Source organism: Streptomyces sp. NPDC048442 (assembly GCF_040651475.1).
Classification (GTDB): domain Bacteria; phylum Actinomycetota; class Actinomycetes; order Streptomycetales; family Streptomycetaceae; genus Streptomyces.
Map to the genome: position 1 here is coordinate 57,672 of NZ_JBEZKB010000015.1, position 56,113 is coordinate 113,784.

General features: G+C 70.8%; 50 protein-coding genes and 2 pseudogenes (1 of these 52 running past the window's edge). 25 read left to right on the forward strand and 27 right to left on the reverse strand.

The genetic code is table 11. The features are described from left to right. Window positions 1-95 precede the first annotated feature (95 nt). A complete protein-coding gene (locus tag AB0D18_RS22500; protein ID WP_362421242.1) occupies window positions 96-1,508 on the reverse strand; it encodes a cation:dicarboxylase symporter family transporter in 1,413 nt (470 codons plus the stop codon). A gap of 274 nt (window positions 1,509-1,782) precedes the next feature. Between AB0D18_RS22500 and AB0D18_RS22505 the strand changes: the two genes are divergently transcribed. Further along, the gene (locus AB0D18_RS22505) at window positions 1,783-2,406 is read left to right on the forward strand and encodes a helix-turn-helix transcriptional regulator (protein WP_362421618.1); all 624 of its coding nucleotides are present in this window, start codon (window positions 1,783-1,785) and stop codon (window positions 2,404-2,406) included. Window positions 2,407-2,458: 52 nt separating this feature from the next. Here AB0D18_RS22505 and AB0D18_RS22510 read toward each other — a convergent pair whose 3' ends face one another. Together AB0D18_RS22510 and AB0D18_RS22515 are read right to left on the reverse strand one after the other, a co-directional pair. Further along, window positions 2,459-3,484 (reverse strand): ricin-type beta-trefoil lectin domain protein, encoded by a 1,026-nt coding sequence (locus AB0D18_RS22510; RefSeq protein WP_362421245.1) that lies wholly within the window; start codon window positions 3,482-3,484, stop codon window positions 2,459-2,461. 264 nt (window positions 3,485-3,748) lie between these two features. Next, entirely contained in the window at window positions 3,749-4,774 is a 1,026-nt protein-coding gene (locus AB0D18_RS22515; protein WP_362421248.1) for an ATP-dependent 6-phosphofructokinase, read from the reverse strand. A 260-nt stretch (window positions 4,775-5,034) separates the two neighbouring features. Between AB0D18_RS22515 and pta the strand changes: the two genes are divergently transcribed. From pta to pyk, 3 genes are all read left to right on the forward strand, one after another. After that, window positions 5,035-7,113, forward strand: a complete 2,079-nt coding sequence (gene pta / locus AB0D18_RS22520) for a phosphate acetyltransferase (protein ID WP_362421251.1) — start codon at window positions 5,035-5,037, stop codon at window positions 7,111-7,113. Between the two features lie 61 nt (window positions 7,114-7,174). Beyond that, the gene (locus AB0D18_RS22525) at window positions 7,175-8,443 is read left to right on the forward strand and encodes an acetate kinase (protein ID WP_362421253.1); all 1,269 of its coding nucleotides are present in this window, start codon (window positions 7,175-7,177) and stop codon (window positions 8,441-8,443) included. Window positions 8,444-8,527: 84 nt separating this feature from the next. Continuing rightward, window positions 8,528-9,961 carry a pyruvate kinase gene (gene pyk, locus AB0D18_RS22530; RefSeq protein WP_362421256.1) on the forward strand — a complete coding sequence of 478 codons (1,434 nt, stop codon included), beginning with the start codon at window positions 8,528-8,530 and terminating at the stop codon, window positions 9,959-9,961. Window positions 9,962-10,077: 116 nt separating this feature from the next. Here pyk and AB0D18_RS22535 read toward each other — a convergent pair whose 3' ends face one another. The 5 genes from AB0D18_RS22535 to AB0D18_RS22555 all read right to left on the reverse strand — a co-directional run bounded on the left by AB0D18_RS22535 (window position 10,078) and on the right by AB0D18_RS22555 (window position 15,434). Continuing rightward, complete coding sequence (locus tag AB0D18_RS22535; protein WP_362421259.1) at window positions 10,078-10,563, reverse strand: hypothetical protein; 486 nt, start codon at window positions 10,561-10,563, stop codon at window positions 10,078-10,080. Between the two features lie 181 nt (window positions 10,564-10,744). After that, entirely contained in the window at window positions 10,745-12,319 is a 1,575-nt protein-coding gene (locus AB0D18_RS22540) for a hypothetical protein (protein ID WP_362421260.1), read from the reverse strand. An 87-nt stretch (window positions 12,320-12,406) separates the two neighbouring features. After that, complete coding sequence (locus AB0D18_RS22545; protein ID WP_362421263.1) at window positions 12,407-12,982, reverse strand: DUF6114 domain-containing protein; 576 nt, start codon at window positions 12,980-12,982, stop codon at window positions 12,407-12,409. 143 nt (window positions 12,983-13,125) lie between these two features. Then, window positions 13,126-13,758, reverse strand: coding sequence for a DUF6230 family protein (locus AB0D18_RS22550; RefSeq protein ID WP_362421265.1), 633 nt, complete (start codon window positions 13,756-13,758; stop codon window positions 13,126-13,128). 704 nt (window positions 13,759-14,462) lie between these two features. After that, window positions 14,463-15,434, reverse strand: coding sequence for a tetratricopeptide repeat protein (locus tag AB0D18_RS22555; protein ID WP_362421267.1), 972 nt, complete (start codon window positions 15,432-15,434; stop codon window positions 14,463-14,465). Window positions 15,435-15,731: 297 nt separating this feature from the next. Between AB0D18_RS22555 and AB0D18_RS22560 the strand changes: the two genes are divergently transcribed. Continuing rightward, window positions 15,732-16,382, forward strand: coding sequence for a TetR/AcrR family transcriptional regulator (locus tag AB0D18_RS22560; RefSeq protein ID WP_362421270.1), 651 nt, complete (start codon window positions 15,732-15,734; stop codon window positions 16,380-16,382). 13 nt (window positions 16,383-16,395) lie between these two features. Here the strand turns inward: AB0D18_RS22560 and AB0D18_RS22565 are convergent, their stop codons facing one another. After that, window positions 16,396-17,394 (reverse strand): GDP-mannose 4,6-dehydratase, encoded by a 999-nt coding sequence (locus AB0D18_RS22565; RefSeq protein ID WP_362421272.1) that lies wholly within the window; start codon window positions 17,392-17,394, stop codon window positions 16,396-16,398. After that, entirely contained in the window at window positions 17,391-18,542 is a 1,152-nt protein-coding gene (locus tag AB0D18_RS22570) for a UDP-N-acetylglucosamine--N-acetylmuramyl-(pentapeptide) pyrophosphoryl-undecaprenol N-acetylglucosamine transferase (RefSeq protein WP_362421274.1), read from the reverse strand. Before AB0D18_RS22570 ends, AB0D18_RS22565 begins: the two co-directional genes overlap by 4 nt. 63 nt (window positions 18,543-18,605) lie before the next feature. Here AB0D18_RS22570 and AB0D18_RS22575 point away from each other — a divergent pair, with 63 nt between their 5' ends. From AB0D18_RS22575 to AB0D18_RS22590, 4 genes are all read left to right on the forward strand, one after another. Further along, complete coding sequence (locus tag AB0D18_RS22575; protein ID WP_362421276.1) at window positions 18,606-19,325, forward strand: response regulator transcription factor; 720 nt, start codon at window positions 18,606-18,608, stop codon at window positions 19,323-19,325. Next, on the forward strand, window positions 19,322-20,734 hold the full coding sequence (locus AB0D18_RS22580) for a HAMP domain-containing sensor histidine kinase (RefSeq protein WP_362421279.1): 1,413 nt from the start codon (window positions 19,322-19,324) through the stop codon (window positions 20,732-20,734). The genes AB0D18_RS22575 and AB0D18_RS22580 overlap by 4 nt, the downstream gene beginning before the upstream one ends. Before the next feature lie 247 nt (window positions 20,735-20,981). Continuing rightward, the gene (locus AB0D18_RS22585) at window positions 20,982-21,923 is read left to right on the forward strand and encodes an aldo/keto reductase (protein WP_362421282.1); all 942 of its coding nucleotides are present in this window, start codon (window positions 20,982-20,984) and stop codon (window positions 21,921-21,923) included. A gap of 93 nt (window positions 21,924-22,016) precedes the next feature. Beyond that, window positions 22,017-22,859, forward strand: coding sequence for an alpha/beta hydrolase (locus tag AB0D18_RS22590; RefSeq protein ID WP_362421284.1), 843 nt, complete (start codon window positions 22,017-22,019; stop codon window positions 22,857-22,859). 7 nt (window positions 22,860-22,866) lie between these two features. Here AB0D18_RS22590 and AB0D18_RS22595 read toward each other — a convergent pair whose 3' ends face one another. Then, entirely contained in the window at window positions 22,867-23,499 is a 633-nt protein-coding gene (locus AB0D18_RS22595) for a helix-turn-helix domain-containing protein (protein ID WP_362421287.1), read from the reverse strand. 38 nt (window positions 23,500-23,537) lie between these two features. On the opposite strand from AB0D18_RS22595, the gene AB0D18_RS22600 reads away from it, so the two are divergent. Beyond that, a complete protein-coding gene (locus AB0D18_RS22600) occupies window positions 23,538-23,996 on the forward strand; it encodes a hypothetical protein (protein ID WP_362421290.1) in 459 nt (152 codons plus the stop codon). Continuing rightward, on the forward strand, window positions 23,993-24,487 hold the full coding sequence (locus AB0D18_RS22605) for a DUF1772 domain-containing protein (protein WP_362421293.1): 495 nt from the start codon (window positions 23,993-23,995) through the stop codon (window positions 24,485-24,487). The genes AB0D18_RS22600 and AB0D18_RS22605 overlap by 4 nt, the downstream gene beginning before the upstream one ends. 40 nt (window positions 24,488-24,527) lie before the next feature. Here the strand turns inward: AB0D18_RS22605 and AB0D18_RS22610 are convergent, their stop codons facing one another. The 4 genes from AB0D18_RS22610 to AB0D18_RS22625 all read right to left on the reverse strand — a co-directional run bounded on the left by AB0D18_RS22610 (window position 24,528) and on the right by AB0D18_RS22625 (window position 27,835). Then, complete coding sequence (locus AB0D18_RS22610) at window positions 24,528-25,016, reverse strand: MarR family transcriptional regulator (RefSeq protein WP_362421296.1); 489 nt, start codon at window positions 25,014-25,016, stop codon at window positions 24,528-24,530. Window positions 25,017-25,080: 64 nt separating this feature from the next. Further along, the gene (locus tag AB0D18_RS22615; RefSeq protein WP_362421299.1) at window positions 25,081-26,793 is read right to left on the reverse strand and encodes a methylmalonyl-CoA mutase family protein; all 1,713 of its coding nucleotides are present in this window, start codon (window positions 26,791-26,793) and stop codon (window positions 25,081-25,083) included. Window positions 26,794-26,893: 100 nt separating this feature from the next. Continuing rightward, window positions 26,894-27,226, reverse strand: coding sequence for a DUF3817 domain-containing protein (locus AB0D18_RS22620; RefSeq protein ID WP_362421302.1), 333 nt, complete (start codon window positions 27,224-27,226; stop codon window positions 26,894-26,896). A 99-nt stretch (window positions 27,227-27,325) separates the two neighbouring features. Beyond that, window positions 27,326-27,835, reverse strand: a complete 510-nt coding sequence (locus AB0D18_RS22625) for a MarR family transcriptional regulator (protein ID WP_362421305.1) — start codon at window positions 27,833-27,835, stop codon at window positions 27,326-27,328. Between the two features lie 149 nt (window positions 27,836-27,984). On the opposite strand from AB0D18_RS22625, the pseudogene AB0D18_RS22630 reads away from it, so the two are divergent. Further along, window positions 27,985-28,324: pseudogene (locus tag AB0D18_RS22630) on the forward strand (transcriptional regulator); the annotation flags it as partial. 122 nt (window positions 28,325-28,446) lie between these two features. Continuing rightward, complete coding sequence (locus AB0D18_RS22635; RefSeq protein WP_362421308.1) at window positions 28,447-29,487, forward strand: glycoside hydrolase family 6 protein; 1,041 nt, start codon at window positions 28,447-28,449, stop codon at window positions 29,485-29,487. A gap of 81 nt (window positions 29,488-29,568) precedes the next feature. Here AB0D18_RS22635 and AB0D18_RS22640 read toward each other — a convergent pair whose 3' ends face one another. The 7 genes from AB0D18_RS22640 to AB0D18_RS22670 form a co-directional block, all read right to left on the reverse strand. After that, window positions 29,569-31,854: a galactose oxidase-like domain-containing protein gene (locus AB0D18_RS22640; protein WP_362421311.1), complete on the reverse strand. Its 2,286-nt coding sequence runs from the start codon at window positions 31,852-31,854 to the stop codon at window positions 29,569-29,571. A gap of 1 nt (window position 31,855) precedes the next feature. Further along, window positions 31,856-33,688, reverse strand: coding sequence for a cellulose synthase catalytic subunit (locus tag AB0D18_RS22645; protein ID WP_362421314.1), 1,833 nt, complete (start codon window positions 33,686-33,688; stop codon window positions 31,856-31,858). Window positions 33,689-33,909: 221 nt separating this feature from the next. Further along, the gene (locus tag AB0D18_RS22650; protein ID WP_362421317.1) at window positions 33,910-34,566 is read right to left on the reverse strand and encodes a TetR/AcrR family transcriptional regulator; all 657 of its coding nucleotides are present in this window, start codon (window positions 34,564-34,566) and stop codon (window positions 33,910-33,912) included. After that, a complete protein-coding gene (locus AB0D18_RS22655) occupies window positions 34,563-35,222 on the reverse strand; it encodes a DUF4166 domain-containing protein (protein ID WP_362421621.1) in 660 nt (219 codons plus the stop codon). Before AB0D18_RS22655 ends, AB0D18_RS22650 begins: the two co-directional genes overlap by 4 nt. A gap of 80 nt (window positions 35,223-35,302) precedes the next feature. Then, on the reverse strand, window positions 35,303-36,049 hold the full coding sequence (locus tag AB0D18_RS22660) for a hypothetical protein (RefSeq protein WP_362421320.1): 747 nt from the start codon (window positions 36,047-36,049) through the stop codon (window positions 35,303-35,305). 163 nt (window positions 36,050-36,212) lie between these two features. Further along, window positions 36,213-36,506, reverse strand: coding sequence for an MTH1187 family thiamine-binding protein (locus tag AB0D18_RS22665; protein ID WP_362421323.1), 294 nt, complete (start codon window positions 36,504-36,506; stop codon window positions 36,213-36,215). Then, complete coding sequence (locus AB0D18_RS22670; RefSeq protein ID WP_362421326.1) at window positions 36,503-36,844, reverse strand: DUF3817 domain-containing protein; 342 nt, start codon at window positions 36,842-36,844, stop codon at window positions 36,503-36,505. Before AB0D18_RS22670 ends, AB0D18_RS22665 begins: the two co-directional genes overlap by 4 nt. Before the next feature lie 232 nt (window positions 36,845-37,076). Here AB0D18_RS22670 and AB0D18_RS22675 point away from each other — a divergent pair, with 232 nt between their 5' ends. From AB0D18_RS22675 to AB0D18_RS22690, 4 genes are all read left to right on the forward strand, one after another. Further along, window positions 37,077-37,715, forward strand: coding sequence for an AIM24 family protein (locus AB0D18_RS22675; RefSeq protein WP_362421329.1), 639 nt, complete (start codon window positions 37,077-37,079; stop codon window positions 37,713-37,715). Next, a complete protein-coding gene (locus AB0D18_RS22680; protein WP_362421331.1) occupies window positions 37,715-38,365 on the forward strand; it encodes an AIM24 family protein in 651 nt (216 codons plus the stop codon). The genes AB0D18_RS22675 and AB0D18_RS22680 overlap by 1 nt, the downstream gene beginning before the upstream one ends. After that, window positions 38,362-39,159 (forward strand): AIM24 family protein, encoded by a 798-nt coding sequence (locus AB0D18_RS22685; protein WP_362421334.1) that lies wholly within the window; start codon window positions 38,362-38,364, stop codon window positions 39,157-39,159. Before AB0D18_RS22680 ends, AB0D18_RS22685 begins: the two co-directional genes overlap by 4 nt. Before the next feature lie 153 nt (window positions 39,160-39,312). Beyond that, entirely contained in the window at window positions 39,313-39,807 is a 495-nt protein-coding gene (locus AB0D18_RS22690) for a MarR family transcriptional regulator (RefSeq protein WP_362421624.1), read from the forward strand. 55 nt (window positions 39,808-39,862) lie between these two features. On the opposite strand, the gene AB0D18_RS22695 is transcribed toward AB0D18_RS22690, so the two are convergent. Together AB0D18_RS22695 and AB0D18_RS22700 are read right to left on the reverse strand one after the other, a co-directional pair. Then, window positions 39,863-41,341 carry a HAMP domain-containing sensor histidine kinase gene (locus AB0D18_RS22695; RefSeq protein ID WP_362421337.1) on the reverse strand — a complete coding sequence of 493 codons (1,479 nt, stop codon included), beginning with the start codon at window positions 41,339-41,341 and terminating at the stop codon, window positions 39,863-39,865. Continuing rightward, entirely contained in the window at window positions 41,341-42,003 is a 663-nt protein-coding gene (locus tag AB0D18_RS22700) for a response regulator transcription factor (RefSeq protein WP_362421340.1), read from the reverse strand. Before AB0D18_RS22700 ends, AB0D18_RS22695 begins: the two co-directional genes overlap by 1 nt. 124 nt (window positions 42,004-42,127) lie before the next feature. Between AB0D18_RS22700 and AB0D18_RS22705 the strand changes: the two are divergent. Next, a pseudogene (locus AB0D18_RS22705) lies at window positions 42,128-42,619 on the forward strand (PepSY domain-containing protein); the annotation flags it as partial. 29 nt (window positions 42,620-42,648) lie between these two features. Here the strand turns inward: AB0D18_RS22705 and AB0D18_RS22710 are convergent. The 3 genes from AB0D18_RS22710 to AB0D18_RS22720 all read right to left on the reverse strand — a co-directional run bounded on the left by AB0D18_RS22710 (window position 42,649) and on the right by AB0D18_RS22720 (window position 46,666). Then, on the reverse strand, window positions 42,649-43,992 hold the full coding sequence (locus AB0D18_RS22710) for an MFS transporter (RefSeq protein ID WP_362421343.1): 1,344 nt from the start codon (window positions 43,990-43,992) through the stop codon (window positions 42,649-42,651). A 457-nt stretch (window positions 43,993-44,449) separates the two neighbouring features. After that, complete coding sequence (gene meaB, locus AB0D18_RS22715) at window positions 44,450-45,406, reverse strand: methylmalonyl Co-A mutase-associated GTPase MeaB (RefSeq protein ID WP_362421345.1); 957 nt, start codon at window positions 45,404-45,406, stop codon at window positions 44,450-44,452. Window positions 45,407-45,460: 54 nt separating this feature from the next. After that, window positions 45,461-46,666, reverse strand: a complete 1,206-nt coding sequence (locus tag AB0D18_RS22720; protein ID WP_362421348.1) for an acetyl-CoA C-acetyltransferase — start codon at window positions 46,664-46,666, stop codon at window positions 45,461-45,463. A 138-nt stretch (window positions 46,667-46,804) separates the two neighbouring features. Here AB0D18_RS22720 and mce point away from each other — a divergent pair, with 138 nt between their 5' ends. From mce to AB0D18_RS22755, 7 genes are all read left to right on the forward strand, one after another. Next, window positions 46,805-47,257 (forward strand): methylmalonyl-CoA epimerase, encoded by a 453-nt coding sequence (gene mce, locus AB0D18_RS22725; RefSeq protein WP_362421351.1) that lies wholly within the window; start codon window positions 46,805-46,807, stop codon window positions 47,255-47,257. Window positions 47,258-47,527: 270 nt separating this feature from the next. Next, window positions 47,528-51,634, forward strand: coding sequence for a polarized growth protein Scy (gene scy / locus AB0D18_RS22730; RefSeq protein WP_362421354.1), 4,107 nt, complete (start codon window positions 47,528-47,530; stop codon window positions 51,632-51,634). Between the two features lie 250 nt (window positions 51,635-51,884). Further along, window positions 51,885-52,826, forward strand: a complete 942-nt coding sequence (locus AB0D18_RS22735) for a cellulose-binding protein (protein ID WP_189826712.1) — start codon at window positions 51,885-51,887, stop codon at window positions 52,824-52,826. 112 nt (window positions 52,827-52,938) lie between these two features. Then, entirely contained in the window at window positions 52,939-53,865 is a 927-nt protein-coding gene (locus AB0D18_RS22740; protein WP_362421357.1) for an ATP-binding cassette domain-containing protein, read from the forward strand. Between the two features lies 1 nt (window position 53,866). Continuing rightward, entirely contained in the window at window positions 53,867-54,637 is a 771-nt protein-coding gene (locus AB0D18_RS22745) for an ABC transporter permease (protein ID WP_362421360.1), read from the forward strand. A gap of 181 nt (window positions 54,638-54,818) precedes the next feature. Continuing rightward, on the forward strand, window positions 54,819-56,093 hold the full coding sequence (locus tag AB0D18_RS22750) for an ATP-binding cassette domain-containing protein (RefSeq protein WP_362421363.1): 1,275 nt from the start codon (window positions 54,819-54,821) through the stop codon (window positions 56,091-56,093). After that, on the forward strand, window positions 56,090-56,113 hold the beginning of the coding sequence (locus tag AB0D18_RS22755; protein WP_362421366.1) for an ABC transporter permease subunit. 819 nt of this gene lie beyond the right edge of the window; the window shows 24 of its 843 coding nt (coding positions 1-24); it begins with the start codon at window positions 56,090-56,092; its stop codon lies beyond the right edge, outside the window. Before AB0D18_RS22750 ends, AB0D18_RS22755 begins: the two co-directional genes overlap by 4 nt.

Consider the following 56,113-nt stretch of genomic DNA (forward strand, 5'->3'; position numbering starts at 1 on the left):
CTGAAGGTGCGCAGCCAGGCTGAGGTGCGTCCTCAAACGCCGGACCAGGCTGAAGTGGCCCGACCAGGCTGAAGGTGCCCGCCCCCCGTGACCCCCTACCGCGCCTCCACCGGCTTCGCATCCCCCACTTCCCGCCCCTGCTCCGGCACGGAGCCATGTGCCTCGTCCCCCTCCTCCAGCATCCGTTCGTCGAACGGCAGCTTTCCTGAGAGCACCAGTTCCACCCGTTCCTTGTCGATCTCCTTTGTCCACGTTCCGACCAGCACCGTCGCCACCGCGTTCCCCGCGAAGTTCGTCAGGGCGCGTGCCTCGCTCATGAAGCGGTCGATTCCGACGATCAGGCCGACTCCGTCGACCAGTTCCGGGCGGTGGGACTGGAGGCCGCCCGCCAGGGTGGCGAGGCCCGCGCCGGTGACTCCTGCCGCGCCCTTCGACGCGATGATCATGAAGCCGAGGAGGGCGATCTGTTCGCCGATGTTCAGCGGGTCGCCCATGGCGTTCGCGATGAAGAGCGAGGCCATCGTCAGGTAGATCGCCGTGCCGTCCAGGTTGAAGGAGTAGCCGGTCGGGACCGTGATGCCGACGACCGGCTTGCTGACGCCCAGGTGCTCCATCTTCGCGATCAGCCTCGGCAGCGCCGTCTCCGACGAAGAGGACGAGACGATCAGAAGGAACTCCCGCGCCAGGTACTTCAGCAGCTTGAAGAGGTTCACTCCGGCGACCAGCCTGAGGATCGTCCCGAGGACCACGACGACGAAGAGCGCACAGGTGATGTAGAAGGCGACCATGATGATCCCGAGCGCCTTGAGCGCGTCGATGCCCGTCGCCCCGACCACGGCGGAGATCGCGCCGAACGCGCCCACCGGCGCCGCCCACATCACCATCGCCAGAATGCGGAACACCAGCCGCTGGATGTGTCCGATGCCCCGCAGCACCGGCTCCCCGGCCCGGCCCAGCGCCTGGAGCGCGAAGCCCACCAGCAGTGCCACGAAGAGGGTCTGGAGCACCGATCCCTCGGTGAACGCCGAGACGAGGGTCTTGGGGATGATGCCCAGCAGGAAGTCGCCCAGGCCCTCGCTCGCACCCGCCGCCTGCTTGGCGCCCGCGTCTTTGTGCGCGTTCAGGTCGAGGTCGGTGCCCGGGTGGATCAGGTTGCCGACCAGCAGTCCGATGCCGAGTGCCACCGTCGACATCACCATGAAGTAGCCGAGCGCGAGCCCGCCCACCGCACCGACCTTGGCGGCCTTGCGGACCGAGCCGATGCCCAGCACGATCGTGCAGAAGATGATCGGCGAGATCAGCATCTTGATCAGGTTGACGAAGCCGTCACCGATCGGCTTCAGCTCCTTGCCCACGTCCGGCCAGATCAGCCCGACGGTGATGCCGAGGACGACGGCGACGACGACGGCCGGATAGAGGTAGTGGGTCCGGTCCCGCCTCCTCGGCGCCGGCGCGGGCGCCGAGCTTGGGTCCGCGCCTGCTGCCGCTTCCGATCCCGTTCCGGCCACTGGAAGCCCTCCTCGTTCTCACCGATAAGCCCACGTCGGGGTGGGTCCCGGCGACTATGCACCACCCCGCGCGGCAAAACACCCTTCCGGTCGTAGAGTTCACAGATTCCGGCGTCGACACCCCTGGACCTTCCTACGAGCTGTGATCTGGGCGGAACGCACCGTAGCCATCGCGCCCGTTGCGTCCTACCGTGTGCCCGTGCACCTCACCCCGCCGTCCGGCACCCCGCCCTTCGACGCCCCCGCTGCCCGTCGGCTGCGCGAGGCGCTCGGAATGGACCCCGGTCATGTCGCGTACGGGCTGCGTGCACAGTACGGACTGGAGGCAGGCCCGGAGCTGGTGGTCGCCTGGGAACGCGGCATCCGCACCCCCACCGCCCACGAGGTGACCGCACTGGCCGGTGTGCTCTGGTGCGCTCCCGCCGAACTCCTGCACGCCGCCCGCACCTTGCGCGAGCACCGGACGGCGCGCGGGTTCAGCGCCGCCGACCTGGCCCGGCGGGTCGGGCTCGGCCTCGACGCGTACGTACGGATGGAGGAGACGGGCCGGTGGCGCGGCACCGAGCGGCAGACCGCCGCGCTCGCCACCGAACTCGGCCTGTCCCCCGCCCAGTTCATCACCGCGGCCGGCCGTGACGAGGACCTGGCCGAGCTGCTGCGGAGCGCGGTGACGACCCGCTGGCAGGCGTACGTACGACCGCTCGTCAAGCTGCTCCCGCTGCCGCGTGCCGCACTGGAGGACGTACTCCTGCGGCTGCACGCCGACTACCAGTCGCGGATGGTGGCGACGCTGGGATGGGGCGGCGGCGTCGGGAACGCGGGCGACGGGGCTGCGGGGCGGGAGTTCCTGGAGGGGATCCTGGGGCATTTCTGGGAGCGGATCGAGGGCATCCGGTAGATCCGACAGCGGCGTCACCTTCATTCCGCTTCATTCCGCTTCGACGCGGGGGTCAGGTTCCCCACGCGTCGAAGCGGAACAGTTGGCCCGCCGCGTCGTCCTCGCACGGCCGCTGCTCCAGCGCGGTCCACTCGGCGCGCGAGGCGCCCGGCACCGTGAGGCACATCCGGGTGTGCTGCGGGCGGATCCGGTAGCCCTTGACCGGACTGCCGACCGGCTCGAACCGGAACGTCTCCGCCGCCGGGTTGCGGTTCTCGCACTCGGCGTCCTCCACCCAGACGCCCTTCTCCCGCTTCCCCCAGTGCACGCCCATGCAGCCCTCCTTGAACTCGGGATGGTACGAGGCGATCCGCCAGTCCTCCTCACCCATCCTGACCAGCGAGTACTGGGGTATGAGTCCCTCGCAGGGCGCTTGGTGGACCTTGCCGGTCCCGGTGCCGTCGCGCTCCCCGAGGCAGAGCCCGGAGTGCACCGCGCGCAGCGTCCGCTCTCCGGTGCCGGGCGCGGTGACCGCCCCGAGCGGCCGGACTTCCGGGACTGCGTCGCGGATCACCCAGGCCGCCGTCGCCGCGGCCAGCGTCAGGGCCAGGGCGGCCGCCAGGACCTTGGTCCGGGAGATCCGCCGCGGACTCGCGGCTTCCAGCCCGCCGGCAGGGTCCGTTCCGCCCGGCGAGGACGGGACTTCGGCCGCTGGCGCGAGGCCGGATTCCGGTTCTGATTCCGGTTCCGCTTCCGATTCCGCTTCTGATTCCGCTGTCGCGACGGCCGCCGGTTCCGCCACCCGTTCCGCCGCCACCCGCTCGCCGCGTACCGCGAGTTCCTTCCGTACCGCCAGCCACTCCCCCACCGCCGCAGGGCCGCACCCGCACGCCCGCGCGTAGGCCGCCACCAGTTCCTCGCGCGGCACCGTCGTGCGCGCCAGCATGTTCGCGACCGTGCTGCGCGGCAGGACGTCGCCGATCGCGTCGGCGCGGGCGGTGAGTTCGCGGTACGTGAGGCCCGACCACTCCTTGAGGGTGTGCAGTCCCTCGACGAACTCGGCGGCCGTGCGGGCCCCGCGCGGATCGGGTTCCGGCATCGGACAAGCCTCCTGTCACCCGACCCGACCTGCGTCCGGCGGGCAGCGGAAAGGGAGTTGGGACATGTCCCGGACAGGCTGAAGCCTTGTTGATCCGGCCGCGCAACTCAAGAGTGGGAATCGCCGACTCCGGCCGGAACCCGACGCCGGGAGAGGCCGGGAGAGGCCGGGAGAGCACACGGGACGGCCCCCGCCGTCCACAGGGGAGACGACGGGGGCCGTTCTGCGCGTGCGAGGAGTACGGGCTGAGCGTAGAGGTGAGGGCTAGAAGACCGACTCCGCCTCGTCCATCCGCGTCTCGGGGACCGTCTTCAGCTCGGAGACGCCCTCGGCGAGCGGCACCATCGCGATGCTCGTGCCGCGCAGCGCGGTCATGTTGCCGAAGTGACCGGCGTGCACCGCCTCCACCGCGTGCCAGCCGAAGCGGGTCGCGAGGACGCGGTCGTACGCGGTGGGGGTGCCGCCGCGCTGGACGTGGCCGAGGATGACCGGGCGGGCCTCCTTGCCGAGCCTGCCCTCCAGTTCGACGGCCAGGCGGGTGCCGATGCCGGTGAAGCGCTCGTGGCCGAACTGGTCGATGACGCCCTTCTCGTACGGCATGGTGCCCTCGGCCGGACGGGCGCCCTCCGCGACGCAGATGACGGCGAACTTCTTGCCGCGTGCGAACCGCTCCTCGACCATCTTGACCAGCGAGTCGACCTCGAAGGGCCGCTCCGGCAGGCAGATGCCGTGGGCGCCGCCGGCCATGCCGGACTCCAGGGCGATCCAGCCCGCGTGCCGGCCCATGACCTCGACGACCATGACGCGCTGGTGCGACTCTGCGGTGGTCTTCAGCCGGTCTATGGCCTCGGTGGCGACGCCGACGGCGGTGTCGAAGCCGAAGGTGCGGTCGGTGCCGTTGATGTCGTTGTCGATGGTCTTCGGGACGCCGACGACGGGCATGCCCGCGTCCGACAGCATCCGGGCGGCGGTCAGGGTGCCCTCGCCGCCGATCGGGATGAGGGCGTCGATACCGTACTTGGCAGTGAGCTCGGCGCAGTTCTCGGCGGCCTCGCGGAGCCGGTCGCGCTCCAGCCTGGCCGAGCCGAGGATGGTGCCGCCGCGCGGCAGGATGCCACTGACCGCATTGAGGTCGAGGGGGCGGTAGTGACCGTCGAGGAGGCCCTTGAAGCCGTCCTCGAAGCCGATGACCTCGTCGTTGTGCCCGGCGACGGCGCGGTGCACGACCGACCGGATCACTGCGTTCAACCCAGGACAGTCGCCGCCTGCGGTGAGAACTCCGATACGCATCGTGCTGTGTCTCCTGCTCTTGGTGGTACTTGTGAGCCAGGTTCCGATTGTTCCACGGCCGGAATGCGCCGCGCGCTTCCGGATACTCCGGGACAACCGGGACAGGGGGCCTTTGGGCCCTGCACACAGGACTTCTTCCGGCGGGCGTCTTATCCAGCCCCAAAGGTATTGTCAAGGGTGCAAGACCACCCTAACCGTACAAAATCAGCAAAGTTGCTGATCGAGGCAACTGATCCACTACGACGAGACGGAGAGCACGCGTGACGCGCAGCGTGTACGTGACCGGCATCGACCGGGGGGACGGCCGCCAGGTCGTCGAGCTGGGAGTCATGGAACTCCTGACCCGCCAGGTGGACCGCGTGGGGGTCTTCCGCCCGCTGGTGCACGACGGCCCCGACCGCCTCTTCGACCTGCTCCGCGCCCGCTACCGGCTGTCCCAGGACCCGGCGACGGTGTACGGCATGGACTACCGCGAGGCGTCCACGCTGCAGGCCGAGAAGGGCACCGACGAACTGGTCTCCCAGCTGGTCGACCGCTTCCACAAGGTGGCCAGGGAGTACGAGGTCGTCCTCGTGCTCGGCACGGACTACGCGGACACCCAGTTCCCCGACGAACTGTCGATGAACGCCCGGCTGGCCAACGAGTTCGGGGCGTCCGTGATACCCGTCGTCGGCGGCCGGAAGCAGACCGCCGAATCGGTGCGCGCCGAGGCCCGCAACGCCTGTCGCGCGTACGAGAGCCTGGGCTGTCACGTCCTCGCGCTGGTCGTGAACCGGGTTTCCCCGCCCGACCGCGCCGAGATCGAGGAGCACCTCAACGACAGCCGCCTGCCGGTCCCCGCGTACGTACTCCCGGACGAGCCCGCGCTGGCCGCGCCGACCGTCGCGCAGATCACCCAGGCGCTGGGCGGCACGGTCCTGCTCGGCGACGACGCGGGGCTCGCGCGCGACGCCCTGGACTTCGTCTTCGGCGGCGCGATGCTGCCGAACTTCCTCAACGCCCTGACCCCCGGCTGCCTGGTCGTCACCCCCGGCGACCGCTCCGACCTGGTCGTGGGCTCGCTGGCCGCGCACAGCGCCGGTACACCGCCCATCGCGGGCGTACTGCTGACGCTGGACGAGCGTCCCGGCAAGGAGATCCTGACCCTGGCGTCGCGCCTCGCGCCCGGCACCCCGGTGGTCTCGGTGGCGGGGGGCTCCTTCCCGACCGCGGGTGAGCTGTTCGCCCTGGAGGGCAAGCTCAACGCGGACACCCCGCGCAAGGCGGAAACCGCGCTCGGCCTCTTCGAGCGACATGTCGACACGGCCGATCTGCTGGCCCGGATGTCGGTGGCCCGCAGCGGCCGCGTGACGCCGATGATGTTCGAGCACGAGCTGCTGGAGCGGGCCCGCTCGGACCGCCGCCGCGTCGTGCTCCCCGAGGGCACCGAGGAGCGCGTCCTGCGCGCCGCCGACGTGCTCCTGCGCCGCGACGTCTGCGACCTCACCCTGCTCGGCGACGTGGACGTCATCCGCAAGAAGGCCGCCGACCTGGGCATCGACCTGTCGGGCAGCCGGCTCATCGACCCGCAGACCTCCGAGCTGCGGCAGACCTTCGCCGAGCGGTACTCCCAGCTGCGCGCCCACAAGGGCGTCACCGTGGAGCTGGCGCACGACGTGGTCGCCGACGTGAACTACTTCGGCACGCTGATGGTCCAGGAGGGCCTCGCCGACGGCATGGTGTCCGGCTCCGTGCACTCCACCGCCGCGACCATCCGCCCCGCCTTCGAGATCATCAAGACCAAGCCCGACGCCAAGATCGTCTCCTCGGTCTTCTTCATGTGCCTCGCCGACAAGGTCCTGGTGTACGGCGACTGCGCGGTCAATCCGGACCCGAACGCCGTACAGCTCGCGGACATCGCGATCCAGTCGGCCGGGACCGCCGCCCAGTTCGGCGTGGAGCCGCGGCTGGCGATGCTGTCGTACTCCACGGGCACCTCGGGCGCCGGCGCCGACGTCGACAAGGTGCGCGAGGCGACCGGGCTGGTCCGTACTTCCCGCCCCGACCTGCTCGTCGAGGGCCCGATCCAGTACGACGCGGCCGTCGAGCCCTCGGTGGCCGCGACCAAGCTGCCGGGCTCCGAAGTCGCGGGCCAGGCAAGCGTGTTGATCTTCCCGGACCTCAACACCGGCAACAACACCTACAAGGCCGTACAGCGCTCGGCCGGCGCCGTGGCCGTCGGCCCGGTCCTGCAGGGCCTGCGCAAGCCGGTCAACGACCTGTCGCGCGGCGCACTCGTCCAGGACATCGTCAACACGGTCGCCATCACCGCGATCCAGGCACAGGGGGAATCGGCATGACACCCACTGCCCGGCCCCCCTTGCCCACCCCCGGCACGGCCCCGGCCCGCCCCCGCTCCGCATGACCTCCGCACCCGTACGAGAAAGCACCGCCGTGACCACTGCCCCCACCCGCATCCTCGTCCTCAACTCCGGCTCCTCGTCGCTGAAGTACCAGCTCATCGACATGCGCGACCACTCCCGGCTGGCCATGGGCCTGGCCGAGAAGATCGGCGAGGACACGTCCGCGCTGGTGCACACGCCGCTGCTCGGCGAGGGCGCCGGCACGAAGCGGATACGGACGACCCGGTTCGCGGACCACGAGGAGGCGCTCCAGGCGGTCGCGGTCGAACTGGCCGCGGACGGCATCGGCCTGGACTCCCCCGAGCTCGCCGCGATCGGGCACCGGGTGGTCCACGGCGGCCTGAAGTTCTCCGCACCGACGGTCGTCACGGACGAGGTGATGGCGGAGATCGAGCGTCTGGTCCCGGTCGCTCCCCTCCACAACCCCGCCAACATCACCGGCATCAGGACCGCCCAGGCGCTGCGCCCCGACCTCCCCCAGGTCGCCGTCTTCGACACCGCGTTCCACACGACGATGCCGGAGTACGCGGCCCGCTACGCCATCGACGTCGAGACCGCCGACGCGCACCGCATCCGCCGCTACGGCTTCCACGGCACGTCGCACGCGTACGTCTCGCGCAAGACGGCGGCGCTGCTGGGCAAGGACCCGTCGGAGGTCAACGTCATCGTGCTGCACCTCGGCAACGGTGCCTCCGCCTCCGCCGTCGCGGGCGGCCGCTGCGTGGACACCTCGATGGGCCTCACCCCCCTCGAAGGCCTGGTGATGGGCACACGTTCGGGCGACCTCGACCCGGCGGTGATCTTCCATCTGGAGCGCGTCGCCGGAATGTCCACCGACGAAATCGACACCCTCCTCAACAAGAAGAGCGGTCTGGTCGGTCTCTGCGGCGAGAACGACATGCGGGAAATCCGCCGCCGTATCGACGAGGGCGACAAACAGGCCGAACTCGCCTTCGAGATCTACATCCACCGGCTGAAGAAGTACATCGGCGCCTACTGCGCCGTACTCGGCCGCGTGGACGCGGTCGCCTTCACCGCGGGCGTCGGCGAGAATGCCGCACCGGTGCGCGAGGCGGCCGTGGCGGGCCTCGCGGAGCTGGGTCTCGCGGTGGACGCGGACCTCAATTCCGTACGTTCCGACGAACCCCGGATCATTTCGCCGGAGTACGCACGGGTAGCCGTCGCCGTTGTACCGACCGACGAAGAACTGGAAATCGCGAACCAGGTGTACGAACTGGTCAGCACCGTCGAGAACGCCGACAACTGAGCGCGTCTGAGCACCACCGCGCCCATTTGTACATTCCACCAGACGGAATATTCCGCAGAGAAACAAACCGATAGGATCCGCCTTATGCGCCGTTCCAAAATCGTCTGCACCCTTGGCCCCGCCGTCGACTCGCACGAGCAGCTCGTCGCTCTGATCGAAGCCGGCATGAGCGTGGCCCGATTCAACTTCAGCCACGGCACCCACGAGGAGCACCAGGGCCGTTACGACCGCGTCCGCAAGGCCGCCGCCGAGACGGGCCGCGCCGTGGGCGTGCTCGCCGACCTCCAGGGCCCCAAGATCCGCCTGGCGAAGTTCGCCGAGGGCCCCGTCGAACTCGTCCGCGGCGACGAGTTCACCATCACCGCCGAGGACGTCCCGGGCGACAAGTCCGTCTGCGGCACCACGTACAAGGGCCTGCCGGGCGACGTCCAGAAGGGCGACCCGATCCTCATCAACGACGGCAACGTCGAGCTGAAGGTGGTCTCGGTCGAGGGCCCCCGGGTGAAGACGATCGTCATCGAGGGCGGCGTCATCTCCGACCACAAGGGCATCAACCTGCCCGGCGCGGCGGTCAACGTCCCGGCCCTCTCCGAGAAGGACGTGGACGACCTCCGCTTCGCGCTCCGCATGGGCTGCGACCTGGTCGCCCTGTCCTTCGTCCGCGACGCCGACGACGTCAAGGACGTGCACAAGGTGATGGACGAGGAGGGCCGCCGGGTCCCCGTCATCGCCAAGGTGGAGAAGCCGCAGGCCGTCGAGCACATGGAGGGCATCGTCGCGGCCTTCGACGGCGTGATGGTGGCCCGTGGCGACCTGGCCGTCGAGTATCCGCTCGAAAAGGTCCCGATGGTGCAGAAGCGCCTCATCGAGCTCTGCCGCCGCAACGCCAAGCCGGTGATCGTCGCGACCCAGATGATGGAGTCGATGATCACCAACTCCCGCCCGACGCGCGCGGAGGCGTCCGACGTCGCCAACGCGATCCTCGACGGCGCGGACGCGGTCATGCTGTCCGCCGAGTCCTCGGTCGGCGCGTACCCGATCGAGACCGTCAAGACGATGTCGAAGATCGTCGTCGCGGCCGAGGAGGAGCTCCTCTCCAAGGGCCTCCAGCCGCTCGTCCCCGGCAAGAAGCCGCGTACGCAGGGCGGTTCCGTCGCCCGCGCGGCGGCCGAGATCGCGGACTTCCTGGACGGCAAGGCGCTGGTCGCCTTCACCCAGTCCGGCGACACGGCCCGCCGGCTGTCCCGCTACCGTGCGGCCCAGCCGATCCTGGCCTTCACCACCGACGAGGCCACCCGCAACCAGCTGGCCCTGAGCTGGGGCGTCGAGTCCTTCGTGGTCCCGCACGTCGACAACACGGACGCGATGGTCGACCTGGTCGACGCCGAGCTCCTGAAGCTCCAGCGCTACAACAACGGCGACACCATGGTCATCACGGCCGGTTCGCCCCCCGGCATCCCCGGCACCACGAACATGGTGCGGGTGCACCACCTGGGCGGCGAAGAGACGACTGCCTGACGGCCGTTGTCGTACGCATATGAGTTAAGGGCGGGCCCGGAGTCTTCAGGACTCCGGGCCCGCCCCCGTTGCGCTCGGCCGGATTCCGGTCGGACCTCCCGGTCGCCGGCTTCCGGTCAGTGGAAGGCCAGGGTGGCGCTGACCGTCTGGCTGGCCGGGCAGAGGAAGCCGCCCTCCGCCAGCGGTACGTCGGCGGTCGCCGAGTAGCTGCGGGTGTCGCCGTCGCGCTGTGCGACGAGCGCCCCGGACCGGTAGCGGCAGGTGACGCCGACGACCGTGACCGAGACATCGAGGGCGTCGGCCGTGGCGGTGCCCGCGCCGTCGTCGAAGGTCACGGCCGGATCGTTGTTCAGCGCCGCGCTGAGACCGGAACAACTCAGGTTGCCACCAGGTGAGTTGATGGTGCTGCGGTCCACCGTGAGGGCGTTGGGCGCGGTGGCGCTGGTGGCGCCGCCGGTCCAGCTGCACGACTTGTCGCCCGCTCCGATGGAGCCGTCGACCTGACCCTGGGCCGCACTGGCGGGTCCGACTGCCAGTGCGGCCAGGGTGAGCGCGCCCACGAGCACGCCGACGGCCTTGTGGGGGGTGGTGAGACGGGGCATGGGGGTACCTCCGCGTTCGCGCCGGTCGTTTACCGGCGGTAACGTGAAAATAGGCATGCCCATGTCATCAGTCAACCCTTCAGGGCGGGCTTGGTGACGTACGAGGGCCCGGCCGGACGTTCGCCGTCCTGCCGGGCCCTCGTACGTACGGCGCGGTCGCCGCCGGATTCCTCCGGCCGGACTAGTTGGCCGCCGCCTGGCCCGTACCCGGGCCGGTGAAGTAGTTGTGGAGGCCGGGGACGGTAAGGGTGCCGCCGAACTGGCCTGCCTGGGTGACCCTGGCCTTGGTGAACATCGCGATGGGGACGTTCAGCGGGGGCGGGGTCTCGGGGCTGAAGGTCACCGGGATGAGGCCGAAGAGGTTGCCCTTCAGCTCTTCCGTGTACATCGTGACCGTGCCCTGGCGGAGGGTCGAGGTGGAGCCCTTGCTCGCCTGGACGTGCCCGGTGGAGCCGTTCGGGCCGACCGTGGTCTGGTGCAGGTCCCTGATGTCCGTTTCCTTGGCGGTGAACTTCAGGACCTTCTTGATCTTGCCGCCTGCGGTGCGGACCTCGACGACGCCCTCGTAGTTGAGGCCGCGGAGGGTCAGCATCGAGGTTTCCAGGATCCACGGGTCGTCCGGGAGGTCCGGGATGCCCGGCTCCAGCTTGGCGTCCGCGAGGGCCTTGGGGTCTGCCGTCGGGCAGGGGAAGGGGAACTTGCCGTCGGCGTTCGGGACGAGGTCGGGCTTGCCGTCGCCGTCCTTGTCCAGGTCCGCGATCTTGATGCCGAGCTTCTCGGCGGCTTCGCGGATGGCCTTCTCGGTCTTGGCGGTTTCGGCGTCCGCCTTCTCCTTGGCGGCCTTCTCCTCCTTGCCCTTGGCGAGGTCCTCCGCCTTGTCCTTGGCGAGCTCGTCCTTCTTCGCCTCGGCTTCCTCGGCCTCCTTCGCGGCCTTGGCGTCCTTGGCGTCCTTGGTGCCGTCCGCCTTGTCCGCGTCGGCGGCCTTGCCCTTGTCCGTGCCGGCGGCCGGGGGCTTCGTCGTCGCGTCCCCGGCGGGGGCGGGCGCCTTGTCGTCCTGGGCGTCCGGCTTCGCCGTGTCCGTCGGAGTGGGGGTGGCGGCGGGGGGAGCCGCGGGCTCCTCCTTCTTGCCGCCCAGGCCCTCGAAGAAGTCCTTGATCTTCGGGCCCACGCCGAGCGGGTCCAGGGGGTTGTGGGGCTCGGCCTCGGTGGGGGCGGGCGTCGGCGTGGCTGCGTCCGGGGCCTTCTGCTGCGCGCCCGCGGGCGGCTTGGTGGCGTCCGGGACCGGGGTCTTGTCCGGCTTGCCCGCTGCCGCGTCGTCCTTGGCATCGCCGCCGGCCGCGTCGCCCTTGGCAGGGTCGGGCAACGCGCCGTCCGGCTTCGCGGCGTCCGGCTTGCCCGCCTCGTCCTTGCCCTTGCCCGCCTCGTCCTTGCCCTTGTCCGCCTCGTCCTTCGCGGCGTCCTTGTCCGGCTTCCCGTCGCCGTCCTTGTCCGCGTCCTTGGCCGCCTGGTCCGGCTGGGTCACGCACGGGCCGGGGGCGAACGGGTTCGCCGGTTCCTCGGCGGCCATCGCCAGCTTCGGCGTCAGGCTCATCCCGACGAACACCGCGGTGGGCATCGCCGCGAGGGCCAGGGCCTTGCCCGCAGGCATGTGGAGCTTGGTCAGCAGCGACTTTCTGGGGGCCGCGTGGCGCGGCCCGCTTCTACCGCGCGCCTCCTCTCCCCCACACGCGTTCTCCTGGGCCTGGTCACCCCGCACTGTTCCTCCTGCCATTGGCGTCGACAGTTGTGTCAGTCGTGTTCGTGTCCGGCGCGTTCGTGTCCGGCGCGTTCATGCCCGGCGCGTTCATGCCCGGCCGTTCATGTCCGGCGCGTTCGTGTCCGTGCCGGTTCCCGGACCCTCTGCCTTCGTCAGGTTCGTCCCCGGCTGTCCGGCGGCCTGCGGCGGCACCTGGGTGAGGACCATCGTCTGCTCGGCAGCGGGCTCCGGGACCGGGGTCGGGGACTGCGCCTGCGCCTGCGCCTTCACCGGAGCCCATGCGACCGACATCGCACCGCCCAGCAGCGAGAGCACGAAGCCGATGATGAATCCGCCGATGTTCGACACCGGGATGGAGACGAGGGCCAGCAGGATCGCGGCGACACCCGCGAAGATCCGGACGATGGAGTGGAACCACATCGTGAGGCCCAGCGTGACCAGCAGGACGCCGATGATCAGCGAGCCCGCGCCCGCGGTCGTCGCCATGGTGAGCGTGAGCGAGCCCATTTTGAGGTCGTTGTACGGGAAATACATGATCGGGACGCCACCGAGGATGGTGAGGAGTCCCGCCCAGAACGGCCGGACGCCTCGCCAGGCGCGGAAACGCAGCCGCCAGTAGTGGAAATCGCGGCTCTCGCTCGGAACCGAGGTCTCGGCGCTCATGAAAACAGCTCCCTGGAACCGGTGTTGCTGTGCAGAAAGATGAGGGAGAGGGTGCGGGCGGGACACCCGGGGACGGTCCGCTCTACCGGTGTCCCGTCCGGTGCCCCGCCCGCGGAGTGCTCAGCCGCACTCCCGCGGAGTGCTTAGTAGCACTCCTTGACGCCCTTGTGCAGGCGCAGGCTCAGACCGCTGAGCTTGAAGGTGCCCGCCGAGGTCGCCCAGGCCCGCTGCTTCACCTTGGTCAGCACGGCCTTGTCGGCCTGCTGGGCGAAGCCGAAGGGGTTGGCCTTCGTGCCCTTCTGGATGCCGGGGCCCTTGGTGGCCTTGCCCGCCGCGACACCGATGTCGATGTTCGTGAACTCGGCGTCGGCGTCCAGGTCGGCGACGTCCAGGTAGATGTTCTCGGCGTGCACGGGCGTCGCGCCCGTACCGGCCTTGAGCACCAGGCTGACGCTGCCGAAGATCGGGACGTCCGGGGTGACGACCGACTGGCACATGTTCGTGATGTCGGCGGTCTTGAAGCCGGAGACCGCGACCGGGTGAGCGGCCGGGTTCCCCTTCAGGTCGGTGCCCTCGGCGATGCTGCCGTACTGCACGAAGCCCGTGCCGTCCAGCTTGTCGGCCGTCACCTTGAAGTCCTGGCCGGAGACGCTGAACGAAGCCGCCAGCGCACCCTGTGCCATGGCGACGCCTATCGCGGCGGTCGCGGCCACGCTCGGCACCATGACGACCGCGAAGCGACGCCATCTGGTTCCACCGCGTACTTGGGAACTCATGTACTTTCCTCCTTCTCGGACGTACATCTCCGGTACGGGCAGGGGCCCGTCGGGATGGGAGAAGTGCTACGTCCTCGGAGGGCGGGCGCCGCGCTCGGAGCCCGGCATGCGCCACGTCCGAATCACCGGCGATCACCCCCGAGCGACAACCACTGGCCACGCGTTCGCGCAACCTGCTGGACAGGCCCCGCCGTTGGGCGGAGACCCCCCTGTCCAGAGCCGGCAGCACTGCTGCCGACCCGCCCGGTGGGGACCCAGAGACACCGCCGCTCCGACTGGCTTGTCAGGGCGTGGGCAATGGACCGAGCGTGGCCGATCGTGGTCCATTCACGGGCTCGGCACAAGGGGGTTCGTTACTCGCTAGTAACGGGCCGATAACCGAAGCGCGGCCGGGTGGTCTCGGTGGGTCGCGTACGGCTGCGTCGCGTGACGCGGAAAATCGGGTGATTGCCGCAACAAGGCGGACAGAAGGACGAGTTCGCTTTACTGCGAGTAACAGCGGCCCCGATTGCCAAGATTTGGCAAAACGGGGCCGTGCATTGTCACTGAGTCGCCAAATTCCCGTGTGACGGGAGGGGCTCGTGGGCACCCGGCCGAGGTGCGGGGTGTTGTTTTTTATCCGCGGCGCCGTCGTGGCTGGTCGCGCCCACGCGGCGGAGCCGCATGTCCCTTACAGCCCCGCGCCCCTAAAAACAGGCCCCGCTCTAGAAGAGCACTCGGGCGAGGGCCGAGCGGGCTGTGCCGACTCGGGGGTCGTCCGCGCCGACGACCTCGAAGAGTTCGAGGAGGCGGACCCGGGCCGCGTTGCGGTCGTCGCCCGCCGTGACGCGCACCGTGTCGACGAGCCGTCCGAAGGCGTCCTCGATGTGGCCGCCCGCGAGGTCGAGTTCGGCGGCGGCAATCTGCGCGGGTACGTCGGCGGGGCGGTCCGCCGCGTCCTTGCGCGTCTGCTGCGGGTCCAACTTCGTTACCCGGCCGAGGAGTTCGGCCTGCGCCAGACCGGCCTTGGCGTCCGGGTTGGCGGGGTCGTCGGCGAGTACGTTCTTGTACGCCTGGACGGCGCCGGCGAAGTCGTTGACGTTCAGGGCGTCCATCGCCGCGTCGAGCAGCGCGTCGTACGGGCCGACCGGGGCAGCGGTCTCCGCCTCGGCGTCCGCGACGGGGCCGTCCGCGACCTGAATGCCGGTGAGTCCGAAGCGCTCCTCGCCGACCTGGATCAGCTGGTCCAGGGTCTGCCGGATCTGCGCCTCGGGGGCCACACCCTGGAAGAGCGGCAGGGCCTGCCCCGCCACCACCGCGAAGACGGCCGGGATGCCCTGGATGCCGAACTGCTGCATCAGCATCTGGTTGGCGTCGACATCGACCTTGGCGAGGACGAACCGTCCCGCGTACTCCTGGGCCATCCGCTCCAGGAGCGGGCCGAGCTGCTTGCACGGCTCGCACCACTCGGCCCAGAAGTCGATGACGACCGGGACCTCGGACGAGCGCTGGAGGACGTCTGTCTCGAATCCTGCCTCGTCGACGTCGAACACGAGGTGGGAGGCGGGCACGGCTGCGGCGCCACCCTGCCGGGCGGCCTCGGCGCGCGCCTCTTCCGCCTTCTGCCGGGCCTCATTGGCCGCTTTCACCGCGGCGAGGTCTACGACGCCGCTCATGGACATGTTCCTAGGCTGCATGCGTACATCCTCCCCCCTCGGCGACCGGTTCAGAAAAGGCCGTCAAAAGGCCTCCGCCCGCAAGGGGCGGCACTGCTGTGCGGTACTGCTCCGCGTACTGCTGCGGTACTGCTCGGGCGGCGCCGGGTCCCCACCTGGCGCCAGTGGTTGTCGCTCGGCCCCCAGGGGAAGTTCCAGGAGGCTTTCGCTACGGGTCGTAGCGTAACTCGACCAGCCCCCCGAATGCCTCGTGATCTCGCTCACGATCCCCGTACGGGGCCTCGCGGACCCTCTGACGAACGGGAGCTACTCGCCGGTATGGTCTCCGGCATGTCCACCCCCGCCACTCCCCCACCACCCCGCACGGGCCGCCCCCGCAGCGTCACGGCGGACGCCGCGATCCTGGGCGCGACCCGCGACGCGCTGGTGGATCTGGGCTGGTCGAAGTTGACCATGGGGGATGTGGCACAGCGCGCCGGAGTCGCCAAGACGACCCTCTACCGACGCTGGGCACACAAGAACGAGCTGGTCGTGGACGCGGTCGCGGTGCTCTTCGACGAGCTCGAACTCCCCGACCGGGGAAGCCTGCTGGAGGACGTGCAGGGCGTGGTGCTGCAGTTCGCCGCGCTCCTCGAACGCCCCGAGACCAAGACCGCGCTGATGGCGGTGGTCGCGGAGTCCACGCGGGACGCCGTCCTGCGGGAGCGGATCCGCTCGGCCATCGTCGACCGCCAGAAGCGCCTGGTACTCCTGGGGCGGGAACGCGCGCAGGCCCGCGGCGAGCTGCCGTACGAGGAGTCCCCCGTGCAGGCAGCCCGCAACGCGGACCTGATCTTCGACGTGATCGCCGGGGCCGTCGTCCACCGGGCGCTGGTGAGCGCGGAACCGGTGGACGAGGCCTGGGCACACAGCTTTACGTCGCTGCTGGTGAGCGGCCTGGGCGGCGTGGGCGGCGTGCAGAACCGGTAGGCCTGGTGGTGCGTCAGACCTGGTAGCGGTCCGGCGCGAAGAGGCCGACGTTCTCGGCGACCCATTCGCTGGTCCGCTTCAGCCCCTCCTCCAGGGACATCTGCGGCTCCCAGCCCGCCCACTCGCGCGCCCGGGTGTTGTCGGACAGCAGCCGCTCGACCTCGCTGCCGGAGGGCCGCAGGCGTGCCGAGTCGACGACGACCTCGGCGTCCCGCCCGGAGGCGGCGATCAGCGCGGTGGCCAGGTCGCCGATGGCGATCTCTCGCCCCGTACCCAGGTTGACACTTTCGCCGAGCGCCTTGTCGCAGTCCGCCACGGCCAGGAAGCCGCGCGCGGTGTCGGTGACGTACGTGAAGTCGCGGGTCGGGGTGAGCGAGCCGAGCCTGATCTCCCGTGCGCCGGAGTGCAGCTGGGCCAGGATGGTCGGGATGACGGCGCGCGCGGACTGCCGCGGACCGTAGGTGTTGAAGGGCCGCACGACCGTCACCGGCAGCTCGAAGGCGTGGTGGAAGCTGAGCGCCATCATGTCGGCGCCGATCTTCGATGCGGAGTACGGCGACTGCGGCTGGAGCGGGTGCTGTTCGCTGATCGGTGCGGTGAGGGCGGTCCCGTACACCTCGCTGGTGGAGGTGTGGACGAGTCGGCGGACGCTGTGCCGGCGGCAGGCCTCGGCGATGTTCTCCGTACCGACGACGTTCGTCTGGACGTACGCGCCGGGCGAGGAGTAGCTGTACGGGATGCCGATGAGGGCGGCGAGGTGGAAGACGGTGTCGCAGCCTTCGACGGCGTCGGAGACCCGGCCCGCGTCGCGCACGTCGCCGGTGAACATCTCGACCTGGTCGCTTCCCAGGTGCTGCTTCAGGAAGCCCTTCTCGGCGTACGGCTTGTAGTGCACGAAGGCACGGACGTCGGCGCCGAGTTCCACGAGCAGGTCGACGAGCGTGGAGCCGATGAAGCCCTCGGCGCCGGTGACGAGGACCTTGCGGCCGTTCCAGTCAATACGGTTGATCATCGTGTGAACTCCATTGCCTGGTAAGTGTGTTCGGGAAGCCCGGAGAGCCGCATCACCTGCGCGGCCAGCAGGTCGGCGGCCTGTGCGTGCGTGCTGGGTCCGGCGGCGCGGGACATCGCACTCAGTCGCGCCGGGTCGGCGAGCAGCGGCTCGACGAGTGCGGCGAGCCGGTCGGCGGTCGTCTCCTCGTCCGGTACGAGGTGGGCCGCGCCGGCGTCCGAGAGGACCCGCGCGTTGTGGGTCTGGTGGTCGCCGGGGGCGTGCGGATAGGGCACGAGTACGGCGGGGACGCCGACCGTCTCCAGTTCGGCGACGGTCGCGGACCCGGCCCGGCAGACGACGAGGTCGGCGGCCGCGTACGCGAGGTCCATCCGGTCGAGGTAGCGGACGACGGTGGCGACCGGGTTGTCCCCGATGCGCTGCCGGGTCTCTTCCAGCTTGGCCGGACCCGTCTTGATCAGCAGGTGTACGTCGCTGCGGCCCCGCCACCTCTCCGCGAGCCCCACGGCCGCCTCGGTCAGCCGTGCGGCGCCGAGGCTGCCGCCGTTGAAGAGGACGAGGCGCGCGCCGTCCGGCACCCCGTACGCCCGCCTGGCCTCCTCGCGCGTCCCGGCCCGGTCGAGGCGGGCGAGGGACGCGGCGATCGGCATGCCGACGGTCATCGCGTTCTGGCCGCCGGCCAGGTGGGAGCGGCTGCGGTCGAAGGCGATGGCGATGTTGCTCGTCAGTCGCGCCGCGAACTGGTTGGCCCGTCCGGGGACGGCGTTGGACTCGTGGATGATGCTCGGCAGAGCGGCCATCTTCGCGCCGACGATCACCGGGGCGCTGGGGTAGCCGCCCATGCCGACGGCGACGTGCGCGCCCTGTGCCTTGAGGATCGAGCGGGCCTGCGCCCCCGATTTCAGCAGGGCGGCGGGCAGCAGATATCTCTTCGCGCCCAGCGACGGGTCGAAGGGGATCATGTCGACGGTGTGCAGCCGGTATCCGGCGCCCGGTATGAGGTCCGTCTCCAGGCCCCGGGTGGTGCCGACGAACGAGATGACGGCGTCGGGCACGGCCCGGCGCAGTGCCTCGGCGAGTGCGAGCCCCGGGTAGATGTGACCCCCGGTGCCGCCCGCCCCGATCACGACTGAAAGTGGAGTGCGCATGGCCGCCACACTCACGAGAATCCCTAAGAAGGTTCTAAGAGCCCGATTTGGCAGGATTCACCCATGACCCCGCCCACCGTGCCTGCCGTGACCACCCCGACCAAGATCCTGGTGGTCGACGACGAACCGGAAGTGCGGGCCGCCGTCGAGGACGGCCTCGCCATCGAGGGGTACGAGGTCCGGGGCGCGCCGGACGGCCTGGCCGCGCTCTCCACGACGGCGACCTGGCAGCCGGACGTGCTTGTCCTGGACGTGATGATGCCGGTCCTGGACGGGCTCGCGGTCTGCCGCCGGTTGCGCGCGGTCGGCAACCGCACCCCGATCCTGGTCCTCACCGCGCTGGACTCGGTGAGCGACCGCGTCGACGGCCTGGACGCGGGCGCCGACGACTATCTCGTCAAGCCGTTCGCGCTGGACGAGCTGGTGGCCCGGGTACGGGCGCTGCTGCGGCGTGCGGCCCCGCTCGCCGAGGAGGACCCGGCCCTGTCGTACGCGGACCTGGTCGTGGATCCGGTCACCCGCACCGGCCATCGCTCGGGCCGGCCGCTCGAATTCAGCCGCACCGAGTTCGCCCTGCTGGAGCTCCTGCTCCGCCACCCGGGGCAGGTGCTCCCGCGCGAGCTGATCCTCGAACTGGTCTGGGGCCGGGACTTCGGCCCGGACTCCAACTCCCTTGCCGTGTACGTCGGTTACCTCCGCCGCAAGCTCGAAGCGGCGGGCGGGACCCGCCTCGTGCACACCGTCCACGGCGTCGGCTACCGCCTGTCGTCGGACGCGGCATGAGCGGCGGCCGGCGCCGCCGCGCGCTGGGTGCCCGCTGGCGCCGCCACCGCCCGATCCGCACCCGCCTCGCGGTGTCGGCGTCGGCCGCCGTGGCGCTCGTCGCGATCGGCGTGTGCACGGCCGCGTACTTCGTCATCCGCTACGAGATGTACCACCAGCTCGACCTCAACCTCACCCAGTCCGCGACCCGCACCGTCCAGGCGGACCGGCACCCGGAGACCGGTGTCCTGGCGGGCGAGTGCCGCTTCCTCTCGGCTCCGGCGTGCGCCCAGGTCGTACCGTCCGATCCGGCGAAGGACACTCCGCAGCGGTACGTCCTGCCGGTCTCGGCGCCGGTCCGCGAGGTCGCATCGGGCGAGCGGCCGCCGTACTTCAGCAACTTCACGATGGAGGGTCACCCGGCCCGTATGGCCGTCACCCCCCTCGGCAACGGCCGCGCCCTCCAACTCGCCCTGCGCGCAGACTCGGTGGAGCGCGGCATCCGCCAGGCGGCGCTGCTCCTGTCCGTCGTCGGCGGTGCGGGCATCCTGCTCGCCGCCGCCCTCGGCCACTGGGTCTCCCGTACCGGCCTCGCCCCCATCACCCGCCTCACCGCCACCGCCGAACGCATCGCGACCACCCGTGACCCCCGCCACCGCATCGAACTGCCGCCGGGCCCGCCGAGCCGCCAGGACGAGGTCATCCGCCTCGCCACCAGCTTCAACACCATGCTCGGAGAGCTCGAAAAATCAGTCACCGCCCAGCGCCGCCTGGTCGCCGACGCCTCCCACGAACTGCGCACCCCGCTCACCGCCCTGCGCACCAACGCCGAACTCCTCGCCAAGTCCGACCGGCTCTCCCCCGCCCAGCGCGACCGGGCGTCCGGCGCCCTCTCCCGCCAGCTCCGCGAAGTCACCGGCCTGGTCAACGACCTGATCGAACTCGCCCGCGACGAAGAACCCCAGCCCCTCCTCGAAGAGGTCCGCATCTGTGCCCTGGCCGAACACGCGGTCGCCACGGCCGCCGCGCACTGGCCCGCCACCCCCTTCCCCCTCCACATCGACCCGGACGCGGCCCCGGTCACCCTCCCCGGCATCCCGGCCCGCCTGACCCGCCTCCTGACGAACCTCCTCGACAACGCGGCGAAGTTCAGCCCGGCCGGGGCTCCGGTCGAAGTCGAACTCACCGCACCGGGCGGGCACTTGGAGCTGACGGTCCGCGACCACGGCCCCGGCATCTCCACCGACGACCTCCCGTACGTCTTCGACCGCTTCTACCGCGCGGAAGCAGCCCGCGCCCTCCCTGGCTCGGGCCTCGGCCTGGCCATGGCCCGCCAGATCGCCCGCGCCCACGGCGCGGAACTGACGGCCGAACAGGCGGCGGGGGGCGGGGCGTTGTTCCGGCTGCGATTCGGGGCCGCTGCGCGCTAGCGGAATTCCGCCGCCGGTCCGTCCAGGTCACGGTCACGGGCGGCGATCTCCCCGACCGACTCCGTCCACCGGCATGCGGTTTTCGTGCGGCCGGGCACGTCAGTTTCAACTCCCGGGCCACGCCGCTCATTCCCGTTACGCGGTGTGATTCTTACCCGATGGCCTGGGCCCTTCTTCTCCTGCATACTCCGAGTCGGTCTCCGCCGGATAGTCGGAAAGCGCGGAGAGCCGATCGAGAGGAGTACGCATGACCCTGGGTACGAACGGTGCGGGCGAAGCGGGCAGTTGGAAGCTGGGTGGTGACCTCGCGGTCCATCGCCTCGGGTACGGCGCCATGCGGCTGCCGCAGACCGGCGAGGCTTTCGCGGCCGACGCCGTCCCGCGCGATCGCGACGAGGCCGTCGCCGTGCTCCGCCGGGCGGTCGAGCTCGGGGTGAACCACATCGACACCGCCGCGTTCTACTTCTCTGCGCTGCGTTCCGCCAACGAGTTGATCAACTCGGCCCTCGCCCCGTACGCCGACGACCTGGTCATCACCACGAAGGTGTGGCCCGGCCGGGACCCCTCCGGTGAGTGGTCGTACGCCGAGCCGCACCAGCTGCGCGGCCAGGTCGAGGAGAATCTGCGCCAGCTCGGCCGCGACCACCTCGACGTGGTGAACCTCCGCGTACCACGTCGGGAGACAACGGTCTCGGTCGCCGAGCACTTCGGCGTTCTCGCCGGGCTCCGCGACTCCGGCCTGATCCGCCACCTGGGCCTCGCCAACGCTTCCCCGGCCCACCTCGCCGAGGCCCGTTCCATCGCCCCGGTGGTCTGCGTCCAGAACGCGTACAGCCTGGGCGCACCCCGGGAGGACACAGAGTTCCTCCGCTCCTGCGGCGAACAGGGCATCGCGTACGTGCCCTTCTACTCCATCGCCGGCGCAGGGCGCGAAGCAGGAGCGACGGGTGCCGAGGACGCGCGCGTACTTGCCGTCGCGCGTGCGCACGACGCGTCGCCCGCACAGATCCGCCTGGCCTGGACCCTGCACCAGGGCCCCCACGTGCTGGCCATCCCGGGCACCGGCAACCCGGCACATCTGGCCGCCAATGTGGCCGCCGCCTCGATTCGCCTCACGGAGGAGGAACTGGCGCTGCTGGAGACACCCGACGGCCACCTGGCGAACGAGACGGCGCCGGTCCCGGCCTAGGTACGGCGCCGGCCCCCGCCTAGATGCGGCGCCGGTCGCGGACCGGCGGCGCGGCCTGTTCCCGCAACTCCCCCTCGTGGCAGCCTGGTTGCCATGACTGACGATGCCCACACCCCCGAGCTCTTCGCCTACGAGGCCGAGGGCGGCCCCCTCGCCTACTTCGACACCGGCGGGAACCTCCCGCCCCTCGTGCTGCTGCACGGCGGCTTCGTCGACCACCGCATGTGGCAGGACCAGATACCGGTTCTGGAACGCACCCACCGGGTAATCGCTCCCGATGCCCGGGGGCACGGCGAGTCGTCGGTGGCGCGGGCGCCGTTCCGGCCGGCCGACGACGTCGCCGCGCTGCTGCGTCACCTCGGCACGGGCCCGGCGGTCGTCGTCGGACTGTCGATGGGCGGCGCGACCGCCGTAGACGTCACTCTCGAACACCCTGAGCTGGTACGGGCGTTGGTGGTCAGCGGCGTCGGCACGAGCGAGCACGAGTTCCGCGACCCGTGGGTGCTGGCCGCCGTGACGGAGATGGAACGGGCGCTCGGCGAGGGCGACGTGGCGGGCTGGGTCGAGGCGTTCATGCGCTTCACCTCCGGGCCGCACCGCACCCTGGACGAGGTCGACCCCGAAGTCGTACGCCGCCTCCGCGAGATGGCGGCGCACACGATCTCCAAGCACACCCTCTCCCAGCACACCGGCACCGAGCCCGACCACCGCGTCCCGGTCACCGACACCTGGGCGCGCGCCGCAAAGATCGGCGTCCCTGTACTGGCGATCAACGGGTCCGTCGACGGCCCCGACAACCACAAGATGGCGGAACGCCTGATACGCACCGTCCCCGACGGCCGCCTCAGGCTCGTCGAGGGCACCGCCCACTACCCGAACATGGAGCGGCCGGACGTCTTCGACGCGTACCTCCTGGAATTCCTCCGTACGCTCTGACCGCCTGTCACGCCGAACGGTCAGGGTCCTCGGCACGGTCAGGGTCCTCGGCTCCGCACAAGAGCATCACCGACGCCCGGAATTGCTTCGCCGCACCCTGCGCGTCCATGCGCCCGCCGCGGATCTGCCGGTCGGCGGCGTGGCCGAGTGCGATCACCGCGGCGACCAGCCAGCCGGTCTCCAGATCTGCCGTGAACTCACCGCTGTCGCGCCCACGGCGGATCAGGTCCTCCAGACGCTGCTCGACCGGCACGTGACGCGACGCGTCCTCTTCCGCTGACGCTTCCGATTCCGTTGACGGGGCGCCGGCCGAAGGAGCGAACTCCGCCTGCTCCGCCAACAGCCTTCCGGCCGCGGTGAGGAACCGGCCGAGGGCTTCGGTCGCCGTGCCGGCCTCAAGGTCGGCTGCTTCCAGTACCGCGAACGCCCGGCGGCTCAGCTCGTCGCGCACCGACGAGAGGAGCGCCTCGCGGGTACCGAAGTGCACATAGGCGGTCTGCCGTGTCACACCGGCCGTGGCGGCGATCTCCGCCATGCTCGCCTCGGGCCGCTCGGCAAGCACCCGGACCGCTGCCGACACCAGTGCGGCACGGTTGCGCTGGACCTCTACCCGCTGACGGCGACGCCTTATCTCTGACACGATTGACAACGATACAGCACGCCTCAAGACTGACCCGCATGTCAGAAATAACTGAACCGGCGGCGCGCCGCCTCCTGGTCGACTACACCCGCGACATGGCCCTCTCCGACGAGGACCCGGCACGGATCGTGGGCCGCACCCTGACCGACGATGCGGTCTGGGTCACCGACGGCACGGAGCTCACCTGCGCCCAGTTGATCGCGCATGCGGCCCCGGCCCGCAAAAACGTCACCGCCACCCACATGAGAATCGACGATCTCCTCGTCGACGGCCGCCGATTCGCCGCCCGCTGCCGCCTCAGCGCGGAACACCGCAAGCTCGGCCCCCTGGTGAGCGAGTGGCTCCTGATCGGCGAGGTCGCCGACGACGGACGGGTGCGCCGCATCCACCAACTCGGCCGCACTCCCGCTGCCGCACCGGGGACGCGCGAGTCCGCACAGGGGACGCGCGCTTCCGCACCCGGGACCCGCGAGTCCGCACGCGGGACAGCCGAGTGATCCGCCTGCCCGTCCGGCTCGTCCAGGGCCTCGCCCTGATGTCCACCGGCGCCCTCGCCGGCGCATTCGGCTACGGAGCGGCCAACCTCGTCCCCACCTTCAACGCCGTACCGCTCGACATGCGGCTGTCCTTTCACACCCAGTTGATGCAGATGAACGGCATCACCATGCAGGCCGCCATGGGCACGTCGGCGCTCAGCGCCCTCGTACTGGCAGCCCTGACGCACGGCGTCGCACGGCGGCTGGCCGCGGCGACCGGGATCCTCGTCATCGCGTCCTTCTTGATCACCCGTCTCGGCAACGTCCCCATCAACGGCCGCATCAAGCAGTGGGCGGCCACCTCGGCACCCGCCGATCACGCCGAGATCCTGTCTCGCTGGGAGGCGTTCAACTACGCACGCACCGCGACCGCGTTCGCCGCCTTCGCGCTGCTGATCCTGCTCTCCCTGCGCCGAAGCCACTCCCCCCGGGATCCGAACGACAGCCCCTGACGATCCCGAGGGTGACCGCGTCGCCCCCGCCCGGCCTTCCCTACTGCCAGGGCGAGTCGGACCGCTTCGCGTTGGCCGTCATCCGGCGCAGCACCTTCAGCGCGGCCACGTACTCCTCGTCGCTGACGCCCTCGTGCACCTGGGCGCGCAGGCCGGTGACCAGCTCCTTGATCTGGGCCTTGCCCGCGTGTCCCGCGTCGGTGAGCGAGAGCCGGGACGAGCCGTCGGCGGCGAGCCAGCCCCGGTGCAGGAGCTGGTCGACGACGCGGGAGGTGTCGTACGGGTTGTCGGCGACGGCCGCGAGCTGCTCGACGAGCTGTTCGCGGCTGCTGCCGCCCGCCCCGATCCGGTTGAGCACCCACCACTGGGGCTGGGTGACGTCGAAGCGCGCCATCGAGTCGCGCAGCAGGTTCTTGACGGCGGTGCTCGCCACGCCGGTCCAGTAGGCGACGGGCTGGGAGGCGAGGTCCGCGTCGGCGGCCTGCGGGTTGGCGATGTGCTGGGCGGTGGGGGTGCTCGTGGTGGTCATGCGGGCGACGGTAGGACCTCAACCCAGGTTGAGGTCAACACGTCGCCCGCACCCCCAACTCGCCCTAGAACCCCGGAGGTTCGGTGTAGACGCCCCACTCGTCCCGCAGTACCCCGCAGATCTCCCCGAGCGTCGCCTCCGCCCGTACGGCGGCCAGCATCGGCTCGATCATGTTGGAGCCGTCGCGGGCGGCGGCCAGCATCGCGTCCAGCGAGGACCGCACCTTCGCGTCGTCGCGGCGCGCCTTCCGGTCGACCAGCACCCGGACCTGCTCGGTCTCCACCTCGTGGCTGACCCGCAGGATCTCCAGGTCGCCGGTGACCGAGCCGTGGGCGGTGTTGACGCCGACGACCAGCTTGTCGCCCTTCTCCAGCGCCCGCTGGTACTGGAAGGCGGACTCGGCGATCTCGCCGGTGAACCAGCCGTCCTCGATGCCGCGCAGGATGCCCGAGGTGATCGGCCCGATCGGGTGCTGCCCGTCCGGGTGGGCGCGCAGTCCGCGCTCCTTGATCTGCTCGAAGATCTTCTCGGCCTCGGCCTCGATGCGGTCGGTGAGCTGCTCCACGTACCAGGAACCGCCCAGCGGGTCGGCCACGTTGGCCACCCCGGTCTCCTCCATCAGCACCTGCTGCGTGCGCAGCGCGATCTCGGCGGCCTGCTCGCTGGGGAGGGCGAGGGTCTCGTCGAGGGCATTGGTGTGCAGGGAGTTCGTCCCGCCGAGGACGGCGGAGAGGGCCTCCACCGCGGTCCGTACGACGTTGTTGTACGGCTGCTGCGCGGTGAGCGAGACGCCGGCCGTCTGGGTGTGGAAGCGGAGCCACTGCGCCTTGTCGGTCTTCGCCCCGTACACCTCCTTCATCCAGCGGGCCCAAATGCGGCGCGCGGCGCGGAACTTGGCGATCTCCTCGAAGAAGTCCAGGTGCGCGTCGAAGAAGAAGGACAGACCGGACGCGAAGTGGTCGACCTCCAGGCCGCGGCTCAGCCCCAGCTCCACGTACCCGAATCCGTCGGCGAGGGTGTACGCCAGCTCCTGCGCGGCCGTCGCCCCTGCCTCGCGGATGTGGTAGCCGGAGACGGAGAGCGGCTTGTACGCGGGGATGCCCGCCGCGCAGTGCTCCATCAGGTCGCCGATCAGGCGCAGGTGCGGCTCGGGCTGGAAGAGCCACTCCTTCTGCGCGATGTACTCCTTGAAGATGTCGGTCTGCAGCGTGCCGTTGAGGATCGCGGGGTCGACGCCCTGGCGCTCGGCGGCGACCAGGTACATGCAGAAGGCGGGGACGGCGGGACCGCTGATCGTCATCGAGGTCGTGACGTCGCCGAGCGGGATGTCCTTGAAGAGGACCTCCATGTCGGCCGCCGAGTCGATGGCGACACCGCAGTGGCCGACCTCGCCGAGCGCGCGCGGGTCGTCGGAGTCGCGACCCATCAGGGTCGGCATGTCGAAGGCGACGGACAGCCCGCCGCCGCCCGCGGCCAGGATCATCTTGTAGCGCTCGTTGGTCTGCTCGGCGTTGCCGAAGCCCGCGAACTGGCGGATGGTCCAGGTCCGGCCGCGGTAGCCGGTGGCGTGCAGTCCGCGGGTGAAGGGGTACTCCCCCGGCCAGCCGATGCGCTCGAAGCCCTCGTACTTGTCACCGGGGCGCGGGCCGTAGACCGGCTCGACCTCGTCCCCGGAGAGCGTGCTGAAGTCGGCGTCGCGCTTGCGGGCCTTGTCGTACCGGGCCTGCCAGCGGAGGCGGCCCTCTTCGATCGCGGCAGCGTTGTCCGTGGAGTCCATACCTTCAATTTACTAGGACGTCCTAGTAAATGTCGATGGACAACCGCCGTACGGTTCGAATCCGTACGGCGGAGTTGCGGTGACGCCTGGTGACGCCTGGTTACGCCTGGGCCTTGCTGGTCACCGGGGACGGCTCCCGGACCAGCGGCTTGGCCTCGCGGGTGATCTTCGGCTCGACGAAGAAGCTGGCCACCGGGATGCAGCCGGCCGCGAGCACCCAGAGCAGCTTGCCGAAGGGCCACTTCGCCTTGGTGCCGAGGTCGAAGGCGAAGACCACGTAGATGATGAAGAGCACACCGTGGATCTGGGAGATCAGCATGGTGTCGCCGGTCTGGAAGCCGTACTTCAGGACGATGGCGACGGTGAACACCAGGAGCCACGCGGCGGTGACGTAGGCCATCACCCGATAACGGGTCAGCACGCTCTGTTTCATGTCATCGAGCGTAACCGGGCATCCGGGGCGATCTTCGGGCGGGCTGCTCCGGCTCAACCAGCCGACCTGCCCGTCCCGCCCGTCCCGCCCGTCCGGCCCTCAGCTCTCGTCGAAGTCCTTCGCCGCCACCCGCAAGGGGCGCAGCATCGCGAAGATCTCCGCGCACTCCTCCGCGTCGTACGCACCGAGCCCGAACTCCATCGCCATCAGGTCGCGGGTCGCCGACTCGACAACCTCCCGGCCCTTGTCGGTGATGGCGGCGAGGGTGCCGCGCCCGTCGTTGGGATTGGGGCGCTTGTCGACGAGGTCCGACTTCACCAGGCGGTCCACGGTGTTCGTGACCGACGTGGGGTGGACCATCAGCCGCTCGCCGATCTTCGACATGGGCAGCTCGCCCGCCTTGGAGAAGGTGAGCAGGACCAGTGCCTCGTACCGGGCGAAGGTCAGTCCGTACGGCTTGACGACCGCGTCGACCTCGGCGAGGAGGATCTGCTGGGCCCGCATGATCGAGGTGATCGCGGCCATCGACGGCACGGGGCCCCAGCGCCGCTGCCAGAGTTCGTCGGCGCGGGAGATGGGATCGAAGGGGAGGCTGAGCGGCTTCGGCACGGGACGACCCTACCGGTCAGTCATATGCTGGTCAGCTTTGTCTCGCGGTTCGGTACATCTTCGTTCCGAAACCACCTCCGCCTCCCGATCGCGGGTCCGCCGGACCTCCCTGACCAGTACGAGCGTGCAGAGCGTGCCGACAGCCCCTGCCCCGGCTGACCTGGTCCCCGCTCACGCTCACCCTCACCATCCGCGCCGGCTGGGAGGAGCGGCAGCCGCTGGACGGGCGGGGGCTGGTGCTGATGCTGAGTCTGTTCTGCCGGCCGGACCTGGTGACGGGGTTCGAGGCGCCGTGGCAGCCCGCCCTCGCGTACCCGGTCCGGGGCATCGGCGGGGTGGGCCGAGCAGCCGGAGGGGGCCCGCACCCCTGCCGCCCTGGCCCGTCTCCTCGGCCGGGGCCGGGCCGACGTCCTGTGCGCGCTCGACGAGCCCGCCACCACCTCCGCCCTCGCCCTGCGCCTGGGCCTCGCCGCGTCGTCCGTCTCCGCGCGCCCCGCAGAGCGGACCGTCACCCCCCGTACGAACACGGGTCGTAACCCCGTACAAACCAGCCGTTATGTCACGATTGGGCGTCCCGTTTCGCCCGCCAGCAGTCGTCCCGAGGGGGCTGGATGTCCGGCCGAAGGATCTTCCGTACGCGTACGTCGACCGCACTCGCGCTCGCTCTGATCGGCTCGGTCGGCGCCACCGCCGGGTGCTCGTCCCCCGACTCCGTGGAACCGGAGAAGCCGGAGACATCGCAATCGTCGGAGAAGACGGCCGGCCCCGCCGCCAACACCTCCCCCTTCTGGGTCGACCCCAACTCCAGCGCCGCCCGCCAGGTCAAGGAGTGGACGGCCCAGGGGCGTACCGACGACGCGAACCAGCTCAAGAAGATCTCCGAGCGGCCGGTCGCCAACTGGCCCGCCGGGGACAACCCGGTGCCGGACGTCCAGCGGGTCACCGCCGGCGCCGCCGCGGAGGGGCGGACCGCCGTCCTCGTCGCGTACAACATCCCGCACCGCGACTGCGGCCAGCACAGCGCGGGCGGCGCGGCCGACAGCAACGCCTACCTCGGCTGGCTGGACGCCTTCGCGAAGGCCATCGGCGACGCGAACACGACCGTGATCCTGGAGCCCGACGCCGTCCCGCACATCGTCGACGGCTGCACCCCCGTCGAGGACCACGACGAGCGCAGCCGGCTGCTGTCGCAGGCGATCTCCCGGCTGAAGGAGCAGCCGAAGACGAAGGTCTATCTGGACGCGGGGAATCCGGACTGGATCAAGGACGCCGGCAAGATCGTCGACCCGCTGAAGCGGGCGGGGGTCGCGAAGGCCGACGGGTTCTCGCTGAATGTGTCCAACTTCCAGCGCGACGAGGCGGTCAAGGCGTACGGGGCGCAGCTGTCCGGGCTGCTCGGCGGCGCCCACTTCGTCGTCGACTCCAGTCGGAACGGGAACGGCCCGCTGCCGGGCTCGCGCGCCGGCGCCTGGTGCAACCCGTCCGGGCGGGCGCTGGGCAAGCCGCCCACCGACCGGACGGGGGACGCGCTGCTCGACGCGTACCTGTGGATCAAGCGCCCCGGCGACTCGGACGGCGAGTGCCGGGGCGGTCCCGCCGCGGGGACCTGGTGGCCGGACTACGCGCTCGGGCTGGCGCGCAAGTCCAAGTGAACTACGCGCAAGTCCGGGTTGACTGCGCGCGAGTCCAGGTGAACCACGCGCAAGCCCACGTGAACCACCGTCCGGGCAGGCTCACTTGACCTGAATCCACTTCGCCTCCGACGGCACCCCGTCCTTGTCCGTCACGAAGAGCATGTACCAGCCCGCCGGGACCAGCGTGCGGTCGTCGGGCACCGTCACCGTAAGCCCGCCCCTGTCCTTCTTGAGGCCGAGCTCGATCGAGCGCTGCTCGACGTCCGTGGTGTGGGTGACGGCACTGGGACGCATGAGACGCGCCTTGACGATCCGGTCGGCGTCCTTGCTCTTGTACGTCGCCGAGTCGTCGGACGAGAAGGCTTCCGGGCCGCCTTCGAGCACCGGACGGTTCTTGCCCTTCTCCAGGTAGGGCGGGGTGAAGATCTCCACGCGCTGCTCGAAGGTGCCGAGCTTGGTGTTGTCCTCGTCGCCGTAGAGCGGGTCGGAGCCGAAGGTGGCGACGCGGCCGTCCGGCAGGAGCAGCGCCTCGGAGTGGTAATTGCGGCCGACCGTCGGCTCGGCGGCGTCGCGGAAGGCATTGGCCCTGGGGTCGTAGAACTGCGCCTGCAGAATGTCGCTGGCGCCCCGGCCCCGGTAGTCCTTCGAGCCGCCGCTGGTGAAGACGGAGTCGTCGGGCATGAGGACGCTGGAGAGGTAGCGGGTGCCCTGGGCGAGCTGCGGTCCTGTCCTGAACGCCGGGTTGTCGGCCTTCAGGTCGGCGATCGCCGTACGGGTGGTCGCCTTCTCGGACTCGCCGACGCCGCCACCGCCGAGCACCATCACCTTCTGGTCCTGCGCGGGCGGCAGGAGGACGGACGCCGAGGTCTCCAGCTGGTCCTGGTCGGTCAGACCGGCGACCTTGGTGAACTTGTTGGTGCCGACGTCCCAGATGCCCGGCTCACGGCCCTTCAGGGCGGGGCCGTAGCCCGCGTTCGAGCCGGAGTAGAAGAGCTTGCCGCCCTTGGTGAGGAAGAGCGCGGGGTACGTCGGGAAGTAGCGGAAGGGCCCCTTGCCCCACTTCTTGGTCTTCGGGTCGTAGATCTCGTTGTCGCCGGGGACCACGTCGCCGACGTCGTTGAGCCCTGAGGCGGCGAGAACCTTGCCGTCTTCGAGCGTGGTCAGCGTCGGGTACCAGCGGGCGTCCTTCATGGGCGCGACGGGCACGTACTTCTCGGCCTTGGGGTCGAACTCGTATGCCGCCTTGATGCCCTGGAAGTCCTGCTTCTCGGTGGTGATCTTCTGGGCGAGGCCGTAGACGTTGTCCGCGTCCTCCTCCGACAGGCCGACGATCTCGTACTGCGCGGCCTGTGTGGTGAGCGCGCCCGCGCCCTCCTTCGCGGCCTCGACGAAGACGCGCGACTCGGCGGCCGTCACCTTCGTCTCCCACGGCTTCATCTGGCCCGACGCGAAGTAGCCGATCTTGAAGTCGCGCTTCGCCTTGGGAACGGTGACGTCGAACTTCGAGAGGTACTCGACGCCCGAAGGCGAGCGGAAGCGGGTGCCCTTCTTGAGGGTGATGGGCTTGTCCGGGGACTCGTTCTTGACGCGCATGCCGCCGCCGGCCCGGGTGATCTTGTCGTCCAGGACCTCGTAGCGGGCGGTGCCGCCCGCCACCAGGAGCTGCCCGTCGGGGAGTTGGGCGTGCCCGGCACAGAAGAAGTCCTCGGGGGTGGGGATCTTCTTGAAGGTGTTCTTCTTCGGGTCCCACAGGACGGTGTCGAAGGTCCCGGAGTCGAACTTCTTCTGGTCGTTGCCCGATCCCGCGATGAGGAGCACCTTGCCGGTGTGCAGGAGGGCCGCGTGGATGGCGTTCATCCGGTACTCGCCGGGGACGTTCAACAGGTCCCAGGAGCCGAACTCCGCCTTGTAGCCGGGCTGGGCGATCTTGTACGCGTGGTACTTCTCCTGCGCGAAGTCCAGCGCCGCGGGGGCGTTGAGGCCCACGAGCAGGACGACGGCGCCACCGCCGAGCAGGGAGTTCCTGAGCTTCTTGGGCGCCTTCCTGGCCTGCGGCTCGGAGGGCCTCCCGGGGGGCTGCCCGGGGGGCTTCGGCGGTGCGGCGGGCCCGGACTTCGCGGACTTCGCGGACTTCGCGGACTTCGGCTGAGACTTCGACTCGGACTTCGGCTCGGACTTCGCGGAGGACTCGGGCTGCTCGGCCTGCTCCGACTGCTCGGAGGGCTTGGGCTTGTGCTGCTCCGAAGGCTTGGGCTGCTCGGAGGGCTTGGGCTTGGGCTGCTTCGAAGGCCTGGCCTGCTCGGAGGGCTCGGAGGCCTTGGAGGGCTTGGGCTGCTCGGGGGGTTCGGCTCCCTGGGGCGCCTTGTCGGCCGGGCGGTCGGGCATGTCACTTGCCTCCGGTGGTGGCGTTGGCAGTGGCGGGCGCTGCGGTGGCAGGGGCTGAGGCAGTGGCAGTGGCTGCGGCGGCCGCCGGGGCGGGGGCCCCCGCTGCGACCGCCTTCACCGGCTCCGCGTCGACGCGCGCGAGCCTGCGCTCCGGGCTCGTACCGCGCTCGGTCCTCCGGTTCCAGATCCACAGCACGAGCGGCGCGAGCGAGATGATCAGCGCCAGTACGGCCCAGGTGCGCATCGCCGCGTGCGTGTGCCCGTAGTGCACGGACGCCCACAGGGACGCGATGATCACCGCTGCCCAGAAGAGGTGGATACGGAAGGTCAGCAGCCGGTCGGGGCTGGCCTCGCCGCCCTTGGGGGTGACGACGAACCGGCCGCGCCGGCCGACCAGGGCAGCGCCCAGCGACTTGAGGTAGATCGGCGCGCAGATCGCGGACATCGCCATGCCGGCCAGTCCGCCGGAGCCCTCGGGCTCGTGCGGGGAGACGTTGTGGCGGCGGTTCCACAGATAGAGGCAGATCTGGAGGGCGACGGCGTCGCTGTAGAGCATCAGCCAGACCGAGGTGGAGACCTGGGTGCCGGACGCCCCGAACCACAGGAACAGCACACAGCTCAGAATGCCCAGCAGCCAGTTGACCGCCGTCATGGGGTAGTACACGAGCATCAGGCCGTAGTTGAGCAGACGCCCCGGCGGAACCCGGAAGGGCGCCTTCCAGAACTGCTTGAACACCGTCTCGTACGTACCCCTGGACCAGCGCAGCTGCTGGGTGAAGAAGTCCGTCCAGGACGCCGGGCCCTCGCCGACCGCGAGCACGTCGGGGGTGTAGACCGAGCACCAGAAGTGGTTGGTGCGCGGGTTCCGGCGGCGGTGCAGCTCGAAGCCGGTCGCCATGTCCTCGGTGATCGAGTCGTACAGGCCGCCGATCTGGGTCAGGGCAGTGACGCGGACGACGTTGTTGGTGCCGACGAACATGGGTGCGCGGTAGCGGTTGCCTGCCCGCTGGATGAGCGCGTGGAAGAGGTACTGCTGCGACTCGGCGGCCTTGGTGACGGCGGCGGTGTAGTTGCCGTACACCTGCGGGCCGACGACGAAGGCGACGTCGGGGTCGCGGAAGTAACCGAGCATCCGCTCCAGGTAGTTGGGCAGCGGGATGTGGTCGGTGTCGACGGAGGCGAAGTAGTCGTAGGAGCCGCCGTGCATGGCCAGCCAGGCGTTGTAGTTGCCGTGCTTGGTCTTCGCCCGGTGCGGGCCCTTCTTCTGGTTCCAGTCCGGGATGCCCTTGCGGCTGAAGTGGCGTACGCCCAGCTCTTCGCAGAGCGCCAGCGCCGCGGGGTCGTCGCCCTCGTCGAGCAGCCAGACGTCGAGCGGCCCGTCGTGCCGGACCTCGACCGCGCCCTGAAGGGTGGCCCGGACCATGGCGAGGGGCTCCTTGCCGGGGACGTACGTCGTGAGGAACGCGACGCGGGTGCCCTTCTCGGCGGTGACCGGGACCGGGTCGCGGGCGACCATCGTGGCGTGCGCGATCGACACCACGTTCATCAGCATGAAGAACATGATCAGAGCGATCGCCCCGAGCATCGTGAAGTCGGCACGGACCAGCCAGGGGTCGGCGTTCTCCCGCTCGGTCCAGTGCGAGGGCCAGATCAGATACGCCAGCAGCACCGCCGAGAGCAGCGGGGCGAGCGTCATGAGGAGGACGGCTCGTATTCGGTGGGGCTCCTTGGAGAGCAGGCTCGTGTACTGGACCGTGTAGGGACCGGCCCCCGGGTCCGTGAGCGGCCCGGCGAGGCGGCTGTGCTTCTCGTAGTCGTAGCCCTCCGGCAACACGCTGCCTCCAAGCTGGTTCCGTGAGGCCCATACCTCACAAGTCCAACAGAAGGGCAGAATGACGCGCCCTGCGACTCGAGACGTCCGATGGAGGGACCCACCACGACCTGTGCAACGGCTTGCGGGAGCCGCCCTATAGAGGCGCGGGGCCGTATCCGACATGCGGCTCCGCCGCGCGGGCGCGCCCAGCCGCAACGTCGCCGCACGTCAGCGACGGCACCTCACGGCACATCCAGCGAAGCGGCCTGGCGCCGGACCTTCCGCAGGCGCAGCCTGATCGCGTGCTGGGCGACGGGACCCAACTCCTCCAGCGCACCCACCAGCCCCCCGAGCTGCTCCAACGCGTCCAGCGCGCTCATCGCCCCCGTCTCGTCCACCCCCTCGTACAGCTCAAGACCGATGAAGGCCGCGGCCACCGCGCGGGCGAGCCCCGCCGGATCGGTGAACTCGCCGATCGGGCTGCCTTCGAGCACCCTGGCGAGCACCTTCTCGATCTCGTCCACCCACAGGTCGAGCCCGGCGGCCGTCGCCGGCGCGAGCCCCGGCTGGGTCTGCGCACCGGCCAGGAGCTGGCCGAGGAAGGCGACGTGGCCACCGCGCTTCTCCTCGTCGTGCATGACCCGGCCAAAGGCGAGCAGCTCGGTGAGCGAGGTGACGGCGGCCAGTCGCGGCCGGTAGTGGGCGACGCGCTGTTCGGCCCCGTGCCGGCACGCGGCGGCGAGCAGTTCGTCGACCGAGCCGAAGTGGTAGAACACCAGCGCCTGATTGACCCCCGCCGTGGCCGCGACGGTGCGCGCCGACGTCTTGGCGATGCCCTGCTCGGTGAGCGTGCGCAATGCCCCCACCAGCAGCTTTTCCCTGGTCTCCGCCGCACTCACGCGCGGGCCTCCTCGCGGATCGGGCGCAGCCCCGGCCGGATGCCGTGCGCTGTCGCGTCCATGAAGGCGGCCCGGAAGGACCCCTCGTACCCGAAGAGCGGCCCGAACCGCCGGTTGACCACCCTGACACGGATCCGGAAGCGCCCTGTCCAGTCGTCGTACGACTCCCTGACCTCGGCGTCGCCGCCGATGAGGTCGGGGACGCGGACGTCCAACGGGCCCTCGCGGAAACGGTGCTCGCCTGAGCGAATGACCAGGCCGCCGTTCGAGTCGGCGGAGAAGTGGAGGTCGCTGGCGAGGTGCTGATGGGTGCCGAGGTAGTCCAGGACGCAGTTCCGCTCGGGGCTGTAGATCATGGTGGCGTCGAAGCGGCGGGGCCCGCCGGGGAGGTGGAAGGTCCGGACGAAGGTGACGGTCTCGCGGCCGTACGAGTCGGCGTACGGGACGTTCTCGATGACGAAGGGGACGTGGCGCCCGGTCTCGGGGACGAGGATGTTGCGGGTCGCGCCGAGCTTCAGGAACGGCCGTACGAAGCCGGGGCCGTGCCAGATCCGGTCCATGACGCCGCGCCCGACGCACGCCTCGCCGCTGTCCAGGCCGACGGAGAAGCGGCGCTGGAGCATGGGGTGGAGGCGGCCGAAGGTGTCGTCGCCCATGGCGGTACGGAAGAGGGAGGCGTGCCTGACGGGGGTGGGACGCACGGCCTGCGGCCGGTTCACGGGTTCTCCGGTGCGGTTCATGCCTGCTCCAGGCTGGTGAGGATCGAGGGCGCATGGACCGGGGCGGGCGGCGTACGCAGACAGCGCCGCGCGGCCGGCGTACCGGGCAGCGGCGGCAGGAGGACGGCCGCCGCGAGGAGCACCGCCGCGAGCACGGGGGCACCGCCGGCGAGCTCGGGCACGTGGACGGCGAGCGCGGGCCCGCTGCCCGCCAGTACGACCGCGAGGACGGCGACGGCGGTACGGGCCGCCAGCTCGCCGAGCGCCCTGGCCAGCGCCGCGGCCGGGCTCGTGCCGCGCTCCAGCCAGAGCCGCAGCCGGTCGAAGGACCAGGCGGTGGCCCACCCCATGAGCGGCCGGAACAGCAGCCGGTCGGCCACCTTCCCGAACCGCCCCCAGCGCGGCCGGTAGTCGTACCCGGTGAAGAAGCGGACCCCGTCCGCCGTCGGTACGTACCGCCAGTAGCCGCTGCCCTCCGCGAGGAGCGAGAGCGGGTGCGGCGACGCGAAGCGCAGGGCGGAGGTGCGGGTGCCGTCGGGGCGGCGGCGCTCCCCCGCCGACACGCCGGTTCCGGCGATGGCCAGGAAGGGCAGCACCTTGGTGGCGTACCGGAAGCGCTGCGGCTCGCCCGGGTCGGGGCGCGGCAGGTAGTCGATCTCGGTGAAGCGCAGGTCCCAGCGCTGGTGCTGGGCGGGTTCCTGGGTGCGCTCCCAGAGGAGTTCCTGATCGGCACGGATGAACGCCTCGACGTACAGCTGCTTCATGTGTCCATCCCCACGACTGGAAATTTGAGCGACTGCTCAAATGGAAGGTAACCCTTTTTGAGCAGTCGCTCAACCCCACTTTGAGCGACTGCTCAATTTTCGGACAGCAGAAAACCCCTGGCCCGCAGGACCAGGGGTTTCGTAAGGAAAGACGCGCGGCGGATCAGGCGGACAGGTGCCGCTCCACCGTCTCGACCTTGGAGGTCAGACCGTCGGTGACCGACGGGCGGATGTCCGCCTTCAGGACGACCGAGACGCGCGGCGCCCGCGCCTCCACGGCGGCCACGGCGCGCTTGACGACGTCCATGACCTCGTCCCACTCGCCCTCGATGGAGGTGAACATCGCGTCCGTACGGTTCGGCAGCCCGGACTCCCGGACCACGCGCACGGCGTCGGCGACGTACGCCCCGACGTCCTCGCCCACGCCCAGCGGCGTAACAGAGAAGGCGACGATCATGCGGCGGCCGCTTCCTTGCGGGCGCGGGCGGCGATCACGGCGCGCTCGCCCTCGGCCTTGAGCTTCCGCTCGGCGAAGAAGCCGCCGAGCGGCAGGACCGACATCACGAAGTAGAAGGCGGCGGTCTTCAGCGACCACTTGGTCCTGTTCCACGCGTCGGCCCAGAAGAGGACGTACAGCACGAAGAGGAGGCCGTGGACCGCGCCCATGACCGGGACCGCGTTGAAGTCCGTGGTGCGCTTGAGCACCGAGCAGACGAGCAGCAGCAGGAAGGACACCGCCTCGGGGGCGGAGACCAGGCGGAGGCGGCGGAGTGCGGAAGCGGTCTTGAGATCCACGGAAGGGCAACCTTCGTCGTCGGGGGCGGGCGATCTTGTGAACGTATGCACAAGCGCGGAACCATTGTGGCATCCGGTTTTGCCAACCTTTGGCTCAGGGTCGTCTCCGGGGCCGCATCGGGAGCGGATCGAGGAGTATCAGGGCCACATCGGGAGCGGATCGAGGAGTATCCGGGCCGGTTTCCGCCGGAAGCCCCTGGTAGCGGACGCATCGTGCGGATACCTTCGATCCGTGGCTCAGTTCCGACTCCAAGGCAGCAAGGTGCTCGCCGTCGACATGACCGGGGACGCCGTCAAGGCGAAAAACGGCTCCATGGTGGCGTACGACGGCCAGATCGCCTTCAAGAAGATGACCGGCGGCGGTGAAGGCGTGCGCGGCATGGTGACCCGACGCCTCACCGGCGAACAGATGACGGTGATGGAGGCGAAGGGGCACGGCACGTGCTACTTCGCCGACCGCGCCAGCGAGATCAACCTGGTGAACCTGACCGGCGAGAAGCTGTACGTCGAGTCCAGCAACCTGCTGTGCACGGACGCCTCGCTGCGCACCGGCACCACCTTCACCGGGCTGCGCGGCGGCGCGAGTGGCAACGGTCTGTTCACCACGACCGTGGAGGGGCACGGCCAGGCGGCCCTCACCTCCGACGGCCAGGCGGTCGTGCTGCGGGTGTCCGCCCAGTACCCGCTCCAGGTCGACCCGGGCGCGTACATCGCGCACACCGGCAATCTCAGCCAGTCCTTCCAGTCCGGGGTCAATTTCCGGACGTTCATCGGCGAGGGTTCGGGCGAGGCCTTCCAGATCCGCTTCGAGGGCGAGGGCCTGGTCTACGTCCAGCCCAGCGAGCGCAACACGATCGGGGGCGACGTCTGATGCCGTTCCGCGAGATCAACTCCCGGATGGTCGAGGCGCAGGTGCTGCCCGGCCAGAAGATGTACAGCCAGCGCGGCGCGATGCTCGCCTACAAGGGCGACGTGTCCTTCACCCCGAACATCCAGGGCGGCCAGGGCGGCGTCATGTCGATGATCGGCCGCAGGGCCGCGGGCGAGGCCACCCCCCTCATGACGGTCGAGGGCAGCGGCACCGTGATGTTCGGCCACGGCGGCCACCACATCCAGGTGATCACCCTCGCCGGGGACACCCTGTACGTGGAGGCGGACCGGCTGCTCGCCTTCGACGGCGCGCTCCAGCAGGGCACGATGTTCATGGGCTCGCAGGGCGGAGTCATGGGCATGGTGCGCGGCCAGGTCACCGGCCAGGGCCTCTTCACCACCACCCTCAAGGGGCACGGTGCGGTCGCCGTCATGGCGCACGGCGGCGTCATCGAGCTGCCGATCACCCCGCAGCGCCCGGTGCACGTCGACCCGCAGGCGTACGTCGCCCACCACGGGGACGTACGCAACAAGCTGTCGACCGCACTCGGCTGGCGCGACATGGTGGGACGCGGCTCGGGCGAGGCGTTCCAGCTGGAGCTGTCCGGCAACGGTGCGGTGTACGTCCAGGCATCCGAGGAGAAGCTGTGACCGGCCCCGTAGTGCTCGACCCGCACACCCTCCCCTCGGACGACAACGTCAATCCGTACACCTTCTGCGTGGAGCTCAAGGGGAGCCAGTGGTTCCTGCAGAAGGGCAAGATGATCGCCTACTACGGGCAGATCGACTTCAACGGCATCGGCCACGGCCGCTTCGACCGGCTGCTGCGGACCTCCTTCCACTCCCCGCTGCACGTCAGTGACTGGGTGGTCGCCGAAGGCAGCGGCAAGATGCTGCTCGCCGACCGCGCCTTCGACGTGAACTCCTTCGACCTGGACGAGGGCAACCTGACGATCCGCGCGGGCAACCTCCTCGCCTACCAGCCCACCCTCGCGCTGAAGCAGTCGATCGTGCCGGGCTTCCTCACCCTGATCGGTACGGGCAAGTTCGTCGCCGCGTCCAACGGCCCGGTCGTCTTCATGGAGCCGCCGATCCGCGTCGACCCGCAGGCCCTGGTCGGCTGGGCGGACTGCCCGTCCCCCTGCCACCACTACGACCACGGATACATGGCCGGCCTGCTGGGCGGTCTGCGGGCGATGACCGGGATCGGTGGGGCGTCCGGCGAGGAGCACCAGTTCGAGTTCGTCGGGACGGGCACGGTACTGCTCCAGTCGACCGAGCTCTTGATGGCCGAGCAGGCGGTGGGCGCGGTGGGCGGCGGCGCCGGGCAGAATGCAGGGGTGCCGGGGGGCGGCGGTCCGGCCGGCGGCCAGCACGGCGCACAGGGCTCGACTCCGCGGCTGCCGGGTCAACTGGGGGACCTCCAGCGCCGGTTCGGACTGTAGGCGATAGCCTGCGGAGCGTGACCTGCCGCTCCGGGGCTTCTCTCCGGCGGCCCGGAGCGCCCAGAGCGCCCGGAGCACCCGGAGTGCCCAGAGTCACACTCCCAGACTTTGTCCAGTATTCAACTTCTTAGGTAGAATCCGACCATGCCCCCCATGGACAGCGATCCCTCGGTCGACGGCACTGCCGCCACCCCCTGGCTCAGCGACGCCGAGCAGTGTGCCTGGCGCACCTGGCTGGACGCCAGCAAGCTGCTGATGCACCAGCTGGAGAAGGACCTCCAGCCGTTCGGCCTGACCAACAACGACTACGAGATCCTGGTCAACCTCTCCGAGTCCGCCGACAAGCGGCTGCGGATGAGCGACCTGGCGACCGCCACCCTCCAGTCCAAGAGCCGCCTCTCGCACCAGATCACCCGCATGGAGACCGCGGGCCTGGTCCGCCGCGAGAACTGCGAGTCGGACCGGCGCGGGCTGTACGCGGTCCTCACCGCACAGGGCGGCGAAGTGATGCAGAAGGTCGCCCCGCACCACGTGGCCTCCGTGCGCCGCCACTTCATCGACACGATGTCGCCGGACGAACTGCTCCAGCTGCACGCCTCGCTCACCCCGATGACGGAAGAGCTGCGCGGCAGGCGCGGCAAGGCCTGACGAGTCTCGCCAAGTCCCGCCGAGTCCTGACGGGTCCTGACGGGCCCTGACGAGTTTAAGGACCGGGCAGTACGAGCGTGAACACCGCGCCCCCGCCCGGGGCCTGACGCACCGTCAGGGTTCCGCCGTGCCGGCGTGCCACGTCCCGGGCGATGGCCAGGCCGAGACCGGCCCCGCCGTCGTCCCGGCTCCGCGCGTCGTCGAGCCGGACGAACCGCTCGAAGATCCGCTCCCGCTCGGCCTCCGGCACCCCGGCCCCGTCGTCGGCGACCTCCAGCACCACGCGTCCGTTCGCCTCCCCCCGCAGCGCCACCGCGACCGAACTCCCCGCGTGGCGCTGCGCGTTGTCGAGCAGATTGCCCAGCACCCGCACCAACTGCCCACGGGAGCCGGTCACTTCGAGACCGTCCCCCAGTGTGGCCGACACCGGATGCCGGTCTCCTTCGCCGCGCTGCGCGAGTTCCTTCCGTACGAGCGCGGACAGGTCGAACCGGGCCGCACCCGGCTTCTCGCCCGCGTCGAGCCGGGCGAGCAGCAGCAGGTCGGCGGCCAGGTCCTGCAGCCGTACGGTGTCCTCGACGGCCCCCTCCAGATCGAGCAACTCCGGGTGGGCGGCGGCCACTTCGAGCTGGGTCCGCAGTGAGGCGATCGGGCTGCGCAGTTCGTGCGAGGCGTCGGCGACGAAGCGGCGCTGCCGCTCGACGGAGGACTCCAGGGCGGCCAGGGTCTCGTTGGTGGTGACGGCGAGCCGGTCCACCTCGTCGCCGGTTCCGGGCGCGGGCACTCGGCGCGACAGGTCCTCCGACGCGGTGATGGCGGCCATCTCGCGCCGGATGCCCTCGACGGGCCGCAGCGCCCGCCGGGTGACCAGCCAGGTCACCCCGCCCACGACCACCAGCAGCACCGGCAGCCCCACCAGCATCGCGGAGCGCACGGTCGCGACGGCGCCCTGCTCGGTGGCGAGCGGCGCCCCCGCGTACACGGTCACGGTCTCCCCCGCCCGGGTCGTGGCCTCGACGGCGGCGAACCGGTAGTCGGCGGTGTCGCCGTCGACTGTGGCGGTGCCGGAACTGTGCGCGGGCTCGTCGCGGGAGACTTCACCGCGACCGGGATCGCTGCGGCCGGAATCGCTGCGGTCGGGATCGCTGCCGTCGGGATCGCTGCGGTCGTCGCTGTCGTCCCGGTCGTCGTCGCTGTCGCCGGAGGCCGGGGGCTGTCCCGGCGCGGCCGGCTTCACCTGGCCGCTGCCCGTCCCCGAGATCGCCTCCAGCTTCTTGCTGGCGGCCACCAACACACCTTTGTCCGTGAGGACTTGAACCGGATTCTCCTCCTCGTCCGGCAGTTCCCACTTGCCGTACGGGACACCCAGCGCGACCTGCGAGGCCACCTCCTGGGCGGCGACCTCGGCCTGGAGGTCGGCCTGGCCGCTGAGCTCGGAGCGCAGGACGAGCAGGACCGCGAGCCCCGCGGCGATCAGTGCGACGGCGACGACGGCGGTGGCCCCGAGGGCGGCCCTGGCCCGCACTGAGCGCATCACAGGGCCACCAGCCGATAGCCCGCGCCGCGCACGGTCTGGATGCGCTCGGCGCCCAGCTTCCTGCGCAGGGTCGAGATGTACACCTCGACGATGTTCGGGTCGCCGTCGTAGGCGAAGTCCCAGACGTGCTCCAGCATCTCCGCCTTGCTGACGACGGCACCCGGCCGCAGCGCGAGCTGCTCAAGCACCGCGAACTCCTTTGCGGTGAGGGTGACTTCGACCCCGCCCCGGTGCACGCGCCGGGCGGCGGTGTCCAGGGTGAGCGCCCCGACGGTCAGCACCGGGGACTGCCCCGTGCTCCCCCGGCGCCGCAGCAGGGCCCGGATGCGCGCGAGCAGGACGACGTACGAGAAGGGCTTGGTGAGGTAGTCGTCGGCGCCCGTGTCCAGCCCCTCGGCCTCGTCGTACTCGCCGTCCTTGGCGGTCAGCATCAGGATCGGCACGTCGTTCCCGGCGGCGCGGAGGGTGCCGCAGACCCGGTAGCCGTTCATCCCCGGCAGCATGATGTCGAGGACGAGCAGGTCGTACGCGGTCTCGCTCGCCCGGTGCAGCCCCTCGAGCCCGTCATGAACCACGTCCACGGCGAAGCCCTCGGCGGTGAGCCCCTTGGCCAGGGACACCGCGAGGCGCTTCTCGTCCTCCACGATCAACAGGCGCATGGGGACCAGGGTCGCAGGGCCAACCTGAAACGGGCTTCAGGTGGCTTCAGGTGGCGTTCAGCCTCCCGGGTCCAGATTGGTGTCCGTACCGAGCAACACCGAATTTTGAACTCAGGAGGACCCCATGAAGCGCAGCCTCGTCATCGCAGCGGCAGCCGCCGTCGTACTCGTCGGCGGAGGCACGGCAACGGCACTGAGCGCACCGTCCGACGACGCGCCGGCCGCATCCGCCGACGCGGGAAAGGCCCCCTCGAATGCCGACGCGAACAAGGCGGCCGACACCGCCGCGTCCGCCGTACCCGGCACCGTGACCGGCCTGGACCTGGAGAACGACGGCCGGGAGTGGGACGTCGACGTGTTCGGCAAGGACAGCAGGTGGTACGACGTCACGGTCGACCCGGCGGGCTCCAAGGTCGTGAACAAGCACCTCGACGCCGACAACGACGACCGCACGCAGCACGCCCCGCAGGGCGCGCCCGTCAGCGTCCAGAAGGCGATGGAGGCCGCCCTCAAAATGACCCCGGGCAAGGTGACCGAGGCCGATCTGGAGGGCGGCCACTGGGAGATCGAGATCCACGACAAGAACGGCCGGGGCCACGACGTGAACGTGGACGCGAAGTCCGGGAAGGCGACAGTCGTCCAGGGTCAGGACGACGACGGCGCGGACGACGACCGCGGCGCGGACGACGCGGGCACCGCGCCCGGCTCCGGCTCCGGCGCCAGTTCCGGCTCCGACTCCGACTCCGGCTCCGACTCGGACGACTGACCGCCCCGTACGAGCAGGCCCGTCACCAGCGACCCCAGCACCGGTACGGCGACGAGCACGAAGCACAGCGCCAGCGGCAGCCGTCCCACCAGCAGCCCGACGACTGCCACTCCGGCCGAACTCCCGGCGTTCAGACCGGTGTTGACCCAGGCCCCGGCCCTGGTACGGGAGCCGGGGCCCGCGGCCTCGTCGGCGATCAGGTACGCGGCGGTGATGGCCGGCGCGGTGAACAGCCCGACGGCGGCGGCCACCAGGGCGAAGACGTGGACCCCCGGCGAGAATCCCGCGAGGCCCACCGCGCACCCGAGGGCACCCGCGATCAGCACCAGCCGGGTCCTGGCCGCGCCCCGCCAGGCGACGGCCCCGTAGGCGAGGCCGCCCACCGCACCGCCCACCGACAGCGCGGCCTGCACCCAGCCCACGGACGCGGGCCGTCCGTGGACCTCGGTGAAGGCGACGGTGAGCAGTTCGATGCCGCCGAGCGCGATGCCGACCCCGGCGGCCACGGCGACGGGCAGCCCGAGTCCGGGCATCCGCACCCGACCGGCCCGACCACCCCTGCCGCCTTTGCCGTCACACCCCTCGGCAGCCTTCCGGCCTCCGTCCCCGCCCCCATCCGCATACGCGGCCACGGGCGAGGCAAGCATCACGGGCGGGCCGACCAGGACGAGGCCGGCCGCGACCAGGACACCGATCACCGGGAACTCGTACACGACGGGAATCCCGATGAGCAACGGCCCTGCCACGAACAGCAGTTCCTCGGCCACCCCGTCCAGGCTGTACGCCCGCTGGAGCATCGGACGGTCCGGCATCAGCCGCCCCCAGAGCAGCCGCATGGTCGGCCCCAGCGGCGGGGAGCAGGCACCGGTGAACGCCACAAGCACCCCCATCAGCGGCACGGGGGCGCCCGGCTGCCGGCAGACGAGGGCGAGGGTGACGAGCATCAGGGCGAATGCGAGGGCCAGGGGCAGCAGCGCGCGGCGCGGCCCGTACCGGTCGACGAGCCCGGCACGGAAGGGCGACAGCAGCACGCTGCACGCCCCGTAGACACTCAGGAGGACACCGGCGACGGCGTACGAGCCGGTGGCGTTCTTGACGGTCAGGACGAGGGGCAGCGGCAGCACCCCGTAGGCGAGCCGCCCCAGCAGGGCGGCGGCGAAGGTGCGGGAGGCGTGCGGGGTACGCAGGACAGCGGCGTACGAGGGCGCAGGATGCGCGGACATGACGATTCCTCGGAACGTGTGCGGAAGCGGGCGGACATGCCGAACCCACGACCGGCCGGCTCAAACGCCGGGTCAGTCGTGGGAGGGATGCCGCCTACACACGGTGAACGAGGATCATGCGGGTCAACTTAGCAACGGAGCGCGGGAGTCGGAAGAGGCTGGTGTGCTCCGTCGCACCGGGACGGGCGCCCCGTCAGGGGCGCGGGGAACTGGGCGGCGGCCGGAGGGCGGGGCTCCGCGTGGGGGCCGCCCCCGGGGGGCGGCCCCGCTGCCCAAGGAGGCTAGGGGTCGGCGGCGTCAGCCGCCCGCAGGAGCTAGGAGGTAAGGGGCAGGCAGTTGGGGGCGCGGGGAACTGCGCGACCAGCCACAACGCACCCGCACAATCCCCCCGCCCCGCACCCGCACGAACCCCACCGCCCACCGCCCCGCGCCCGAGCGCCCCGCGCCCGAGCGGCCCTCAGCCCTCCGTGACCCCCGCCACCAACTCGTCCGCCGCCGCATAAGGATCCAGCTCCCCCGCCACGATCCGCGCCGCCAGCGCGTCAAGTCGCCGGTCGCCCCGCAGGGAGCCGATCCGCTCCCGCAGCACGGTGACCGCGATCGTCTCCACCTCGTGCGCCGCCCGTGCCGTACGCCGGGCGGCGAGCACTCCGTGCTCCTCCATCCACGCCCGGTGCTTCTCCAGCGCCTCGACGACCTCGTCGATCCCCTCGCCCCGCGCCGCGACCGTCTTCACGATCGGCGGCCGCCAGTCCCCGGGGCCCCGGGACTCCCCCAGGCCCAGCATGTGGTTCAGCTCGCGGACCGTGGCGTCGGCGCCGTCCCGGTCCGCCTTGTTGACGACGTACACATCGCCGATCTCCAGGATCCCGGCCTTCGCGGCCTGGATTCCGTCGCCCATCCCGGGTGCGAGCAGCACCACCGAGGTGTCCGCCTGCGAGGCGATCTCGACCTCGGACTGGCCGACGCCGACCGTTTCGACGAGGACGACGTCGAAGCCCGCCGCGTCCAGGACGCGGATGGCCTGGGGGGCGGCCCACGCCAGCCCGCCCAGGTGTCCGCGCGTCGCCATCGAGCGGATGTAGACGCCGGGGTCCGAGGCGTGGTCGGCCATCCGGATGCGGTCGCCGAGGAGGGCGCCGCCCGAGAAGGGGGAGGACGGGTCGACGGCCAGCACCGCGACCCGCTTGCCCGCCCGGCGGTACGAGGCCACCAGAGCCGACGTGGATGTCGACTTGCCGACTCCGGGCGAGCCCGTCAGCCCGACCACGTACGCATTGCCCGCCAGCGGCGCCAGCGCGGCCATCACCTCGCGGAGCTGCGGGGACGCCCCCTCGACCAGCGAGATCAGCCGGGCCACGGCCCTGGGCCGCCCTTCCCGGGCCTGTTCCACCAGCGTGGGGACGTCCTGCATCGTTCAGCTCCTCGGTTCAGCGCGTACGTACGGGAGGTCGGGAGGTACCGAGGACTACTTGCCCGGTACGCGGACGATCAGCGCGTCGCCCTGACCGCCGCCACCGCACAGTGCCGCGGCGCCGACCCCGCCGCCGCGGCGCTTCAGCTCCAGTGCCAGGTGCAGCACCATCCGCGCACCGGACATGCCGATCGGGTGCCCCAGCGCGATCGCGCCGCCGTTGACATTCACCTTTTCCGGGGACACTCCGAGGTCCTTCATTGACTGGAGTGCGACGGCGGAGAAGGCCTCGTTGATCTCGATCAGGTCGAGGTCGTCGACCCCGATGCCCTCCTTGCCCAGCGCGTGCTGAATCGCATTGGACGGCTGCGACTGGAGGGAGCTGTCCGGGCCGGCCACGTTGCCGTGGGCGCCGATCTCGGCGATCCACTCCAGGCCCAGCTCCTCGGCCTTCGCCCTGCTCATGACGACCACGGCCGCCGCGCCGTCGGAGATCTGCGAGGCCGTGCCGGCCGTGATCGTGCCGTCCTTGCCGAACGCGGGGCGCAGCTTGCTGAGGACCTCGACGGTGGTGTCGGCCCGGATGCCCTCGTCGGTCGAGACCAGCACCGGGTCGCCCTTGCGCTGCGGGACCTCGACGGGGGTGATCTCGGCGGCGAAGATGCCGTTCTTCGCCGCGGCGGCGGCGAGCTGGTGGGACCGCGCGGCGAACTCGTCCTGCGGGGCGCGCTCGATGCCGAGGATCGCGTTGTGCTTCTCGGTGGACTCGCCCATCGGGATGTTGTCGAAGGAGTCGGTCAGGCCGTCGTACGCCATCGAGTCGATCATCTCGATCGCGCCGTACTTGTGGCCCTCGCGGGACTTCGGCAGCAGGTGCGGGGCGTTGGTCATGGACTCCTGGCCGCCCGCGACGATGATGTCGAACTCGCCCGCGCGGATCAGCTGGTCGGCCAGCGCGATGGAGTCCAGGCCGGAGAGGCAGACCTTGTTGACGGTCAGGGCCGGGACGTTCATCGGGATGCCCGCCTTGACGGCGGCCTGGCGGGCCGGGATCTGGCCCGCGCCGGCCGTCAGCACCTGGCCCATGATCACGTACTGGACCTGGTCGCCGCCGATGCCCGCACGCTCGACGGCCGCCTTGATCGCGAAGCCGCCGAGGTCGGCTCCGGAGAAGGACTTCAGGGAGCCGAGGAGACGGCCCATGGGCGTCCGCGCGCCCGCGACGATGACGGAGGTGTTCGTTCCGGGAGTTCCAGGCATGAGGCACGGCCCCTTGGGAGGTTGGGAGTGAACGAGGGTTTACCTGAATGTACTGACGCGGTACTCACCCGTCACCGGGCAGCCGGTGTGACGGCGCGCACGTTGCGTAACCGGCATCAACCGCGCTGCACTGGAGGCATGCTGACGCGAATCGATCACATCGGGATTGCCTGCCACGACCTCGACAAGACCGTCGAGTTCTACCGGACCACCTACGGCTTCGAGGTCCACCACACCGAGATCAACGAGGAGCAGGGGGTCCGCGAGGCCATGATCAGGGTCAACGGGGCGTCCGACGGCGGCGCCACCTACCTCCAGCTCCTGGAGCCCACCCGCGAGGACTCCGCGGTCGGCAAGTGGCTCGCCAAGAACGGCGAGGGCGTCCACCACATCGCCTTCGGCACCGCCGACGTCGACGCGGACGCCGCCGACATCCGCGACAAGGGCGTACGCGTGCTGTACGACGAGCCGCGCATCGGCTCGATGGGATCCCGGATCACCTTCCTGCACCCCAAGGACTGCCACGGCGTGCTGACCGAACTGGTCACCGCGGCGCAGCCCGCGGCACAGGGCAGTCCTGAGGACCACTGACTCCCGCCCGACCCGGCCGGTAGAGTGAGCCGTTCCGGGCCGGGGCCGGGAAGAGGGCCTGCGACTTGTGGCCCCCTGATGATCTGACACCATTCCCCCGGGGGCCCACCCGCTGACAGGGTGGGGCCGTGCGACCAGCGGGCCGTACGACGACACGTACGACTACAGCGTCACGACAGACAGTTGCGACCAGGGGACGGATGGGACCGCGCAGTGCGGGGCTACGAACGCCAGGAGAGCCCTCAGCGGGCTGAGTCCGACAGTCTCTCGATGTTCGAGGCCGAGATGGACCGGCTGAAGACGGAGCGGGAGAAGGCGGTCCAGCATGCCGAGGACCTCGGCTACCAGGTCGAGGTGTTGCGCGCCAAGCTCCACGAGGCGCGCCGCAACCTCGCGTCCCGTCCTGCCTACGACGCGGCGGACATCGGGTACCAGTCCGAGCAGTTGCTCCGCAACGCCCAGGTGCAGGCGGACCAACTCCGCACCGACGCCGAGCGGGAGCTGCGCGACGCCCGCGCCCAGACCCAGCGCATCCTCCAGGAGCACGCGGAGCACCAGGCCCGCCTCCAGGCCGAGTTGCACCAGGAGGCGGTCACCCGCCGCCAGCGCCTCGACCAGGAGCTGTCCGAGCGCCGCCAGACCGTCGAGTCCCACGTCAACGAGAACGTGGCGTGGGCCGAGCAGCTCCGCGCCCGCACCGAGGCCCAGGCCCGCCGGCTCATGGAGGAGTCCCGCGCCGAGGCCGAGCAGGCCCTCGCCGCCGCCCGCGCGGAGGCGACCCGGGTCGCCGAGGAGACCCGCCAGCGGCTCACCGCCGACTCCGAGGCGGCCCGTGCCGAGGCCGAGGCGACGCTGCTGCGCGCCCGCAAGGACGCCGAACGGCTGCTGAACGCCGCCTCCACGCAGGCGCAGGAGGCGACCACCCACGCCGAGCAGCTCCGTACGACCACGACGACCGAGTCCGACCAGGCCCGCAAGCAGGCCGCCGAGCTGAGCCGCACCGCCGAGACGCGGATGCAGGAGGCCGAAACGGCACTGCGTGAGGCCCGGCTCGAAGCGGAGAGGGTCCTCTCCGAGGCGAAGGACGCCGCCGCCAAGCAGCTGTCAGGCGCCGAGTCCGTCAACGAGCAGCGCACCCGTACGGCCAAGTCCGAGATCGCCCGCCTCGTCGGCGAGGCGACGAAGGACGCCGAGGCGCTGAAGGCGGAGGCCGGGCAGGCGCTCGCCGACGCCCGCGCGGAGGCCGAGCGCGTGGTGAAGGAGGCCGCGGACAAGGCCCGTACCGTCGCGTCGGAGGACGCCGCGGCCCAGCTCGCCAAGGCCGCCCGCAGTGCCGAGGAGGTCCTCACCAAGGCGTCCGAGAACGCCCGGGAGACCACCCGCAAGGCCGCCGAGGAGGCGGAGCGGATCCGCCGCGAGGCGGACGCCGAGGCGGAGCGGCTGCGCGGGGACGCGGCCGAGCAGGCCGACGAGCTCAAGGGCGCGGCCAAGGACGACACCAAGGAGTACCGGGCCAAGACGGTCGAGCTCCAGGAGGAGGCCCGCCGGCTGCGCGGCGAGGCCGAGCAGCTGCGCTCCGAGGCCGTCGCCGAGGGCGAGCGGATCCGCGGCGAGGCCCGCCGGGAGGCCGTCCAGCAGATCGAGGAGGCGGCGAGCACCGCCGAGGAGCTGCTGACCAAGGCGCGTACGGACGCCGATGAGCTGCGGGCGACCGCGGGCTCGGACGTCGAGCAGATCCGCTCCGAGGCCACCGAGCGGGCGACCGCGCTGCGCAAGCAGGCCGAGGAGACGCTGGAGCGCACCCGCGCCGAGGCGGACCGGCTGCGCGCCGAGACCGAGGAGCAGGCGGAGGCGACGAAGGCGGCGGCCGAGGCCGCAGTCACGGCGCTCCGCGAGGACGCCGAACGGGCCGTCGCCGCACGTCAGGCCGAGGCGTCCGAGGGCTTGGAGCGGCTGCGCACCGAGGCCGAGCAGCGTCTCGCGTCCTCCGAGGAGACCCTGTCGGGTGCCCGCGAGGAGGCGGAGCGGATCCGCCGGGAGACCGCCGAGGAGTCCGAGCGGCTGCGGGCCGAGGCGGCCGAGCGGGTACGGACGTTGCAGGCGCAGGCGGAGACGGAGGCCGAGCGGCTGCGCAGCGAGGCCGCGTCGGACGCGTCGCAGTCGCGGGCCGAGGGCGAGTCCGTCGCCGTACGGCTGCGGAGCGAGGCGTCGGCGGAGGCCGAGCGGCTGAAGGCGGAGGCGCAGGAGAGCGCCGACCGGGTGCGCGCGGAGGCCGCCGCGGCGGCCGAGCGGGTGTCGGGCGAGGCGGCGGAGGCTCTCGCCGCCGCCCAGGAGGAGGCCGTACGGCGCCGGCGCGAGGCCGGCGAGACGCTGGAGAACGCCCGCGAGGAGGCCGAGCGCGAGCGCGCCCAGGCCCGCGAGCAGAGCGAGGAGCTCCTGGCATCGGCCCGCAAGCGCGTCGAGGAGGCGCAGGCGGAGGCGCAGCGCCTGGTCGGGGACGCGGACCGGCGGGCCTCCGAGCTGGTGTCGGCGGCCGAGCAGACCGCGCAGCAGGTGCGGGACGCGGTGGCCGGGCTCCAGGAGCAGGCCGAGGACGAGATCGCCGGGCTGCGCAACGCCGCCGAGCACGCGGCGGAGCGTACGCGGTCCGAGTCGCAGGAGGAGGCGGACCGGGTCCGCGCCGACGCCTACGCCGAGCGGGAGCGGGCCACCGAGGACGCCCATCGGATCCGCAGCCGCGCCCAGGAGGAGACCGACGCCGCGAAGGCGCTCGCCGAGCGCACCGTGGGCGACGCGATCGCCGAGGCCGAGCGCCTCAAGACGGACTCGCAGGAGCGCGCCCAGCAGCTCCGTACCGAAGCGTCGGACGCCCTCGCGGCGGCCGAGGAGGCGGCGTCGAAGTCCCGGGCAGAGGCCCGCGACGACGCCAACCGCATCCGCAACGAGGCCGCCGCACAGGCCGATCTCCTCATCGGCGAGGCCCGCACCGAGGCCGAGCAGATCCAGCACGAGGCCGCGGAGGTACGGGCGAAGGCCGAGCAGGAGGCCGCCCGTACGCTCGCCGAGGCGACCGCAAAGTCCGAGCGGCTCACCGCGCAGGCCGCCCTCGCGTTGACCACCGCCGAGCAGGACGCGCAGCGGCTGCGCGGCGAGGCCGAGCAGGTCAGGGCGGACGGCGAGGCGGAGGCGGAGCGGCTGCGCAGTGCCGCGCGCACCGACGGCGAGCAGGTGCTCGACGAGGCCCGCAAGGCCGCCGACAAGCGCCGCACGGACGCTGCCGTGCAGGCCGACAAGCTCATCACGGAGGCCGCGGGCGAGGCCGACAAGCTGACCACCGAGGCTCTTCAGCAGGCGGAGAAGCTGGTCTCCGACGCCACCTTGAAGTCCGAGCTGCTGGTGTCGGACGCGACGGGCGAGGCCGAGCGGCTGCGCGCGGAGGCCGCCGACACGGTGGGCTCCGCCCAGCAGGCCGCCGAGCGGATCCGCAGCGAGGCGGCCAAGCACCGCGAGGACACCGAGAGCGCGGCGGAGCAGCTGCGCTCCGAGGCGCGCGACGAGGCGGACCGGCTGCTCGACGAGGCCCGCAAGGCCGCTGCCAAGCGGCGTGCGGACGCCGCGGAGCAGGCCGACCACCTCGTCGCGAAGGCCCAGGAGGAGGCGCTGCGGGCCGCCACCCAGGCCGAGGAGCAGGCCGACATGATGGTCGGCGCGGCCCGCAAGGAGGCCGACCGGCTCGTCTCGGAGTCCAAGGTCGAGGGCAACTCGCTGGTGGAGCGGTCCCGTACGGACGCGGACGAGCTGCTGGTCGGCGCGCGCCGGGACGCGACCGCCATAAGGGAGCGGGCGGAGGAGCTGCGGTCCCGCCTGGAGGGTGAGATCGAGGAGCTGCACGAGCGTGCGCGCCGCGAGACCTCCGAGCAGATGAAGACGGCCGGTGAGCGCGTCGACAAGCTCATGAAGGCCGCCACCGAACAGCAGGCCGAGGCCGAGGCGAAGGCCAAGTCCATGGTGTCCGAGGCGAGTTCGGAGGCCGGGAAGGTCCGGATCGCGGCGGTCAAGAAGGCCGAGCAGCTACTCAAGGAGGCCGAGCAGAAGAAGGCCGAACTGATCCGCGAGGCAACGAAGTTGCGGGACGAGGCGAAGGCCGAGGCGGAGCACACGGTCGCCGAGGGTCAGCGCGAGCTGGATGTCCTGGTGCGCAGGCGCGAGGACATCCAGACCGAGATCTCCCGTGTCCAGGACGTCCTTGAGGCGTTGGAATCATTCGAGGCACCGTCCGGGGGCAGCAAGCCGGCCAACAGCTCGGGTTCGGGCGGCGTCAAGGCCGGTGCGGCGGCGGGCGGGACTCGATCGAGTGGCAAGTCTTCGGACGGCTAGCGGGATTCACGGAGTGTTTGCAGTACGGCAGATTCCGTCGCTGATGCTCCACATGCTCCACTTGTGATTGAGCTGTGATTCCAGGCAGGTTTGACGAAGTGTTCATCCGTGTGGGTGGCAAGCGGTCTGGCAGGTTGCCACTCAAAAGGAGGGTCATTCTCCAGATCAAACCGGCATTGGCTCGATGACACGCCGCTATGGCCCCTAGGATTCCCCTATCACCTCACCGGTCTCATTCGACAGGAACCTCATGAGCGACACTTCCGCCTCCCCATACGGCTTCGAGCAGGTGCGGCGTGGTTACGACCGCGGTCAGGTGGACGACCGCATCGCCAAGCTGCTCGCCGACCGTGACAGTGCTCTCGCCCGGATCACCTCGTTGGAGAAGCGCATCGAGGAGCTCCACCTCGAAACGCAGAACGCGCAGGCGCAGGTGAACGACGCCGAGCCGTCGTACGCCGGTCTCGGTGCCCGCGTCGAGAAGATCCTCCGCCTTGCCGAGGAGGAGGCGAAGGACCTGCGCGAGGAGGCCCGCCGCGCCGCCGAGCAGCACCGTGAGCTGGCCGAGTCGGCCGCCCAGCAGGTGCGCAACGACGCGGAGTCGTTCGCCGCGGAGCGCAAGGCAAAGGCGGAGGACGAGGGCGTCCGCATCGTCGAGAAGGCGAAGGGCGACTCCGCCCAGCTGCGTTCCGAGGCGCAGAAGGACGCGCAGTCGAAGCGCGAGGAGGCCGACGCGCTCTTCGAGGAGACCCGCGCCAAGGCCGCCCAGGCCGCCGCGGACTTCGAGACCAACCTGGCCAAGCGCCGCGAGCAGTCCGAGCGCGACCTGGCGTCGCGTCAGGCGAAGGCGGAGAAGCGTCTCGCGGAGATCGAGCACCGGGCGGAGCAGCTGCGCCTGGAGGCCGAGAAGCTGCGTACGGACGCGGAGCGCCGCGCCCGTCAGACGGTGGAGACGGCACAGCGCCAGGCCGAGGACATCGTGGCCGACGCGAACGCCAAGGCCGACCGGATCCGCAGCGAATCGGAGCGCGAGCTGGCGGCGCTCACCAACCGCCGCGACTCGATCAACGCCCAGCTCACCAACGTCCGCGAGATGCTGGCGACGCTGACCGGTGCGGCCGTGGCCGCCGCCGGTGCCCCGGTGGACGACGAGCCGATCTCCCGCGGAGTCCCGGCCCAGCAGTCCCGCTAGTCACCGGTCGTACGCACGGACCGTCATCGCCGGTCGTACGCCGAGTACACCTCGAAGCCCCCCGCCACTCCCCCAGTGGCGGGGGGCTTTGTCCGCCTTTAGCGTGGCGGGCATGATCGAGGTATCGGGCCTGACGAAGCGGTACGGCGAGAAGACGGCCGTCAACGCCCTGACTTTCCAGGTACGGCCGGGCATCGTCACCGGCTTCCTCGGCCCCAACGGCGCGGGCAAGTCCACCACGATGCGCATGATGCTGGACCTGGACCACCCCACCGCGGGCGCCGTCCGCATCGACGGCAGGCGCTACACCGACCTCACGGACCCGCTGAAGTACGTGGGCGCCCTGCTGGACGCCAAGGCGCTGCACGGCGGCAGGAGCGCGTACCACCACCTCCTGTGCCTGGCGCAGAGCAACGGGATCCCGGCCTCCAGGGTCGGCGAGGTCCTCGACACCGTCGGTCTGACGGCGGTCGCCAAGAAGCGCTCCAAGGGCTTCTCGCTCGGCATGGGCCAGCGCCTGGGCATCGCGGGCGCACTGCTCGGCGACCCCAAGATCCTGATGTTCGACGAGCCGGTGAACGGGCTCGACCCCGAGGGCATCCACTGGATCCGCAACCTGATGAAGTCCCTCGCCGCCCAGGGCCGCACCGTCTTCGTCTCCTCGCACCTGATGAGCGAGATGGCGCTCACCGCCGACCACCTGGTGGTCATCGGCCAGGGCAGGCTGCTCGCCGACACGTCCATGGCGGACTTCATCCGCACCAATTCACGCTCGTACGTAAGGCTGCGCAGCCCGCAGCAGGAGCGGCTGCGGGACGTGCTGCACCAGGCCGGGGTGACGGTGGTGACGGCCGGGAACGGCACCCTCGAAGTGGACGGGGCGACCTCCGAGCAGCTCGGCGAGCTGGCCGCGCAGCACCAGCTCGTCCTCCATGAGCTGAGCCCGCAACAGGCTTCGCTGGAGGAGGCGTTCATGCAGCTCACCGCGGAGTCGGTCGAATATCACGCGCACTCGGACCCGAGCGGAGGGCGAGTCTGAGATGGCTGCCGCACAGGTACTGAAATCGGAATGGACCAAGATCAAATCCGTGCAGTCCACCGTGTGGACGCTCGGACTCGCCGTGCTGTTCACGGTAGGCCTCGGATTCCTGATCAGTCTGCTGGTCAAGGACCAGTTCTCGAAGATGAACGCAAAGGAACTGCAGTTCGCGGATCCCACGTTCACGAGTTTCGCGGGGACGAGTCTCGGCCAGCTCGCGATGATCGTTTTCGGAGTGCTGGTCGTCGGCAACGAATACAGCACCGGAATGATCCGCACTTCGCTCGCCGCGGTACCCCGGCGCGCCACTTTCCTCTTCAGCAAGCTGACCGTCGCGGCGCTGCTCGCTTTCGTGGTGGCACTGGTGACGAGCTTCGTGACGTTCTTCGCCGGACAGGCGGCGCTCGGCCCGTACAAGGTGTCGCTCGGCGACGAGGGCGTACTGCGGGCGGTGATCGGCTGCGCGCTGTACATGACGCTCATCGCGGTGTTCGCGATGGGAGTGACCATGATCCTTCGCTCGCCGATGCTCTCGCTCGGCATCCTGATGCCGATCTTCTTCCTGCTCGCGCCGATCCTGGGCAACGTCGAGGCCACCCGCAAGATCGGCCAGTACCTCCCCGACCAGGCCGGCACCAAGATCATGCAGGTCGTCGCGCCCGAGAACGACATCGCCCCGTACGGGCCCTGGGGCGGCCTGGGCATCCTGGTGCTCTGGGTGGTTCTCGCGGTGCTGTGCGGCTGGCTGGTGCTGAAGAACCGCGACGCGTGAGCCGCCGCCCTCCCGACCCGGGTCCCCGCGCGCGAAGTGTCCGGGTTCCGGTACGAACAGTCGTTCTTGGCCGGAACCACCCTCCCCTGGTTAAGCTCCTAGTGCTTACGGGGGCAGAAAGAATCACCGCACGACCAAGCGTGTGATCGTGGCCCCGACAATCTGTCGATGGGGCTGGAGAATGATCGAGGCAATCGGCCTGACGAAGCGCTACGGCGCCAAGACGGCCGTGTACAACCTTTCCTTCCAGGTGCGGCCGGGGACCGTCACCGGGTTCCTGGGGCCCAACGGCTCCGGCAAGTCCACCACAATGCGCATGATCCTCGGTCTCGACGAACCCACCTCGGGCAGTGTCACCGTCTGCGGCCACCCCTTCCGCGAGCTGCCCAACGCCCCCCGCCAGGTGGGCGCACTGCTCGACGCCAAGGCGGTGCACGGCGGGCGCAGCGCCCGCAACCACCTCCTCTCGCTCGCCCAGCTCTCCGGCATCCCCGCGAGCCGGGTCGACGAGGTGCTCGGGGTAGTCGGCCTCCAGGAGGTGGCCAAGCACCGCTCCAGCGGCTTCTCGCTCGGCATGGGCCAGCGGCTCGGCATCGCCGCCGCGCTGCTCGGCGACCCACAGGTGCTGCTCTTCGACGAGCCGGTCAACGGCCTCGACCCCGAGGGCATCCTCTGGGTGCGCAACCTGATGAAGATGCTGGCCTCCGAGGGCCGTACGGTCTTCGTTTCCTCGCACCTGATGAGTGAGATGGCACTCACCGCCGAGCACCTGATCGTGATCGGCCGCGGCCAGCTGCTCGCCGACATGAGCGTCCAGGCCTTCATCGCCGCCAACTCCGCCGGTTTCGCCCGCGTCCGCACCCCGCAGACCGACCCCCTCCAGCGCGAGAAGCTGACCTCGGTGCTCACCGAGGCGGGCGGCCAGGTCATGCCGGAGCAGGACGGCGCGCTGCGCGTCACCGGTCTCCCCCTGCCGCGGATCTCCGACCTGGCGCACGGCGCGGACGTACGGCTGTGGGAGCTGTCCCCGCACCAGGCGTCGCTGGAGGAGGCCTACATGCGGATGACGCAGGCCGCGGTCGACTACCGCTCCACCGACGACCAGCTCGCGGGCTTCGCGCAGCCGGACACCGCGGGCGCGCTGCTGCCCGGCCGGCCCCTGCCGGGGCAGCCCGTCGTCCCGCAGGGGCCGCCGCAGCAGGACTGGTACGCCCCGCCGCCGCCCCAGCCGGGACAGCCGCACCCGGGAGTCCCGGGATCCGGTACGGGCACGCCCCTGCCGGCGGCGCAGAACCCGTACGCACAGCAGCCCGCCGCCCCGGCCGCTCCCCCGGCGCCCACCGACGCCGCCCAGGCCCCTGCCCAGGCCCCTGCCCCTGCCCCTGCCCCGCAGCTCCGCAAGAGCGACGACACAAGCAGCGACACCAACAGCGACACCCCCGAGGACGCCCGATGACGACTCCCTCGACCCCGAAT

What these genes read in the sequence shown, in the direction of transcription:
- AB0D18_RS22505 (WP_362421618.1), top strand. Translation starts at nt 1,783, where the DNA reads ATGGACCCCGGTCATGTCGCGTACGGGCTGCGTGCACAGTACGGACTG.
- AB0D18_RS22510 (WP_362421245.1), bottom strand. Translation starts at nt 3,484, where the DNA reads ATGCCGGAACCCGATCCGCGCGGGGCCCGCACGGCCGCCGAGTTCGTC.
- AB0D18_RS22515 (WP_362421248.1), bottom strand. Translation starts at nt 4,774, where the DNA reads ATGCGTATCGGAGTTCTCACCGCAGGCGGCGACTGTCCTGGGTTGAAC.
- AB0D18_RS22525 (WP_362421253.1), top strand. Translation starts at nt 7,175, where the DNA reads ATGACCTCCGCACCCGTACGAGAAAGCACCGCCGTGACCACTGCCCCC.
- pyk (WP_362421256.1), top strand. Translation starts at nt 8,528, where the DNA reads ATGCGCCGTTCCAAAATCGTCTGCACCCTTGGCCCCGCCGTCGACTCG.
- AB0D18_RS22535 (WP_362421259.1), bottom strand. Translation starts at nt 10,563, where the DNA reads ATGCCCCGTCTCACCACCCCCCACAAGGCCGTCGGCGTGCTCGTGGGC.
- AB0D18_RS22545 (WP_362421263.1), bottom strand. Translation starts at nt 12,982, where the DNA reads ATGAGCGCCGAGACCTCGGTTCCGAGCGAGAGCCGCGATTTCCACTAC.
- AB0D18_RS22550 (WP_362421265.1), bottom strand. Translation starts at nt 13,758, where the DNA reads ATGAGTTCCCAAGTACGCGGTGGAACCAGATGGCGTCGCTTCGCGGTC.
- AB0D18_RS22555 (WP_362421267.1), bottom strand. Translation starts at nt 15,434, where the DNA reads ATGCAGCCTAGGAACATGTCCATGAGCGGCGTCGTAGACCTCGCCGCG.
- AB0D18_RS22560 (WP_362421270.1), top strand. Translation starts at nt 15,732, where the DNA reads ATGGTCTCCGGCATGTCCACCCCCGCCACTCCCCCACCACCCCGCACG.
- AB0D18_RS22565 (WP_362421272.1), bottom strand. Translation starts at nt 17,394, where the DNA reads ATGATCAACCGTATTGACTGGAACGGCCGCAAGGTCCTCGTCACCGGC.
- AB0D18_RS22570 (WP_362421274.1), bottom strand. Translation starts at nt 18,542, where the DNA reads ATGCGCACTCCACTTTCAGTCGTGATCGGGGCGGGCGGCACCGGGGGT.
- AB0D18_RS22575 (WP_362421276.1), top strand. Translation starts at nt 18,606, where the DNA reads ATGACCCCGCCCACCGTGCCTGCCGTGACCACCCCGACCAAGATCCTG.
- AB0D18_RS22580 (WP_362421279.1), top strand. Translation starts at nt 19,322, where the DNA reads ATGAGCGGCGGCCGGCGCCGCCGCGCGCTGGGTGCCCGCTGGCGCCGC.
- AB0D18_RS22585 (WP_362421282.1), top strand. Translation starts at nt 20,982, where the DNA reads ATGACCCTGGGTACGAACGGTGCGGGCGAAGCGGGCAGTTGGAAGCTG.
- AB0D18_RS22590 (WP_362421284.1), top strand. Translation starts at nt 22,017, where the DNA reads ATGACTGACGATGCCCACACCCCCGAGCTCTTCGCCTACGAGGCCGAG.
- AB0D18_RS22600 (WP_362421290.1), top strand. Translation starts at nt 23,538, where the DNA reads ATGTCAGAAATAACTGAACCGGCGGCGCGCCGCCTCCTGGTCGACTAC.
- AB0D18_RS22610 (WP_362421296.1), bottom strand. Translation starts at nt 25,016, where the DNA reads ATGACCACCACGAGCACCCCCACCGCCCAGCACATCGCCAACCCGCAG.
- AB0D18_RS22615 (WP_362421299.1), bottom strand. Translation starts at nt 26,793, where the DNA reads ATGGACTCCACGGACAACGCTGCCGCGATCGAAGAGGGCCGCCTCCGC.
- AB0D18_RS22620 (WP_362421302.1), bottom strand. Translation starts at nt 27,226, where the DNA reads ATGAAACAGAGCGTGCTGACCCGTTATCGGGTGATGGCCTACGTCACC.
- AB0D18_RS22635 (WP_362421308.1), top strand. Translation starts at nt 28,447, where the DNA reads ATGTCCGGCCGAAGGATCTTCCGTACGCGTACGTCGACCGCACTCGCG.
- AB0D18_RS22640 (WP_362421311.1), bottom strand. Translation starts at nt 31,854, where the DNA reads ATGCCCGACCGCCCGGCCGACAAGGCGCCCCAGGGAGCCGAACCCCCC.
- AB0D18_RS22655 (WP_362421621.1), bottom strand. Translation starts at nt 35,222, where the DNA reads ATGGGCGACGACACCTTCGGCCGCCTCCACCCCATGCTCCAGCGCCGC.
- AB0D18_RS22660 (WP_362421320.1), bottom strand. Translation starts at nt 36,049, where the DNA reads ATGAAGCAGCTGTACGTCGAGGCGTTCATCCGTGCCGATCAGGAACTC.
- AB0D18_RS22665 (WP_362421323.1), bottom strand. Translation starts at nt 36,506, where the DNA reads ATGATCGTCGCCTTCTCTGTTACGCCGCTGGGCGTGGGCGAGGACGTC.
- AB0D18_RS22680 (WP_362421331.1), top strand. Translation starts at nt 37,715, where the DNA reads ATGCCGTTCCGCGAGATCAACTCCCGGATGGTCGAGGCGCAGGTGCTG.
- AB0D18_RS22690 (WP_362421624.1), top strand. Translation starts at nt 39,313, where the DNA reads ATGGACAGCGATCCCTCGGTCGACGGCACTGCCGCCACCCCCTGGCTC.
- AB0D18_RS22695 (WP_362421337.1), bottom strand. Translation starts at nt 41,341, where the DNA reads ATGCGCTCAGTGCGGGCCAGGGCCGCCCTCGGGGCCACCGCCGTCGTC.
- AB0D18_RS22700 (WP_362421340.1), bottom strand. Translation starts at nt 42,003, where the DNA reads ATGCGCCTGTTGATCGTGGAGGACGAGAAGCGCCTCGCGGTGTCCCTG.
- AB0D18_RS22710 (WP_362421343.1), bottom strand. Translation starts at nt 43,992, where the DNA reads ATGTCCGCGCATCCTGCGCCCTCGTACGCCGCTGTCCTGCGTACCCCG.
- meaB (WP_362421345.1), bottom strand. Translation starts at nt 45,406, where the DNA reads ATGCAGGACGTCCCCACGCTGGTGGAACAGGCCCGGGAAGGGCGGCCC.
- AB0D18_RS22720 (WP_362421348.1), bottom strand. Translation starts at nt 46,666, where the DNA reads ATGCCTGGAACTCCCGGAACGAACACCTCCGTCATCGTCGCGGGCGCG.
- mce (WP_362421351.1), top strand. Translation starts at nt 46,805, where the DNA reads ATGCTGACGCGAATCGATCACATCGGGATTGCCTGCCACGACCTCGAC.
- scy (WP_362421354.1), top strand. Translation starts at nt 47,528, where the DNA reads ATGTTCGAGGCCGAGATGGACCGGCTGAAGACGGAGCGGGAGAAGGCG.
- AB0D18_RS22735 (WP_189826712.1), top strand. Translation starts at nt 51,885, where the DNA reads ATGAGCGACACTTCCGCCTCCCCATACGGCTTCGAGCAGGTGCGGCGT.
- AB0D18_RS22740 (WP_362421357.1), top strand. Translation starts at nt 52,939, where the DNA reads ATGATCGAGGTATCGGGCCTGACGAAGCGGTACGGCGAGAAGACGGCC.
- AB0D18_RS22745 (WP_362421360.1), top strand. Translation starts at nt 53,867, where the DNA reads ATGGCTGCCGCACAGGTACTGAAATCGGAATGGACCAAGATCAAATCC.
- AB0D18_RS22750 (WP_362421363.1), top strand. Translation starts at nt 54,819, where the DNA reads ATGATCGAGGCAATCGGCCTGACGAAGCGCTACGGCGCCAAGACGGCC.